Consider the following 55,101-nt stretch of genomic DNA (forward strand, 5'->3'; position numbering starts at 1 on the left):
GACACGGTGGCAGGACGAAGACTCGCCTCATGGACGTCGACAGCTACCGACAGCACTCCCCGTACAGCGACCCGGGCCGGCATGCCGCACTGCTCGACGCCGTGCCCGCCGACATCGCCACCGTGGCGGCGACCGCCCGCAACCTGATAGTCCACTACCGCGCCGGCGGCGTCGAGTTGCCCGGCGACCGGCTGGAGGAGGTGAACAGCCGCTGGGTGGAGCGCATTCTCGACACCGACCAGTCCCGCTTCGCCCTGCCCCTGCGCACCGAGCGCCCGGCCGTCGACCGGGTGGCCGGCTGCTGCCGGGACCACACGCTGCTCTCGGTCGCGCTGCTGCGTCAACACGGCGTCCCGAGCCGCAGCCGGGTCGGCTTCGCCTCCTATTTCACGCCCGACTGGCACCACGATCACGTGCTGGTGGAGTACTGGAACGGCCACCGCTGGGTCTGGGCCGACCCGGAGGCCGACCCGGCCGGCGACCGGCGGTTCGACGGCTACGACATCGATCCGACGGCGGGGCTCTTCGATTCGGCGGCGCGGGTCTGGTCGGCGTACCGGGCCGGAACGATCGATCCCGACGTCTACGGCGTGGCCCCCGACCTGCCGGTCCACGGCGCCTGGTTCATCTACGACTACCTCCTGCACGAGCTGGCCCATCGGCAGAAGGACGAGCTGCTGCTGTGGGACAGCTTCGGCGCGATGACCGACGACCTCGCCGACGCCGACCTCACGCTCGCCGACGAGATCGCCGCGCTGCTGCTCAAGGCCGACGACGGCGACGAGGCCGCGGAGAAGGCGCTCGCCGACCGGTACGCCACCGACAGCCGTCTGCGTCCCGGCGCTCAGTTGCGCAGCTTCTCACCGGTCTCCGGCACGGTGAGCACTGTCGATCTGCGCGTCAGCCGAAGGTGAGGGCGTACGCCTCGGCGCCGGGTTCGCCGAACGTGACCTCCAGGCTCCGCTCGCGGACCGCGCCGTCCTGGCGGACGATCTGGTAGAGGCGGCCGTCCTCCAGCACGCCGTTGCCGGCCTCGTCGACGTCGACGCCGTGGGACGGGCCGGGGGCCTCGCCGTCGAGGAGCACCCGGAACGGGACCGGCCGTCCCGTTCCGGGGGCCAGCACGAGATGCGCGTCGCGGGCGTGGAACCGGACGGCGATGCTGGCGCCGGCTCGACCGACCGCGACGTTCTCCGACCCGATCGTCCACTCGCCCGACAGGGCCCACTGGTTGAGTGCCAGGCTCTCGGGGAGGTCGTAGGCGCGGCGTTCGTCGAGCGCGGGGCCGTTCGGCGACGCGAAGTGTTCGCCGCGACTGAACCCGAGGTACGTCTCGGGCGTCCGCAGACTGTCCCAGTCGGCCGCCGCCTCCGGGCCGATCCCGGCGACGGGTACGAGGTCCCGCTCGACACCGAGCAGACGCTGGATGGTCCGCTCGGACTGCTCGTAGCGACCCTCACCGAAGTGCTCGTCGCTGAGCACGCCGTCGGTGTCGACGAAGTAGAGCGCCGGCCAGTACTGGTTGGCGAAGGCGCGCCAGATCGCGTAGTCGCTGTCGACCGCGACCGGGTAGTCGATGTCGCGGGCCGCCACCGCGGCGCGTACCCAATCCACCTGATGCTCGAAGCCGAACTCCGGCGTGTGCACCCCGACGACGACCAGGCCGTCGTTGCGGTACGCCCGCGACCAGGCCCGGACGTACGGCTCCTGGCGCAGCCAGTTGATGCAGGTCAGCGTCCAGAAGTTCACGAGTACGACGCGTCCGCGCAGCTCGGCGGGGCCGAGCGGCTCGGAGTTGAGCCACTCGACCGCCCCGCCGAGCGGCGGCAGGTGCACCCGACCGAACGCGGCCATCTACCGCAGCGACCGGAAGGCGGTCCGCAGCTCCTCGGAGAAGATCTTCGGCTGCTCCCACGCCGCGAAGTGCCCACCGACGTCGAGCTTGTTGTAGTAGATGAGGTTCGGGTACGCCTGCTCCGCCCAGCTCTGCGGGGCCTCGTACAGCTCGTCGGGGAAGACGCTCACCGCGACGGGGACGTTGACGCCCTTGGTGGCGAAGAACGAGAGCTTGTTCTCCGCGTAGAGGCGGGACGCGGAGACCGCGGTGTTCGTCAACCAGTAGAGCGAGATGTTGTCCAGGATGTCGTCGCGGGTCAGGCCCGCCTGGGCGCCCTCGAAGACCTTCGCGATCAGGGCGAGGCTCTTCGCGTCGTGGTCGAGCAGGAACGACGCCAGGCCCACCGGAGAGTCCGCCAGGGCGGTCAGCGTCTGCGGGCGCGTCGCCATCATCAGGGCGTACGCGACGTGCTTCCAGACGTAGTCCAGCTCGGTGGCCGCGCGCATCTCGTCGTCGGACAGGCCCGAGGGCAGCGATCCCATGGCGTTGTTCGCTCCGGTGGTGTCGCCCTGGAACAGCAGGTCGATCTCGGGCGGGACCGCGCCGGGCATGTTGGTGTGGATCCCGAGCAGCTCCGGCGGGGCCTGCACCCCCATCTGGTCCACGACGACCGCTCCCCAGTCGCCGCCCTGGGCGACGAACCGGTCGTACCCGAGGCGCTTCATCAGCTCGGTCCAGGCGGTGGCGATCTTCTGCGGGTTCCAGCCCGTCGCGGTGGGCTTGCCCGAGAAGCCGTGGCCGGGCAGGGACGGGATCACCAGGTGGAAGGCGTCCGACGCGCTCGCGCCGTGGGCCGTCGGGTCGGTCAACGGCTCGATGATCTTCATCTGCTCGATCACCGACCCGGGCCACCCGTGCGTGACGATGAGCGGGAGCGCGTCCTCGTGCTTCGAGCGCACGTGGATGAAGTGGATGTCCACCCCGTCGATGGTGGTCATGAACTGCGGTACGGCATTCAGCCGTGACTCGACCTTGCGCCAGTCGTACTCGTTTTCCCAGTAACGCGCGACGGCCTGGATGGTCGCGAGTGGCACGCCCTGCGACTGGTCGTCGACGATTTCCTTCTCCGGCCAACGGGTGGCGGCGATCCGCCGTTTCAGGTCGTCGAGGTCCGCCTGGGGAATTTCCACCGTGAATGGCCGGATCTCCGTGGTGCCGGGCCGCGCCTTCGTCTTGACCGCCATGCTTTCGTCCTCTCTGTCACCAGTTCGCGCCTCGCGAGGGGAATCATGGGGTGAGGGCACTACCCGGATGTGTGCGCCAATTCGAGAAAGGCACGCCGCCCCCTGTCTCGGAGCCTAGAACGCTGCACCTCGCGGTCGTGGCGATACGAGCAGTCACGCGGTCGGCGGAGATTTCCTAGCGGGTGTCAAAGTCCTCGGTCGAGCCGAGGGCCTTGACCCACGCCCTGGGTCCGGTTTCATAAGGCGGTCGGGCCGAGGCGGAGTCCGGGCGGCGATCCGGCAAGGCGCGGTGGCGTCCGGATACCGGTGTTGTATCCGGACACCACCGCAACGCCGCTGGGCGTCGTCCGGGCCCGCCGCAGGCCGACCAGTTCTTATGGAACAGGACCTAGCTGCCCGTCCAGGTCACGGTGGTCAGCCGGGCACCGAGCAGCCGCCGCGCCCGGGAGACCTGACGGGCGCTCGCGTTGACCAGCACCGCCTGCTCCGCGGCGGCGAGAATGGGAAGATCCGACAGCGAGTCGCTGTAGGCCACCCGCCAGGGTGGCGTCACCCTGCGGGCGGCCAGTTGCACCATCTTCGTCGGGCCGTAGTTGTGCACGATCAGCTTCGGGCCACGGATGTGCGACGCCACCAGGTCGACCTCGGCGAGGCCGATGGCGTCGAGCAACGCGCGTGCCAGGGTGTGCTCACACGCAGTCACCACGACGACGCGGTCACCCGCCGCGAGGTGGGCACGGATCATCCGCAGACCCGGTGCGATGAGCCGACCTGGCTCGGCGCCGAGGTCGGCGCCGAAACGCCCCAGCTCGGCCTGCAACCGATCCGCGTTCCGGCCGCACAGGCCGATCCGACTCATCCATTGCGCCGCCCGCACGCGGTAGGCGGGAACGGCGATCATGGGCGCGAGGAGGACGAGCAGACCGACGGCCAGCGGCAGCCGGGCACCCGTGAAGACGACGCGACGCATGAAGAGCCCGAACGCGTCCCCGCGCAGCAGCACGCCGTCGAGATCGAAGACGACGGTCGGGGTCGTTTCCTCGCGGTCCTGCCCCATCTCAGATGGCGTTGGACGGTCGAGCTGGCCTGGTGCCGACAACGGCGCTGGCGATCAGGAGCACCGTCGCCGGCAGGAACGCGGCACCGATGCCCAGCCCGAGCAGCAGACCCCACCCGCCGATGACCAGCGCGGCCACCAGGTCGACGACGCCGGCCAGCCGGCCGAATCGCTGCGCAAGAACCGGCAGCACCGCGGCGACGACCGGAACGCCGAGCAGGTAGCTGGCGGCAGAACCGGAGTCGTCCACGGTGAAGGGCGTCAGCGCGGCGGCCACCAGCACGGTGATCGCCAGGGCCGACCACCGCAGCACCCGCCGGGCGTCGACCGGCTTGCGGACCACGACACCGACACCGACGACCAGTACGCCCACGACCGCGCCGACCGTCACCAGATCGATCATCCCCGTACCTCCCTCAACGACACGGTACGGACGCGGAGCAACACGGAGGGCCATGATCCACTCGTGTTCCGTGAAATCGGCCTATCCCAGGCCCCCGGACACCCCAACGTCAGCGAAGTCGAGTAGATCTACGGCGAGCGACGGACCGCGGGCCTGCCGAGGCGCACCAGCGCCGCGCGGCTGCCGGATCCTCAGGGCATGCCCGCGTACCGGAGTGGGAGCGGAGGTCGCGGCCGACGCCAGACGACGTACGCCAGGATGGCGGCGACGGCCAGGAGCACCACACCGATGAGGGCGATGAACCATGCCGATCGGTCGCCGACCTCCTGCACCCCGAAGCAGGGATCACTCTCGGCGTAGTGGACGCGGATGCGATCGCCGGTGGTCACGGTCCGGTTCGCCTTGACCGCCACCCGAAAGTGCGCGTCACACGTCTCGCCGCGGCTGGTCGTGAATTGAATCGCGACGAGTGTTCGCGCACCGCGATGCTCGACCTCGCGCACCACGGCCGACGCCTCCGATGCCCGATCGTCCGCCACGATCGACCCGATCACCAGGCCTGTGAGCGTCATCGCGAAGATGAGGTAGAACGCAGAGAACACCCGCAGGAAGGTCCGACTCGGGCGTCGACGGTTCATGGCCGGGACTCTAGAAGGGGTCCGCAAGGCGCCAGTTGCCGCGAGCGGCCGGGTGAATCTCGCGCGGGCAGGCTTGATCCACTCGTCTTCCGTGAAACCGGCCTATCCCAGGCCCCCGGACACCCCAACGTCAGCGAAGTCGAGTGGATCTACGGCGAGCCCGCGACGGACTGCGCGCCCGTCGATCCGGCGCGTGACGGAATGCTTACCGGCTTTGCGCTGGCCGCGGATCATGCGGCAACATCAGGCGGCGTGACGGCACCAGGCACGGAACCCGCAAGCGACAGCCCGGCCAGAACACCCCGGTCGAGTCGGCGGGTCCGACGCTGGATGGCCGGCACCGGAATCGCCGCTCTGGCCGCCGCCCTCGGCGTCACCCTCGCCGTACGCGGCGGCGCCGCCCCGGCCTGCGCCGCGCCGCCCAGCGGCGGCACCGTCCACAGGGGAACAGCCAGCTTCTACGACGGGGGCCGCTCGGGCGGCACCTGTTCCTTCCCGGGCCCGCCGGCCGACCGGCTCTACGCGGCTGTCGGCTCGTCGCAGTACGCCAACGCGGCCGCCTGCGGCAGCTACCTGGACGTCACCGGCCCGAAGGGCACGGTCCGGGTGCTCGTCATGGACCAGTGCGCCGGCTGCGGAAGCAGCAAGATCGACCTGTCCGAGGAGGCGTTCGCCCGGATCGCCGACCGCTCGCAGGGCATCGCCTCCGTGGCGTACCGGGCGGTGGTCGACCCGCCGCTCGACGGCGGTCTCACCTTCCGGATCAAGGGCGGGGCGTCGCAGTGGTGGTTCGCGGTCCAGGTCGGCAACCACGGCAACCCGCTGCGCTCGGTCGAGGCCAAGGGCCCGACCGGCGGCTTCCGCAAGACGACCCGCCAGGCCGACAACTACTGGACCGTCGACGACGGAATCGGCTCCGGCCCGTACACGATCCGGGTCACCGACGTGTACGGCCACCAGAGCACCGCCACCGGCATCCGCATGACGCCGAGGAAGGTCCAACGCACCACGGCGTCCCTCGTCGCCGCCCCGCCCAGCGCCTCCCCAACGCCCGCGTCGCCCTCGCCGTCACTCTCCACCTCGCCGACGCCAACGGCGGAGTCAGCCGCGCCCACGACGACGGTCGAGGCCCTGGCAGGCGCAGCTCCGCTGGCCGCCGCCCGCTGCTGACCCCGCGCCCCGCTGCGGCGCTTGTCATGCGCGCGGGTGCGACCGGCGTGCGAGTGCGGCCGTCGTGCGGCTGCCACCGGCGTGCGGCGCTCGGCGTGCGCCTGCGCCTGCGCCTGCGGCGTGATCGACTCCGGATCGCCGAAGTGGCGGCATCCGGGCGGCGTGACACCCCCACGTCGCCGACCTGGGGTGGATCACGCCCACCCGTGGCGCGTCAGGTGCTGATGGCGCCCAGCACGGCGGCGGTGTTGCCACGGGCGGCACGCTCGCCGGCCACCACCTCTTCCGGGGTGGCGCCACGGGCCATCGCCTTGGCCATGGCCTCCTGACGCCGCTGCTCGATCTGCTCGTTCCGCCTCTGCTTCAACCGGTTCCAGAAAGACATGCGTCAGACCATCCCCGCGGTCCGGCGACGGCAAACCGATCAGCAGGCGTGCCGTCCGGCGAGCGGACGGCCGTAGGCAGGCCGCCCGCACATCGCCCGCACGTCGCGTACCGGCCGCCCGCACATCGCATACCGGCCGCCCGCACATCGCGTACCGGCCGCCCGCACATCGCGCCGGAAAGAGAGAAGAGACACCCGCTGCCGCCCGTTGACATGCGTTTCAGGCGAGTGACAGCGTTGTCATCGACTCATTTCCTCCATATGAGACGAGGAGCGCATCTTGCTCTATCGGAACTCACCCCGCCGCCGGGCGACAGCAGCCGCCGCGGTCGGCATTCTCGTCACGGGCCTGGCGCTCGCCCCCTCCGCGCCCGCCCAGGCCAAACCTCACGGCGCGCAGGACGACGCCGTACGGTCGGGCAACGCACGGTTCGAAGTGCTCTCCCCGACCCTGATCCGCACCGAGTACCAGAAGGACGGCCGGTTCACCGACGCCGCCACGTTCAACGCCATCGGGCGCGACGACTTCGCCCGTACGCGTTTCACCAAGCGCGTCGAGCACGGCTGGCTCACCATCGACACCGGCGCGATGACGCTGCGCTACCAGGTCGGCTCGGGCGCGTTCACCGCCGACAACCTGACCGTGCGGCTCAAGACCGGCAAGCAGACCGTGCAGGGCCAGCCCTGGGCCGGCCACACCGCGCCGGCCTGCGCGTTCGGCGCGCTCTGCGAGGCCGAGTCGCTGCAACTCAACGGTCCCGGCGTGGCCACCGACCACCGGGGATACACCGGACGCGGCTTCGCGGCGGGCTTCTCCGCGTCCGGCGACTCGGTGACGTTCGCGCTCGACGCGCCGGAGGGCGGCACCAGGCAGCTCGCCGTCCGCTACGCCAACAGCACCGGCGGCGACGGCCAGAACGTGGACCGCACCCTGACCGTGCAGGTCGACGGCGACGCCGGCCGCACGCTGACCCTGCCGCCGACCGCGAACTGGGACACCTGGGGCCTGGCCACCGTGCCGGTCGACCTCACCCCCGGCCGGCACGAGATCAGCGTCGTGCGGGGTCCCAACGACTCCGGCAACATGAACATCGACAGCCTCGCGGTGGTCAACCCGGGTGACCCGTTCCCCGCGCCGTCCGCACCCCGGCCGCAGCCCCTGCGCTTCGGCACCCTGGGAGAGGCCGAGACCGGCGCGCTCGCCGGCGGCGCGCGGCCTGCGAACGACCACAACGGCGCTTCGGGTACGGGTTTCCTGGCCGGCCTGGAGAACACCAGCGCCGCCGTGGCGCTCACCGTGACGGACGTACCCGCCGCCGGTGACTACCAGGTGCAGATCCGCTACGCCAACGGCCAGGCCGGCGCCCAGCCGAGCCAGACGCGCACCATGTCGGTGACGCCGGGGACGGCGGCACCGGTCACGGCGACCCTGCCGCCGACCAGCGGATGGGACTACTGGAACACGGTGGCCGTCCCGGTCCACCTGGACGGTGGCACCAACACCGTGACGCTGGGCTGCCCCACCGACGCCAGCTGCAACATCAACGTCGACACGGTCGCCGTCACGGGCAAGGACTCCCCGCTGCTCGCCCCGCACGCGCCGCTCGGCGGCTACCGCCGGGGGCTGGACGGCGTGACCGGCTCCGCGCTCACCGCACCGGGCCTGCTCTACCAGGACGGCTGGTACCTGCTCGACGACTCGGCCTCGGCCCTGCGCACCACCAAGCCCCGGCCCGCTCCCGAGCAGGACGGCTACGTCTTCGCGTACGGGCAGGACTTCACCCGTGGCCTGGCGGACCTGTCGACCCTGACCGGCCCCACGAAGCTGCTGCCCAAGTGGGCGTACGGGGTGTGGTACTCCGAGTACTACGACCGCACCGCCGCCGAGTTCCAGGCACTGGTGGACCGGGCCAGGGCTGAGGGCGTACCCATGGATGTTCTTGTCCTTGACACCGACATCAAGGCGCCGGACAAGTGGAACGGCTGGAGCATCGACCCCACCCGCATTCCCGACCCGAAGGCGTTCTTCGACTGGGCGAAGAAGCAGGGCCTGCACACCGGCATCAACATCCACCCGAGCATCCTCGGCTCGGACCCGAAGTTCGCCCAGGCGCAGGCCACCGCGAAGGGCAAGCTCCAGCGCGTCGGCTGCAACGGCGGCCCGGACTGCTACACGTTCGACTTCGGCGACCCGGACCAGCTCAAGGCGTATATGCAGCTGCACGACGGGATGATCCCGAAGGGCAGCAAGGGCCCGGACCTGTGGTGGCTGGACTGGTGCTGCGACAACACGAAGTCGTCGCTCGCCGGCGTGACCGGTGACGCGTGGATCAACCAGCAGTACGCCGACAAGACCGGCTTCGCGTTCTCCCGGGCGTACGGGTCGTTGCAGGCCGGCGGCTACAGCAGCCCGACCCCGGTGGTGACCGGACCGTGGGCCGACAAGCGCACCACGCTGCACTTCACCGGCGACACCACCAGCGACTGGTCGACCCTGCAGATGGAGGTCGGCTACACGCCGGGCGAGTCGGCCGCGACCGGGCTGGCCGCCGTCAGCCACGACATCGGCGGGCACACCGGTGGCCTGCGGGAGCCGGGCAGCGAGCCGGGCAGCACCAAGCTGCCCGACGACCTGTACGCCCGCTGGGTGCAGTTCGGCACGTTCCAGCCGATCGACCGGCTGCACTCCAACCACAGCGACCGGCTGCCCTGGCAGTACGGCCCGGCAGCCAACGCGTCGGCCAAGAAGTTCCTGAACCTGCGCAAGGAACTGCAGCCGTACACCTACGCCGCCGCCAAGGAGGCCACCCGCACGGGTACGCCCATCGTCCGCTCGATGTACCTGGCGTACGCGAACGAGCAGGCCGCGTACGCCACCGCCGGCTCGCAGTACCTCTACGGTCCGGACTACCTGGTGGCACCGGTGACGACACCGGGCGACACCGCCACCACGTCGGTGTGGTTCCCGCCGGGCAACACCTGGACGGACATCTTCACCGGCAAGACGTACCGGGGCGGCACCACGCAGAACATCACCACCACCCTGGACACCATGCCGGTGTTCAAGAAGCACTGAGACGGCGTTCCTGACACCGGCCGGGTGGGGCAACCCACCCGGCCGGTTCGTCGCTTGGCTGGACTCAGCGGGCGCGGCTCCCCTCTTGACGTTGCTCCGCCAGTTCGGCGAAGGGCAGGGGGCAGCAGGTGCTTGCGGCGCAGGTGACCAGGTCGTCACAGCCGGCCGAGATGGCGTCCCGCAACGTGTCGCGGATGACCGTCAGGTCGGCCAACTTCTGCTCGATCTCCACAAGCTTCTCCCTGGCACGCACCTGGAGGCCGGTGTCGGACCGGCCCCGGTGCTGGTGTCTGCCGGCGTCGAGCAGGTCGGGGTCCGGCCGGGAGAAGCCGAAGGTGAAGAACGCGCAGCAGGACGACTCTCGGGCCGCCAGGTCCCGCGCCAACTCCTCGACCCGGGCGGCACCGTCGAGGCGCAACCGCAGATGCCGCGCCGACAGTCGGTCGACGCCTCGTACCTCGGTGGTGAAGAACCGATCGAACTCGGCGAGCCGCAGCGGCCGTTCGGGCCGTCGGGAGGGTGCAGGCATCCGGCACCCAGGCCTCGTCCGCCGTGACGTGGCGATCGCTCATAGCCCCGACGGTAAGCCTGTACCCGGGTAACAGATGCAAGCCCAACGGCACTGCCCCACCGTCATCCCCGCGGCACGGGACGGTGAGCCGACCCCGCCCACCCGGTGCTCGCCCCCTTACCATCCCTCAGTGATCTCGAATGCCTTCGATACGCGCGGTGGGCTCACCTACGTCGACCGCCTCGACTTCACCCGAGGCAGCCCGCTCAGGGCTGTCCGCCGGATGGCCTGGCCAACGGTCAAGCTGCACGTTGACGACAGCACATTGACCCTGTCGTCACGTACCAGCTCGGACACCTTGCGGCACGTCCAGGTGGAGGCACTGCCGCACCGACCTCTGCACGGACGGTTTCCGCTGCCGGCGACCGCCGTCTCCTTCCAGGTCGAGGGACGCGACCAGGTTCTGCTCTTCTGGACTCCGCGCGTTGGCGCGGTCCTGCGTAAACTCGCCGATCTCGGCTGGGACGCCGAAGACCCTCGGTCCTGAGCCTCACCCTGTGGTGCAGTCGGGACGATCGGCCAGAGGTAGCGGCTCTGCTGCGCCTCAGCGGTCCGGTCAGATGGCCGGACACCTGACAACATGCCTCGCCAATGCTTTCCGGTCTCGGCTCGGAACTACGCTAGGACCAGCGCGATCACCAGGGCAGGCAGCATCAGGAGGGGCGCCGCAAGGCGGACGAGCTGCCACGCCCAGACGTTGCGGGGTGAACCGTGCTTCACGCGGCCGCTCGCGAGCCACATAGTCAAGAGCGCCAACCATCCGGCCCACGTCCCGCAGTGAATCCCGACCACGAGGGCGTCTCCGTTCGGCACCCCGACCACGAGGTCTCTCATCCACGGCTCGTGGCCAGTCTTGTACGTGACATCCGAGAGCAACAGACCTGAAACAACCAGCCCCACAGCTGGGAGCAGGAGAACGTAGAAGAGCCGTCGACGCGGCCGAAACGCGAACGCAAGCACGGCCACGACAACGACAGCAGTCGCCCGCACACCCCAGCCGATCGTGACCATAGGGAGCCGGCCGCAGCCGGAGGCCTGGCAAGCCAGCTCGGCGAACCACGGGACGAAGCGTTGCCGGAAGTCGATCGCCGAGCCGAGCACAAACGTCGCTCCGGCCCAGACGGCGCACAGCATCACGACGACCGCGAGGCAGCCGACGTTGCCTCGCCACGTCGGCGTAGCCACCTCGCTGGGCGTCGCGTCGCGGTCGCTGGTCATAACGGCGGCGAACGTACACCGCGTGGTCAACCCCGGATGCGGGCACCCGGGGTTGACCTGCGCCGCCCTGCCGACGGGCAGGTCCAGGTGCCGACCCTCAGACGGTCAGGGGACGAGGGCTACGAAGCTGAGGCCCGTGGTGTGCTCCGCCAGGTCGAGGGCGGCCGCCGGGTCGTCCAGGCCGACCGTCCGCATCTCGATCGCGGAGAGGTCCAGCAGTCCGGAGCGGACCAGGTTCCACACGTTGGTCACGGTCTCGTCGTTGCTCATCCAGGAGCCGCGCAGGGTGAGCCTGCGGCGCATCAGGTCGCCGTACCCGATGGTGAGGTCTTGGCGTACGCCGCCGATGAGCACAAGAGTGCCGCGCCCCCGCAAGCTGTCGTAGGCGGCCATGGTCGCGTCCGCCGTTGGCGTAGCGCCGAGGGCGTCGAGGGCGATGTCGACCGGGCCGATACCCACCGCATCCGTCGTACGGTCGCCGGTCAGCCGGTGGATACGCATGCGGGGGTCGAGCTCGGCCAGCCGGTCGAGCGCCCCCTTGTTGCGGCCCACCGCTGTCACCGTCGCGGCGCCCTCAGCGAGCGCCATCAGCACCGCCGCGCCGCCGAGTTGGCCCGTCGCACCGATCACCGCGACGTCGCGGCCGGTCAGCGGACCCGCCGCGTGCAGGCCCGTGGCGGCGATGCAGAGCCACGGCACAAACGACAGACGGGCCGGGTCCGGGTAGTTCTCCGCGCCGGGCAGCTTGACGAGCGTTTCCTTGGCGCACAGCGCCGTTTCCGCGAAGACACCGTCGCGCCACACCGTACGCATGCGATCCGTCCGCTCGCTGCCGGCCCCGGAACCGCCAAGGCCGACCCAGCCCACCAGGATCTCGTCTCCGCCGCCCGCGTCGAGCAGCGCCGTGTCCAGCACGACGTCGCCCGGGGCGACGTGGAACACGTCGGGCGCAACGTCAGTCACCCGGCCGACGCAGGAGGGACCCAGGATGAGCGGCACGGGCAGGCCGCCGCGGTTGCCCTTCACCACCATTTTCGTGTACGCCGGCAGGTGCGCGGCGAGCACCTCCACGAGCACGCCACCGCCCTGAAGGGTCGGCGAGGCAACATCGGAAAGCTGTACGTCGTCGTCTTCTGAAGCAACAGTCCAAGCACGCATGGGACAAGCCTGACGACTCGTTAGAGTGGTATCCAGAGCCGCTTTATTCTGGTATTGGAGGTCCCAGGGTGAGCAAGGAGCTGGGCACGTTCCTTCGCAGCCGGCGCGAGCGGATAGCCCCAGCCGATGCGGGTCTGCCGGTCACGCGGCGCCGCCGCACACCAGGGTTACGCCGGGAGGAACTGGCCCTGCTGGCCGGTATCAGTGCCACCTGGCTCACCTATCTCGAGCAGGGCCGCGATGTCCGCCCCTCCGGCCAGGTGCTCGACGCCCTCGCCCGAGCGCTGCGGTTGACCGACGCCGAGCAGGAACACCTGCACCACCTCGCCGGCGCAGGAGCCGCGCCGGAGCAGGACGTCTCCGAGGAGGCGACACCCGAGATCGCCGGTGTTCCGGCGTTGCTCGGCAACAACCCCGCGTACGTCACCGGCATCTGCTACGACGTACTCGCGACCAACCACGCCGCAGCGGAGCTGTTCCAGGGCGTGGGGCCGGGTGGCAACGTCGTACGCTGGGTATTCACCGAGCCCGTCGCCCGCCAGGTGCTGGTCGACTGGGAACAGGAGGCGCGCAGCATCCTGGCCCGGCTGCGGGCGATCGCCGGACAGCATCCCGGTCACCCGCGGGTAACCCGGCTCGTGGCCGAACTCACCGAGATCAGCCCCGAGGTACGCCAGTGGTGGCCGCAGTACGACATCCAGTTCAGCCACGCGGGCCGCAAACGCCTCCGGCATCCCCGACTGGGTGTGATCGCCGTATCGCACGCCGCGTTCCACGTCGCCGAGCGACCCGAACAGACGCTGGTGGTCTACCACCTGCCGGACAGCACCGACCTCTCTGCGGGAGCGACAGTTCCCGCGTGAGCCGTCATGTGTAGGCCGCCGACAGGACTTCAAGCCCGACCGGACCGGCGAGGCCGCCGGGCCTGGGACAACCACCCGAGGAACCTGGCGTGCATCGCCGGCAGGTTCGGGCGCAACCCCAGGCCGTACGCGTCGTCGACCGCATCGTGCATCGACGCGGCCAGGTAGAACGCCAAGGCGACGGAGTGGCCGTAGAACTCGGCCGTGAGAGTGAGCTGGGCCGGGCCGCACGGCCAGGGTGCGGCGCAGTTGCGGCACAGCCGCCTCGGACGCATCGGCAGGTGCGGGCGGGGGCGGGCGTTCATCCGATCCGCACCGTGCCTCGCCGATGTCCGGCCGGCAGGGCCTGCGCCCACACGCCCGCCCGTCGCACGTACAACTCGCGCCGCGCGACCGCGTCGCCCGCCGCGTTGAGCTGGTAACCCTCGATCCAGACCCACCCGTCGTACGTGTGCCGCTCGGGCAACTCGCGGATCACGCATAAATCTGCCTGGCATCGTCGGCGTACGGGACAGCAAAGACCCTGCTGGTCCGGCACTGACCTTCGGTCCGTCGGCTTGGCGGGCGTTCGTCGCTCAGGTCGCCGCGCGGCCGTAACCCGCGACCGTTTCAGGTCGCGCGATGCCGACGGATGTGGGCGCCGCATCGGCCGCCGTCTCAAGGTGCCGTGCGACCGTCAGCAGGTTGAAAGCCCGGTAGTAGGCGCGCGAGTCATCGCGCCACGTCTCAGGTCCCATCCGCTGCCGTAGCGCTTCGACGATTGCGCTCAACATTTCTCGTTGGGCGGGAAGCAGTGCGCCGCCGGCTTCCAGGGACGCGGTGACGCAGGCGGCCAGCTCCAAGGTGGTCGAATCCGGCTCTGCCAGCAGCGCAGGTGCCTCATGACGTTGCCAGTACCGCACGGCGTGCAGGGCAGCCGGTCCGGGGGCGCCGTACCAACAGCGAGGAGAGCCGTTCGGGTTCGGCTCAGTCGGACGAAGGCTCCGCTGGCCCCGGTGCTTGGCGAGCTTCCGTTCGGCGGTGTAGTCGCGGAGATCGGCATGCCAGCCCGCACGGCTCGCCACGAGAGCGTCCAACGCGCGCAGCAACGCGGCCTCGTCGCGGTGAAACGGTCCAGCGATCTCCTCGAGAAAACTCAGCGTGGCGTGGAAGCCGATCGGTCGGTACAACTGCACGCACGACCTCAACGCGCCAACCCGGTGCCGGTACGGCAGCGCAGCGTCGCGCACGCGGCGGGCGTAGGTGCCGAAGCTCACCCCGGGACGCTACCGCCCTCACGTCGAATACGCCGACATCACTACTTCCGACCAGGTGCTCTTCTAGTTTCGTCGACGTTGTTGTTAAACCTGTCCCGGAGTCGGGTTCCAAACTTTTCATCGCCGTCGTAGGACAAATGGGCCGTCCCAGTCATTTGCATCGAGGCCAATTCCACGAAGGCGGATGTTCCGATCTTGGCCTTCTCGCGCAAGCCGACCCTACGGCCGAGGTCTCCGCTGGCGGCAGCCTCACCTTGCGACCGCGACGGCTCGATATCGTGCCGCGCCGACGGTCGGTGATATTTGTCGTGGACGAGTTGTGGAGAGTGCAGTTTATAGAACGCTTCAATCTTCTGGAACGTTGGCCCACTCGTCGGGTAATCACGCACGTTGACGCGAAGGTACCACATCATGTTGAATGCATGATCAGCATTCCGTGGAGGCGTTCCCGCATCCATCTTTCCCACTAGCCTGCCCAGATCATTCCGTTGATATTCTTGCAGCCCTGGATCCGAACCCCTCTTGACCGCGTCCTTCAACTCTTTCAGGGCTTTCCGGTACTCACGCGATTTGATGGGCGGGGCCGAGAATCGGATGGCCGCGCCCATCTCGACGGGACGATAGAACGTGCTGGGGTTCGAAACAAAATCAGAAGGCCCGTTGTACGAGTCGGCATTTGACATGTATTCAAGGCCGACAGTTCCCGAGTTGTTCATCAGCGCTGGCCCTCCCGGAGACTACCGATGCAGATGCCTGTCGGCACTCCAACGGGACGAGCGGCGTTATGGTTCACCGGCCGGGCGACCTTTTTCCCTGGAGCGTTGAGCTCAGAGCCTCGATCACGGCCCTGAGCTGGTGGGCGACGGACGAGTCGACCCTGTACGCCGGTTTATGAACGCGAAACGTGCCCTGAGCAGGCGCTTCGTTCGCCTGACACCTCGTTAGGGCGTGGCCAGGGCGTCCGAGTCGATGGCCGGACGATCGCGCAATCCCGGGGGAAGGGCCGGCCAGGACTCGTCGCCCAGCAGCCCTCGCACCCGCGCCACGGCGCGCTCATCACCCTTGGTGGCCGCCGCGATCAGCCTCTCAATCTCGATAAAACGCACGTAGGCATCACGCATCAGCTTGGCCTTGAAGGGAGGGTTAGGGAAACCGGCGCTTGCCCCAAATGCCCCATCGGTATAGAACTGCCACCAACTATTCTTCCGCACACCATCGCGAACATAGGAGATCGCCGACTGCCTGCACGAGAACTCCGGCATGATGTCGTGGCATTGCCGGCACAGTGGCACCAAGTTGTCCGGCTCATTTGATCCACCGAGCGCCCAGTCGTGCAGATGCGCTCTCTCCAGCCATCCACCTGCCGAACCCCATACCGCAGCAAGGCTCCCCTGCGTGTCGTCAACGGGTGCTAGCCAGCTGCACCTGAAGCAGAACGGCTCACCCCAACCGATGTAGGTGGCGTAGAGATCAGGGAAGACGACCTCGTATCGCGACATCCAGTACTCCGCTACCCGGTAAAGGCTGGGCATCACTCCGCGACTCTGCCCCATCCAGTCCTCCCCATGTGCGTCCATCGCCCGGCGGGAGGTTAGCCCACGCCTACGACGAAATTCGGCCAGCGAACATCCTGTGGCAGTGGCCGGCGGGAGCGCGCCTGCTCACAATCCCTTACCGAACAGAGTGTCGATCGCGTTTCGGGTGCGTTCCTCGCTGACCGGCATCAGGTGCGTGTAGACCCGGAGGGTGAACCCGGGATCAGCGTGGCCGAGGTACGACGCGAGCGCCTTGATGCTCTCCCCTGCGTCGAGCAGCGACGAGGCGTAGCGCGTGCATGCCGCTGGCCCGGGTCGGCGTGATGCTGGCCGACACCACGGCGGGGCGCCAACTCTTGTTGTCGAAGGTGCGCCGGTTGATCGCACCTCGCCGGGTGCTGGTAAACAGAAGCGGCCGCTGACCCGCTCGTCGTCGGCTGGGTTCTCCCACGGCAGGGTGAGCGTCACCGGCTCGCAGTCCTTGATGTGCTGCCGCAGCACCTGGGCGACGGAGTCCGGCAGCGGCACCCGGCGGTCCCGGTCGTTCTTGGGTAGGCCGAGGACGAGCCGGGAGCGGCCGCTTGACCTGATGTGAGACGTGTACCCATCCCGCGTCGAGGTCGATGTCGTCGACACCGAGCCCCAGAATCTCGCCCTGCCGCAGCCCGCAGCCGGCGCCCAGGTCAACCATCGCGCGATACCGCTGGACAAGGCCACCGCGGATTGCCGAAACCTCGTCGTACGTCCACGGCACCACCCGGCGCTGCACCGGTCGCGGAGGCTTGACCGACTTTGCCGAACACGGATTCTTGACGATCCGCTCGTCGTCGACGGCCGCGCCAAGGATGGTCCGCAGGTGGGCGAAGACCACGGCCCGGGTCGCCGGGGCCAGCTTGCCGACCATGTTCGCGTCCCACTCACGGATGTGGCCCGGCAGAGTCCTACGGTCACAGCATGGACGACCCGATCGAGCTGCGTCTCGACCTCGCCACCGCCGAGGACCTTCGCATCGCGCTCTACGACCTGGGCGAGCATCAGGCCGCAGGCAGACCGATCCCCTCCATGGACGCCGAGACCAGCAGACGGCTCGGCGCCCTCCTGCGAGACCTGGACATTCGGTTGGGCGGCACCGGGAGATTCGCGTAGCCGGTTTGCCAGCGAGCGGTACGGAAGCCGGCACCTCGACTGCCATCGGGGGCAGGGCTTCCGACTGCCGCGCCAGTCCAACCCCGGGACAGGCTTGCCACCGCATCACCGGGTCGCGGCACCGGCTCCACCGCCAAGACGTGCCCGCCCCTCCCCCACAGCCGCCGGCCCCAACTTCAGGACCACCGAGCGCCGGCCGCTTCGGCCGCTGGTGGCGCGCCGCTCGCGGGCCCGTGGTCCGGCCGGATCGGAGCCACCCGCTCCATTGAGCGTGATGCCTGTGAGTCATCTTGATGACTCACAGGCATCACGCTCAATGTGGTGTCCGCCCTCGGCCGTCAGCGCCGTCCGCCGTCGACCCGCAGGGGCGCGGCCCGCCCCCGCGAGGCCCCACAGCGGCACAGCCAGCCCAACGCGAAAGGGGGTCAACTGAGCTCGCGCTCAGGGCGTCTCCAGGGCGTCAAACGCCGCCCGATGTTGACCATGAATGACCATCGACGCCCGAACATAGAACCAGCTCAGAGCCTTGATCAGGCCTCTGAGCTGGTGGGCGACGGACGAGTCGACCTGTACGCCGGATTTTGTGCGCGGCGCGTACCCCGAGGGGTTTCACGCCGGCGGCGGCCATCCATCTCGGCCTGCCGTTGCCGGCAGGCTCTAGCGGCCTACCCGCAGACATTGGGCGGGCAGCCCTCAAGCGTCTGCGCCGGGTCGTCATCTTGCGGTGACGGCCCTTGCTTGGCCTTGCTCCGGGTGGGGTTTACCGAGCCACCCCGGTCGCCCGGGGTGCTGGTGGGCTCTTACCCCACCGTTTCACCCTTACCGTCCCCAATGGGGTCGGCGGTCTGTTTTCTGTGGCACTGTCCCGCGGGTCGCCCCGGGTTGCCATTAACAACCACCCTGCCCTGTGGAGTCCGGACGTTCCTCGGCGGCGGGCCGAAGCCCGCCGACGCGACCGCCCGGTCGACTCGTCCGTCGCGCCCCCATCCTAACGGCGTGGCGGGGATACCCTGTTCCGCCCCGGCTCAGCCGATGACGCTGGCGGGCCGGTGCGGCCGACGAGGGCGAGACGGCGGCGCTCAGGCCCCCAGGCGCGCCGTCCATGACACCACGTCGGCGACCGTCGAGTTGCCGCCGCAGAGCACGAGACCCAACCGGGCGTCGTCACCTACCCGCTCCCGTACCTGGCGGGCGGCCGGCAGCAGGCATCCGGCGGCCGGCTCGGCCCAGACCTTCGCATGCTCGGCCAACTCCACCGTCCCCCGTACCGCCTCGGCGTCGGAGACCACGAGCACGTCGCTGACCAGGGCGACCACGTGGTCGTAGGTGAGCGGCGAGACGGTCGGCGCGCTGAGCGTGGTGACGATCGACGACAGCGGCACCTCGACCGGCCCACCCTTGGCCAGGGCCAGCGACATCGCCTGCGCGCCCTCGGTCTCCACGCCCCAGACGCGTACCCCCGGTCGGCGTGCCCGTAGCGCAGCAGCCACTCCGGAGATCAGCGCCCCACCGCCGACGCTGACCAGCACGTCGGTCAACTCACCGGCGTCGTCGGCGAACTCCAGTCCGACCGTGCCCTGCCCGGCGAGCACCACCGGGTCGTCGAACGGGTGCAGCAGGGTCAGTCCGTCCTCCCGCAGCCGGGACATGAGCGCGAACGCGGCGGACATGCCGTCGGTCAGATGGACGTCGGCACCGGCCGCGCGGGCCACCTCGATGGCACGCGCCGGCGCCGTCCGGGGCATCACGACGGTCGCCGCCACACCCAGGGCGCCGGCCATCACGGCGACCGCGATGCCGTGGTTGCCACCACTGACCGCCAGCACGCCCGCCGCCCGCTCGGCATCGTCCAGGACGAGCAGCTTCGCCGCCGCGCCGCGCGCCTTGAACGACCCGGTACGTTGCAGCAGCTCCAGCTTGGCGGTGACAGGCACGCCGAGCAGCTCGGACAGGCCGGGGCTGGGAACGGTGGGTGTGTGAATCACGTGGCCGGCGATCCGGCCGGCGGCCGCCTCGATGTCCGCGAGTTCGATCATCGCTGAAGCGTGCCACAGCGGCGGCACGCTACCCCGGTCGCCCGGGGTGCGCGCCGGGCTGACCTGCTGAACGGGGTCACGACGGCCAACCCAGTGAGGTTTGGCGTCGGCGAGCGGGCGATTAGCCAGCCGATCGTGCGGGGGTTCAGTCGGCCGGGCTAGCCTCGTGGGGCTATGGATCTCTCCCACGCCGCGCTGCTGCTCGCCGCCGGTCTCGCCGCGGGCACTGTCAACGCGGTGGCCGGCGGTGGTTCGTTGATCACGTTTCCGGCGATGATCGCGGTCGGGTTGCCGCCGGTGCCGGCGAACGTCAGCAACTCCGTCGCCGTCTTTCCCGGGTACGTCGCCAGTGTGGCGGGCAGCCGCCAGGACCTGCCGCGCCCCCGCGCGCTCGCCACGTTGGTGCCCACCACGATCGTCGGCACGATCGTCGGGGCGCTGCTGTTGCTGGCGACCCCGGCCCGTGCGTTCGAGCTGGTCGTACCCTTTCTGGTTCTCGGCGCGACCGCGGTCCTGGCCTTCCAGGACCCGCTACGCCGGCTGGTCGGTCACCCCCGGGACCTGTCGCCACGCCAGCGGACGGTCGCGGTCCAGACGATGGTCGCGCTCGGTGCGGTGTACGGCGGGTACTTCGGCGCGGCGCTCGGGGTGATGCTGGTCGCCGGCCTGGCGCTGGTGCTCGACGCGACCCTGGCGCGGGTGAGCGCGATCAAGAATCTGCTCTCGGCCGTGGTGGGGTTGACCACACTCGTGATTTTCGCCCTGTTCGGCCCGCTGAACTGGGCGGTGGTCGCGGTGGTCGCGCCCGCCACCCTCTTTGGGGGGTACGTGGGCGCCCGGCTGGTCCGCCGGCTGCCGGCGGTGGTGCTCAAGACGCTGATCGTGGTGTTCGGTACGACGATCGGCCTCTACCTGCTCTACCGCGCCCTGCGCTGACCCGCCGGACGCCAGCCCTCAGTACGCCTCGCCCACCGGCTCCTCGGGGGCGTGCTCGGTGTCGACGGCGGCGCGGTTCCAGCGGGACCAGAGGACCCGCTCGCCGTAGCCGGCGGCCATCATGTGCGCGAACGCCAGGTACACCAGCACGCCGACGGCGAGCACCCCGAACCCGACCCAGAACGGCAGCGCCAGGGACTGCTCGGCGAGCTTGCCGGAGATGATCGGGGCGGGCGCGGCGGCACCCCAGCGGACCAGGTTGAACGCGCCGGTGGCGAGCCGGCGGTCGCTGGAGCCGAGGCCGAGCGCCAGGTCGGTGAGGTTGGCGTTGGCGAGGCCCATGCACAGGCCGGCGAGCACCAGCACCACGAGCGCCTCGGCGGTGCTGGTCGAGGTCGCGAAGAGGACCATGCAGACCAGCAGCCCGGCGATGGCCACGCCGACGGTCTGCACCGCGCCGATCCGGTGGGCGAGCCGGTGGCCGATCACCAGGATGCCGGTGGCCAGGCCGAGGCCCCAGCCGGTGAAGGCGAGCCCCAGCGGGACGACGTCCAGGCCGAGGAAGAGCGGCGTGTAGCCGAGCACGACGAAGAACACGAAGTTGTACGCGGCGGTGACCACGCAGAGCGCGATGAACGCCGGGCGGCGGTAGGTGGCGAAGATCTGGCCGACGCGTACCGGGGCCTGGCGGTTGGTGGGCTCGCGCAGCTTGCGGGCGGCGACACCGAGGGCGAGGACCATGAACACGCCGCAGACGAAGAACGGCAGCCGCCAGGAGACCTGGCCGAGCAGGCCACCGATCAGTGGGCCGACGGCGAACCCGAGGCCGAGGGCGGTCTCGAAGAGGCCGACCACCCACTCCCGGTCGACGGCCAGGTTGACCAGCACCACCATGGCGGTGGCGAAGAACATCGCGTTGCCGAGGCCCCACACGCCGCGCAGCACGGAGAGCTGCACGATGTTGCCGCTGAACGAGGCGAGGATGGCGGCCAGGCCGACCACCGAGACACCGGCGACCAGCACCGGCTTGAAACCGAACCGGCCGCTGGCGAGCGTCGCCGGGATCATGCCCAGGGCCATGACCGCGATGTACGCGGTGAACAGCAACTCGACCTGCCAGGCGGTGACGCCGATCGCCTCGCCGATGGCGGGCAGGATCGGGTCGACGACGGCGATGCCGGCGATGGCGAGGAACGCCACCAGCGTGGTGGCGTAGATGGCACTGCGGTTTGGTTCGGATGACCGATCCACTCCGACTCCCCAATTAGCTGTATCGTACAGGTATTTACCCTGTATCCTACAGCTATGAGCGACGACGACGAGAGCACCCTCGGACTGATCGAGACCGAGGTGGCCCTGCTGATGCGCTTCGGCGAGGCCACCCGGCGGGCCACCGGGTCCGCCGAGCACCGGGTGCTCGACCGCGCGGCGTACGTCATCCTGCGGCACCTCGACGCCGCCGGCCCGCAGAACGTCTCCGCGCTCGCCGCGCGGCTCAACCTGGACGGCTCGACGGTGACCCGGCAGGTCTCCGCCCTGCAACGCGACGGCCTCATCGCCCGCGCCCCCGACCCCAGCGACGGGCGCGGCACGGTCATCTCCCCCACCACCGCCGGCCTCCAACGGATGGCCGCCGTGCAGGCCGCCCGCACCCGGCTCTACGGCGACATGCTCTCCGACTGGAGCCAAGAGGACCGCTCCACCCTGGCAGCCCTGCTGGGCCGCCTCAACCAGGCCCTGGTAAACCGCAACCGCCCCCGCTAACCCGCCAAGATCCGCGCAACATCACCGATACTGCGGTCTCCGACGCAGTTGAGGCAGCAACATCCCTGATGTTGCGCACATCCCACCCCGGCCTGACCTGGGCGGGACCCCGGCCCACCCCTCCCTGCCCTGCCCCTCCAACCCAGCCCGGCCCGCCCCTGCCCAGCCCGCCCCAGCCCTGCCCGTCCGAGCCCGCCCCTGCCCTGCCCGGCCCGGTCCAGCCCGGCCCCGCCCCGCCCCGCCCGGCCCAGCCCGACCCGGCCAGACCAGACCAGACCCGGCCCGACCAGACCCAGCCCGGCCCGACCCGGCCCCGGCCCGGCCCGGCCCCGGCCCGGCCCGGCCCTGTCGATCATGGAGTTGTGGTGGAGTACGAACCGGCGCAGTTAGTCATCATCCGGGCACCAGAACTCCATGATCGACGCGGGAGGTCGGGGCGCGGCCCCTTTCACCGCCACCGCCCGGCCGCGGGCGCTGCGCCGCACCCATTCGCCGCCAAGATCGCGCAACATCCTGGATGTAGTGGCATCCCCGCCACCCGACACCACTACAACAAGGATCGAGCACGATCTTGATGGTGGTAACGCGCGACCGGCGCACACAACAGGCGACGGGCAAGTGCGACCCGCGACCGGCGAGGGGCGATGGGCAAGGGGCGACGGGCAAGGGGCGACGGGCGGCGGGCAAGGGGCGACGGGCAAGGGGCGACGGGCGGCGGGCAAGGGGCGACGGGCGGCGGGCGGCGGGCAAGGGGCGGCAGGCGAGGGGCGACGGGCAAGGGGCGGCAGGCGAGGGGCGACGGGCGAGGGGCGGCAGGCGAGGGGCGACGGGCGGCGGGCGGGACTGCTGAACGGCCCCGGGCGCCGGCCTCGCGGCGGGCGCCCGGGGAACGGGAACAGGGAACGCGGTCAGGCGACCGGTTCGCGGGCGGCGTCGGCGTCGCGGTCGGCGTCGGGGGTGACGCGCGGGTCGCCCTCGTCGGCGAAGTAGTCGTCCGGTTCGGTGCCGTCGACTCCCTCGGGCGTCTTCAGAGCCCGCAGGATCAGCGTCACCAGCGCCGCGACGGCAAGGTTGACCAGCACCGCCACGATGCCCACGTAGATCGTCTTGGGTGTGTCGAAGCCGAACTTCTCCAGCGGGAACGCCGAGCCACCGAAGTGCTTCTTCGTCGGGCTGGCGACCTGGTACAGCATCCACATGCCGAGGCCCATGCCGGCGACCCAGCCGGCGATCAGGGCGGTCCGGTGGAACCAGCGGGTGTAGAGGCCCAGGGCCACCGCCGGCAGCGTCTGGAGAATGATGACGCCGCCGATGAGCTGGAGATCGATCGAGAACTGCGGGTCGAGGAAGACGATGCAGGCGACCGCGCCGACCTTGACCACCAGTGAGGTGATCTTCGAGACGTTCGCTTCCTGAGCCGGGGAGGCGTCCTTCTTCAGGTACTCCTTGTAGATGTTGCGGGTGAACAGGTTCGCCGCCGCGATCGACATGATGGCCGCCGGCACCAGCGCGCCGATGCCGATGGCCGCGTACGCGACGCCGGCGAACCAGTCCGGGAACTGCTGGTCGAACAGCAGCGGCACGATCGTGTTGTTGTCCACGCTGCCGGCCGAAGCCCCCGGCAGCGGCTTCACGCCGGCCGCGATGGCCATGTAGCCGAGCAGCGCGATCAACCCGAGCAGCAGGCTGTACGCGGGCAGCGCCGACATGTTGCGCTTGATCACGTCACGGTTCCGGCTGGCCAGGACGCCGGTGATGCTGTGCGGGTAGAGGAACAGGGCCAGCGCCGAACCGAGCGCCAACGTGACGTACTGCAACTGGTTGTTGCCGTTGAGCAGGATGCCGTCGTTCGGGTTCGGTGACGCCTGGAACTTCGCGTCCGCCGCGTCGAAGATGTCGCCCCAACCGCCGAGCTTGTACGGCAGGTAGATGACCGCCACCAGGATCACGATGTAGATCAGGCTGTCCTTGACGAACGCGATCAGCGCGGGCGCGCGCAGCCCCGACTGGTAGGTGTACGCGGCGAGGATGGCGAACGCGATGATGATCGGCAGGTGCCGGGCCAGGGTGCTGTCACCCGTCACGCCCATCGTCTTGAGCACGGCCTCGATGCCCACCAGTTGCAGCGCGATGTACGGCATGGTGGCGACGATCCCGGTGATCGCGATGAGCAGCGCCAGCACGGGCGAGTCGAACCGCCGGCGGACGAAGTCGGCCGGGGTGACGAAGCCGTGCCGGTGCGAGACGGACCAGAGCCGGATCAGCACCAGGAAGACCAGCGGGTAGATGACGATCGTGTACGGCACGGCGAAGAACCCGGCCGCCCCGGCCCCGAACATCAGGGCCGGCACCGCCACGAAGGTGTACGCCGTGTAGAGGTCACCGCCGACCAGGAACCAGGTGATCCAGCCGCCGAAGCTGCGCCCGCCCAGGCCCCACTCGTCGAGGTGCGCCATGTCCTTTGGCGCGCGCCAGCGGGCGGCCACGAAGCCCATCGCGCTGACCAGCAGGAACAGCAACGAGAAAACGATGATCTCGGTGAGATGGTCGCGCCACATCAGCAAACCCCCTTCGTTCGCGACTGCGGGGCTCGCAAAACCGGCTCACTCCTCGCGCTCACCGCACACCCCGCTTCTTCGTCATCTGGTAGACGAGCGTCGTGGTGGCGACGCCGAGCAGGATCCAGGCCAGTTGCAGCCAGTAGTAGCGCGGGAATCCGAAGATCCGGGGCGCGTCACTGTTGAAGAACGCCGGGACCAGCGGCACCACGATGGGGATCAGGAGCAACCAGTTCCAGGGGCTGTGGTCCTTCGCCCTGGATGACGCCGTGGTAGGCGCCTCCGGTTCGGGTGCAGCCATCTGACACACCTCCGGGGAGTCGAGGCACTCGATGTAACGGCCGGAGGCTACGACTCTGTGACCGCCGTCACGATCAGGGCGCGGACGGCTCTGCGCCGAACGGCGCATCGGCTGCGCTGAACGGCGGGGGGCGCGCTGCTCAGGCGGCGGGCAGGTGCGCGGTGTCGTTGACCGTGCGGACGGCGATGCCGCCGTCGGGCCACAGGTCGAGCACCGAGATGCCGGCCGCGTCCAGGAAGAGCCGGTGCAGGAAGCCGTCGGTGGCGGCGAGGGCGTCGCGCAGCGCCAGCTTGATCGGCGAGACGTGCGAGACGACCACCACGGTCTCTCCGGGGTACGCCTTCGGCAGCGCCTCGACGACCCGACGCACCCGTTCGGCCACCTGGGTGAACGACTCGCCGCCCGGCGGGGCGATCCGCGCCGACGCGAGCCAGGCGTCCATCTCCCCCGGCCACTGCTGGCGTACCTCGGCGAAGGTACGCCCCTCCCACTGCCCGAAGTCGCACTCGATCAGGTCGGCCTCGGTGCGGACCGGCACGTCGCCGATCGCGTCGGCGATCGCCGCCGCGGTGGCCGTACACCGGGAAAGGGGTGAGCTGAGCACGGCCGCGACGGACGGGGCCAGCGCGGCCACGCGCGTGCCGGTGGCGGCGGCCTGGGCCCGGCCGCGCTCCGAGAGCGGCACGTCGCCGCGGCCGGAGTAGCGGCCCTGCTCGGTGTACGCGGTCTCGCCGTGCCGCACGAGGATCAGCCGGGTGGCGGTGAAGCTCGGACGGGGCTCCCAGGAGGCCGGCGCGGTCGCCGGGTCGCTGCCCGTCGACGTGCCTCCGGCCGGTGCGCTGGCCGAGGCCGGTGCGCTCGGGGACGCCGTTGGGGTGGGTCGGCCGGCGGCGGCGTCCATCGCGGCGTTGGCGAGCGCGTCGGCGTGCCGGTTCTCCTCGCGGGGGATCCAGGTGAAGCGGACCGCGCCGAAGCGGCCCACCAGCGCGGCCGCCTGCGCGGCGAGCGGACGCAGGCCGGGGTGCTTGATCTGCCACCGGCCGCACATCTGCTCGACCACCAGCTTGGAGTCCATCCGGACGTCCACCTCGGTGGCGGCCAGCTCGGCGGCGGCCCGCAGACCGGCGATCAGGCCCTGGTACTCGGCGACGTTGTTGGTCGCCGTACCCAACGACTCGGCGCGCTCGGCGAGCACCTCGCCGGTCTCCGGGTCGCGCACCACCGCGCCGTAGCCGGCCGGCCCGGGGTTGCCCCGGGACCCGCCGTCGGCCTCGACGACGACCACGCGCGGCGCCACGACCTACAGGCCCGACTCGTTGGTACGGACCATGATCCGCCGGCAGTCCTCGCAGCGGACCACGTCGTCCGGGGCGGCCTTGCGGATGCGGGCCAGGTCGGCGCCGGAGAGGTCCAGTCGGCAGCCGCCGCAGCGGCCGGCGGTGAGCAGCGCCGCGCCCAGCCCGGTGTCCTCGCGGATCTTGTCGTAGAGGGTGACCAGTTCGGCGGGGAGGTCGGCCGCGAGCGGCTGCCGGGCGCCCCGCTTGAACTCCTCGTCCTTGGCGATCTCGGCCAGCGCGTCGTCCCGGCGCTGCTCGGTGGCGGCCCGCTTCTCCCGGGCGTCAGCCAGCCGCTGCTCCACACCGTCGAGGACGCCCTGGGCGGTCTCCCGCTGCTCCATCAACTCCAGCTCGGCGTCCTCCAGGTCACCCTGACGCCGGTTCAGTGAGGCCAGCTCGTGCTGGAGCGCCTCCAGTTCCCGGGCCGGACCGGTGCCGGCGGCGAGCCGGTTCTGGTCCTTCTCCTTGCGGGCGCGGACCTGCTCGACGTCCTTTTCCAGGCGGGCGATGTCCCGGTCCAGGTCGTCGACCGCCACCTGGGCGCGTACCCGCTCGTCCTCCAGCGACGACAGTTCCCGGGCCAGTGCCTCCAGTTCGGCCCGCTCCGGCAGCGACCGGCGGCGGTGCGCGAGCTGGGCGAGGTTGGTGTCGAGCGCCTGAAGGTCGAGCAGGCGGCGCTGGACCTGGGGGTCAGCCTTCACGGTCGGGCTCCTTGTCGTCCACAACGGGTGCGGCGGCGTGCACGGTCCACGGGTCGGTGTCCAGGTCGGACACCAGCGTCTCGACGCCCGGCGCCTCCCGCAGGAAGGCGGCCAGGTCGTCCAGCCACGGTCGTTCGGTCGCCCAGTGGGCGGCCTCGATCAGGGCGGGACCATCGGCGGCGACGTGCTCGCTGGCCGGGTGGTGCCGCAGGTCGGAGGTGAGAAACGCGTCCACCCCGGCGGCGGTCGCGGCGCCGAGGAAGCTGTCTCCCGACCCGCCGCTGACGGCGAGGGTACGAACCATACGCCGGGGATCGCCTGCGGCGCGAACTCCCCAGGACGTGACGGGAAGCACGGCGGCGGCGTGCCGGGTCAGCTCGGCGAGGGTCATCGGGTGGGGCAGGTCGCCGATCCGGCCGAATCCACGGTCGTCACCGTGGGCGGGAGAGCCGGGCGCGGGCCGTTGCAGCGGGCGCAGCCCGGTCAGGCCGAACCGGGCGGCGAGCGCGTCGGAGACGCCCGGGGAGGCCACGTCGGCGTTGGTGTGCGCCGCGTAGAGCGCCACGCCGGCCCGGATCAGGTCGTGGACGATCCGCCCCTTGACGGTGGTCGGCGCGACCGACGACACCCCGCGCAGCAGCAGCGGATGGTGCGCGACGATCATGTCGGCCTCGACGGCGAGCGCCTCGGCGACCGTCTCGGGCACCACGTCGACCACGCACAGCACCCGGCGGACCGGGGCGGTCGGCTCACCGAGCACCAGGCCGACACGATCCCACTCTTGCGCCCAGACGGGCGGATAGCGGCGCTCCAACTCGGCCGCCACGTCGCTCACCGTGGCGGCGGATCGGCTTGTGCTCACGGCGGGCCAGCTTACCGGCGTAGTGGCCATCGGGCGGTGACACCCGGCCCCGGCCGCGTCGGCCAGCGGTCCGGCCGCCCCTCGCCGGCCGCGAGCTGGCGACGCCGTGCGAGCCGCAGGTCTGACCGCGCGGCGCGCACCGCCGGTTGGGCGACACCGCGCCGGCTGCCGGTGCGGCAGCGCCGTCGACCCGCCGCCAACGCGCCGGGCCGGCTCAGGCCGCGCGGTACGCGACGGTCCGCAGCGCGGCGAGCGGCATCGCCCAGGGGAAGGCGTGCATGTGCTGCTCCCCCGTACCGGGTGGGTGCAGGGCCACCACGTGGTCACCGAAGAGCACGGTGATCCCCCAGTCCGCCAGCCGGGCCACGCCGGCCCGGAACGCCGGGTGGGCGGCCATCGCGACGTTGGTGTACGGCACGGCGACGATCGGGATGCCCTTGCCCTGTGCCTCGACGAGGAGGCCGAGCGCGAGGGTGTCGGCGATGCCGGCCGCCCACTTGTTGACCGTGTTCACGGTCGCCGGGCAGACGACCATGGCGTCGGCGGGCGGCAGCACGTCCGGGTCGCCGGGGTTCTTGTAGTGCGTCCGTACCGGGTGGCCGGTCTGTCGGTGAAGTGCCGCCTGGTCGACGAACTTCGCGCCGTCCGGCGTGGTGACCACGCAGACGTCCCAGCCGTCGGCCTGGGCCAACTCGACCAGGCGGCCGACGTGACGGGCCAACGGCGAACCGCAGGCGATGACGTAGAGCACCGCACGGTGCTCGCTGGTGTGTGGTTGGCCGGTCGTCACACCGGCTCCGCGCTCATACCCCTACTCCCATCTGCTCAGCCAACTCCGCTACCGGAGAAGGCGGCGCACCCCGTGTGCGACGAAGGACGTCGGACATCACCTCGTGGGCGATCGGCCGGCAGCGGATCTCCGACGGCGCGAGCCGGTCGCCGAGCAGCAGCATCTCGCCGGCGTTGGCCACGTCGCCGATCTGGGCGTACCCGCGGGCGATGTCGAGCAGGTGGTGGGCCCGGCGTTCGGGCAGCAGCGCGTTGAAGTCGGGCTCGGCGATGCGCAGTTGGTGGACCTCCACGGCGCGGCCCCCGTCGCCCAGCTCGACGGCGGCGGCGGCCCGGTGCAGCTCGACGTTCGTCGGGCCGAACGACGTCCAGTAGTGGTTGTGGTCGCCGCCGAGCAGGGTGGCGGCCTCCTGCGCACAGTTGATCAGGTCGTCGACGCTGGCCGAGTCGCCGATCCGGGACGCGGCCATCGCACCCTGCAACAGCAGCATCCCGTACACGGACAGCCGGGCCGGCGACACCTCGTTGCTGCCGCCCGGGGCCAACCGGTTGGCGATCTGGACGTTCAGCTCCAGCGCCGGCCGGGCCCGACCCATGGCGACCAGGGCGTTGCAGACGCGGGTGGTGGCGATGCCGGCCAGCAGCGGGTCGTCGGCGCGCTGGGCGACCGCCATCGACCGGTCGGCGGCCAGCCAGGCCAGCTCGAACTCGCCGAGCTTGCGCAGCACCGAGGAGGCGATCTGGTAGACCTGCCCGAGCAGGTGCGCCGCCTCCGGCGCCTGCGCCCCGCTGTAGGCGGCGTCGGCGGCCTGCGCGTCACGCAGCAGCTTGGGCAGCGCGCGGGTGAGCATCCCGTAGCGGCCGTACTGGTAGGTGAGCCAGGCGTGGTTGACGGCCTTGCGCATGTCGTCCAGCGGCGGCGGGTACGGCACGGCGTCGAAGTACGCGCTCATCGAGTCGTACCGCTCCAGGGCGGCCCGGATCTCCTGCACCTCGATCTGGTCGATGCAGTTCAAGGCGTCCGTACGCCGCTCCGGGTCGCGGCCCAGCAGAAGCTGCACGTCCATCTGCAGAATGTCGGCGATCTCGTAGAGGACCGAGAACTTGTCCAGCCGGCGGACGCCCCGCTCGACCTTGTCGACCCAGCTCTTCGACTTGCCCAGGCGGTCCGCGAAGACCTGCTGCGACATCTTGCGTCGCCCCCGCCAGTAGGCCACTCGCCGGCCAATGGGTAGCTCGTCCATCTCCCCATCCCTCCCCTGCCACCGCCGAAGGGCGGGGCGCTGTCCGCGGGTGCGGCGATCAGTCGTTCGTCTTGCAGTTTTCGCTGGTCGCACAGCCTGTACGTCAGCCGGACAGCCAGTCCTCGTACTTTTCGTGCAAGTTGCATGAGCCGTTCGTCAACCTCAACGATCGTGGGTTACGGCAGTGACGGCGCTCGAACTGCGACCTGGCGTCCGCCGGGCCCGACCGAGGGGAGATGGCACACATGTGGGGGAACGTCGGACCACGCGTCGCCGAACTGTCGCCGCTGGAACGCGTCCGGCTGCGCCGGGTCGCCATCCGGTACGCCGTACACGGGTGGGAGGTGACGCCCGGCGCCTGCCTCGCCCGCAGCAGGTTCGTGTGCGGTCGGGCCGGCTGTCCCACCGTGGGTTGCCACCCGGCGCTGGAGAACTGGGAACTGGCGGCCACCACCGACCCGGCCCGGGTGGCCACCTGGTGGCGGACCCGCCCACACGGTGTGCTGCTGCCCACCGGGCGGACCTTCGACGTGCTGGAGGTGCCGGCGCACCTCGGCCGGCACGTACTCGACGCCGTGCAGACCCACCCGGCCGGCACCGGCGTACGCGGGCCCGTGCTGGTGACCCCCACCGGCCGGTGGATGTTCCTGGTGCGTCCCGGTGACCCGCTGCGGCCCGAGTTGGAGCACTGCTTCCACGTGGTCCGGCACGGGCCGGGCTCGTGGATCCCCGCGCCGCCGACCCGGCTGCCGGAGGGGACCGTCCGCTGGGCGGTCGCGCCGGAGCAGGCCCGCTGGCAGCTCCCCGACTCGTACCTGGTGCAGAACACCCTGATCGAGGCGCTGCGCGCCAGCGGGGTGACGCTCACCCACGACCTGCTCCCCGGGCACCTGCCGCTGCCCCGCCGGGGAAGGTGAGCCGGGGCCGGCCGACGATCCGATCCGGTGACCGACAGCGTCGCCGGGCCACCGGTCCTCGTTGAGCAGGTGACCGCGCGAACGCGCGCCACGAACGGGGGAACGATGTCCACACACGACCGGTCGCCGTATCCCGGCGGCACCGAGCCGCCCCGGCGCGGCCAACGAGGGCACCGCTGGGCCGGCACCCGCCCAACCAGCTCGCGCCCCGGCCGCCCCCGCCCCACCGGCACCCGCCCCGCCACCACCCACCGCCCCCTCCGCTAGACCCGTCACCCCCCCCCACCCCCGCCCCACCCAACCTCGTCGATCTTGCACTTTGTGTCGCGGCATTCCCCATCACAAGGGGCGGATCGGCAACCGAAACTGCAAGATCGCGGGGGCAGGGCGCGGGCGCAAGATCGCGGAGAGTGGTGCGGGGCGGGGTCCGGTCAGGCCGTTTGCGGGAGGGCGGCGGAGTGGAACTGGCGGGCGTCGTCGGTGACCACTGCGTAGGTGTGGTCGGTCAGCCGGTCCAGCCAGCCGATCCCGGCCGCGCCCATGGCCAGGGCGGCGGTGGCGTAGGCGTCCGCGACACCCAGGTCGCTGCCGACCACGGTCACCGAGCGCAGTCCGGTGGCCGGCGCGCCCCGGCGAGGGTCCCGCACGTGCCGGCCCCGCTCGTAGACGCCGGAGGTGGCCACCGCCAGGTCGGTGCCGGCGAGCACCAGGCAGGTCGCCATCTCGTCCCACGGGTGCCGGATGCCGATGCGCCACGGCTCGCCGGTGGGCGAGAAGCCGCGTACGCGGACGTCGCCGCCGGCGTTGACGCAGTGGTTCGCCGCCCCGGCGGCGAGGAGCCGGTCGGAGGCGACCTGCGCTGCCCAGCCCTTCACGTACCCGGACGGGTCGAGCCCGCCGGTGGCGTACGCGTCGAAGAACCCGTCGGTGACGCCCCACAGGTCGGCGCAGGCCTCCAGCACGAAGCGTAGGTCCGCCGACGCCTCGGAGAGCAGCACCTCGCCCCGGTCGAACCGGCACACCTCGCTGTCCGACTGGTACGTGCTGAACCGGGCGTCCACCTCGTGCATCCAGGTGAAGACGTCGTCGGCCAGCTCCCGCAGTCGCGCCGGAGACAGGTCGTCGGCGAGGTCCAGGGTGATCGTCGTACCCATGATGTGCTCGACCCGGCACAACCCGGGCCGGGTCATCGCGGCCGGCACGTCAGAACGCCTGCTCGATGGCGGCCCGCAGCGACGACTTGTACGCGTTGCTGGTGGCGGTGGCGCCGGAGACGGTGTTGAGGTTGGCGCTCTGCTTCTGCACCACCTCGCCACCGGTGCCGTTGTACTTGCTGCGGACGTCGCCGCTGTGAATGTCGGACTCGCCGCCGCTCGGCAACCCCAGGGTGGTCGCGTCAATGATCTTGTTGCCGGAGACCACGATCTGCACCTGCACGTACCCGTAGTCGTCCGCCGTGTCCACCGGCGGCCCGGTGACCCGTCGGGTGGTCGACTGCGGCGCCTTGGTGGTGGTCTTCGGCGCGGTCGGAGCCTTCGCGGTGGTCTTCGTGCCGGACGGCTTGGCGGTGGTCTTGCCGGGCTTCGGCGACACCGACGCGTCGGCGGTCTCCGACGGCTTCGGCGCCGCACCCGACGGATCGGCGGCCGGGGCGACGCTCGGGTCGATCCCCGGTCCGCTGGGGTTGACCGGTTGCGCGGTCGGCAGGTTCTGGGCGACCTGGGTGGTGCCCGGCGAGCCCTTGAGCACCACCAGGGCGGTGGTGCTGGCGGCCAGACCGGTGATCGCGAGCAACGCGCGACGCATGCGATGCCTTCCTACAGTTCGAAGGTGGCCAGGTGGATCTGCCGGCGGGGCACGCCGGCGCGGCGCAGCGCGCGCACCGACTGCTCGACGAGCCCGGACGGTCCGCACAGGTAGACGTCCCGTCGGGCCACGTCGGGTACCAGTTGGCGCAGGCCGTCGGGGCTCATGAGCTGGCGGGGGCCGGGGTCGTCGCGGGAGCCGATGACGTACCAGATCGACGTGTCGCGTTCCTGGGCCAGCCAGTCCAGCTCGCGGCTGAGCAGCACGTCGGCGGGGGTGCGGGCCCGGTAGATCAGGGCCGCGCCCGGCGGTAGTTCCTCGAGCATGGCCCGGATGGGCGTGATGCCGCTGCCACCGGCGATCAGCAGCGCCCGCTCGCGCACCCGGTGCGCGGCGGTGAAGGTGCCCGACGGGCCCTGCGCCCACACCCGGGTACCCGGTTCGAGGTCGCGCAGGTCGGCGGTGTGCCGGCCGACGACCTTGACGGTGAGCCGCAGCCAGCGGCCGTTCGCGGCGGCGGAGACGGAGAACGGGTGCGACTGCCACCAGCAGCCGGGGCTGAGGAAACGCCAGCGGAAGTACTGCCCGCCGAGCATCGCTAGCCGGCCCAGCCGCTCGCCCGTGAGGTAGATGGAGATCGTGTCGGGGCTCTCGGCGACCACGTCGGCGACGCGCAGCTTGTAGCGCAGGTTGAACGCCAGCGGCGCGATCACCCGTCCCCAGAGCAGCGCGGCGACCACCAGCAGGTAGAGCGCGATCCAGCCGGTGCGTACCGGGCCCGGCTTGTAGAGCTGCGCGCCGTGGCTGAACTGGTGCCCGTAGCCCAGCAGCAGCACCAGGTAGCTGGACCGGTGCAGCAGGTGCCACAGCTCGTAGGGCAGCGCGCGCCGGATGGCCCGGACGCTGCTGAACCCGACCACCATCATGATGCCGGTGGCGACGAAGGCCGAGAGCATGTCCTCGTAGCTGCCGAGCAGCGTGCCCACCTCGGCGAACACCGAGTGGTTCCGCAGGTCGGCGTACCCGACGAGGATCAATGACAGGTGCGCCAGCACGGTGACCAGCAGCGTCGCGCCGATGTCGCGGTGCCAGCGGCCGATCTGCTCGCCGCCGATCCACCGTTCCAGCGCCGGCAGGCGACTCATCATCAGCACCTGCACGAGCAGCAGGTAACCGGCGATCAGGCCGGTGATCCGGCCGCCGGCGGTGAGGGTCGCGGCGGTGCTGCGCAGCGAACCGGCGGGCGTACCCAGCCACCACGGCAGCACGCTGGCCAGCAACCCGACCAGCAGCAGCACGGCCAGCAACCGCCGGCCGCCGGGTCCGCGCCGGTCCGGGACCTGCGGGGGTACGGGAGCAGCCGACCGGCCGCCGTGCCGGGACGAGGTCCCGGTGCGGCGGCCGGCGGCGTGGGTGCCCGGGTAGGTCACGCGTACAGCTTCATGGGGGCGTACTTCATGCGCGGGAACACCTTCTGCACCTCGGCGTTGGTGAGCCCGAAGCGGCCCTGCGCCAGGGAGCCGTAGACGTTGAACATGTTGTTGTATTCCGGCACGTCGCCGGAGTCCAACTTGCTGAGCCCGTTCCAGGTGCCGAGCAGCGAACCGGCCAGCTTCTTGCCGGACAGCACGGTGACCACGCCGCCGTGGCCGTGGTCGGTGCCGCCGGTGTTCGAGCCGACCCGGCGGCCGAACTCGCTGGACACCATGATCGTCACGTCGGCGGCCTGCGGGCCGAGGTCGGTGAAGAACGCCGCCATCGCGCTGGCCAGCTCGTTCAGCCGGCGGTGCAGCTGACCACCGCTCTGGGTGCCCTGGTTCTCGTGGGTGTCGTAGCCGCCCATGCCGACGGTGGCGACCCGGACGTTGGCGCCGCCCTTGATGAGCTGGGCGAGCTGCTGGAACGCGTTGCCGACGCCCTCGTACTTGACGCCCGCGGCGGGCTGGTACGGCTTGGCGGCGAGCTTCTGGGCGGTGGCGAGCGCGCCCATGCCCTCCTGCACGGCCTCCTCCACCGGGTGGTTGATCCCGGTGAAGAGCCCCTTGATGGCCTTCTCGGTGGCGGCCCGGAACTTGTCGTCGCCGTTGAGGCGCAGCGAGCCGACGCTGTTGAGCGAGAGCGCGCCGTTGTTGCCGACCAGCGAGCGGGGCAGCGTGCTGCCGATGCCGACGCTGCGGAACGCGGTGCCCTTGCCGAGGTTGTCGACCAGGCCGTCGAGCCAGCCCCGGCCGCCGGTCTCGTTGGGCAGGCCACCCAGGTTGCAGGCGTCGGCGGCCTGGAAGTGGCTGCGGGACAGCCGCTCGTCGGAGACCGCCGGGATGAAGCCGAGCTGGCCGGCCTTGAGGAAGCTCTCCAGCGGCTTGAACGCGCTGGTCAGCTTGAAGCCGCGGCTCAGGGCCAGCGAGTCGTTGCCGAGCAGCAGGTCGGGCCGGGCCTTGGCGAGCACCGCGTCGCCGTCCGGCGCGACGAGGCTCAGCCCGTCGAGACCGCCGTAGAGGAAGACGTGGATCAGCGTGCCGGTCTTGGTGGCCGCGAACGACGCCGAGGTGGTGACGAACTGGGAGGTGGCCAGCGCGGTGGCGGTCGCCGCCGCGCCGGCGACGAACGTCCGTCGGGTGACGCCGCGCCCGTCCTGCTGGGCCTCCTCCAGGTCCTCCAGCCGGCGGTAGCGGTCGGCCTCGGCGGCGTTCTCGGCGGCCACGAGGTCGGCCTCGGCGCGCAGCAGCGCCTCGGCCGGGTTGTCGGCCAGCCGTCGCACGTCGGGGCATTCGGGGTGCAGGGGGAAAGAGTTGTACACAGTCTTCTCCATCGGGTGCCTCACCGGAGGTGGTGCTGGGGGGAAGCGAGGATCGCCCGCGCGACGGCGGTGATGGCCCCGTTGAACGTGGCGTCGACCTTGGCGGTCGCCGCCACACCGGCCACGCCGAGGATCAGGTTCTTCTCCCGGGTGCTCAGCTTCTGGCCCACGAGCCGCAGGGACAGCGCGTCCACGTACGCCCCGGCGGTGGCCGGCGCCTTGACCAGCTTCTCCGGCGCGGTGTACGTGAAGACGGTGCGGTAACCGGCCACGATCTCGCCGGCCTCGTTCCAGCCGTTGACCATCGTGCCCGCCGAGGTCCACGCGACGTAGACGTCGGGGTAGCCGTCCGGGGTGGGCTGACCCATCGGGTACTGGCCCAGCTCGCGCAGCTTGTCGTGGATCTGCCGCAGGCCCCGGGCGAACGGGGTGCGCTTGTTGTCGCCGTTGTTGTTCTTCGGCGACGCCTCGGGCGAGACGCCCAGCGTGCGGTACGTGGCGACCAGGTACTCCATGGGCCGGCGGACCTTCTGACCCACGGCCGCCCAGAACTCCGACGAGCTGAACAGCGTCATCAGCACCGGCTTGATCATGCCGTTGTTGCTGCTGTACGTCTTGGCCAGCCGGTCCACGAGGGACTTCGGCGGGGTGTCCGAGACGAACCGGGTCGCCAGGCTCTGCGCCACGTACTTCGCAGTCGAGGGGTGCAGCGCGATGTAGGTGATGTACTTGTCGATCGCTGCGTCGACGGCGGCGATCTCCTTGGCCGTCGGGTTGTTGACGTCCTTGATGCTGAACGTGTTGGCGTGGGTGAAGCCGAGGATCTTCACCTTGCCCATGTAGTGCTGGTTGACGCGCAGGACGTACTGGCCCTTGTCGTCGACGGCACGGCCGGTCTGGAGCATGGCGGCCTGCCGGACGTCACCCTCCTTGTAGCCGCCGTCGACGCCGACCGAGTACAGCTCGAGGTTCTCCCGGGCGAGGTTCTCGTTGATGGCGTCCTTGCGGGAGTCCTTCTGGTTCAGGTAGATCAGCAGCGCGGGGTGCTTGTTCGCCGCGACCAGCATCTCGGGGTAGCTGCCCAGCGCGTGCTTGCGCACGACGTCCTTGTCGAACGAGGTCCGGTAGACCTCCCCGCCGTCGAAGTCGGCGGCGACGTGCAGGAAGTCGTTCCAGAAGTCGACCATCACCTCGAAGAGCTGACGCTTCGACCAGATCTGCCGGGCCAGGGTGGCGTCGACCACCTCCCGCTCCGGCTGGGCGCCCTGGTCGTTGAGCTTGTCCCGCTGGTCACGGAGCTGCTGCACGGAGAGCGACTGGGTGGGCAGCTCGGCGAGCTTCAGCTCGGCCTTGCTCGGCTCGATCTTGTCCGGGTCGAGCTGCGTCCGGATCCAGGCGTCGATGCCCTGCTTCTTGATGTCGGCGACGACGGCGGGCGTCGCCCCGAAGGTGGCCCGCCGGGCCAGGTGCAGGATCGGGTCCTTGGCGAGCACCGTCTTGACGGTCACCTCGGTCGCCGCGGCGGCCGCCGCCGGGCCGGAGAAGGTACGGCCACCGGCGGGCGCGTTCTTCTTCAGCGCCTCACCGGCGCGCGAGCCCATGTAGCTCTCGTTCTGCTCGGTGTAGGTACGCACCGTGCTGGGCTGCTGGCCGCTGGGGCGCGCCGCGGTCCCGTCGGTCACCGTGCTGCCGGTCGCGTCGGCCGCCGCCTCGTCACCGAAGAGGTCGCGGAACTGCGGGGTCATGGCGAGCGCCGCGCCACCGGCCACGACGGCGGCGGTGCCACCGAGCGCGGCCATGGCCTTACGCCGGCCGACCTTGCGGCCCGGCTCGCTGTCGTCGTCCAGAGTGGGCAGTCCGACGCCGGCCGGGCCGGACGGGGCGGGCCGACCGAGGCCCTCGGGGCCGACCCACTGCGGCCCACGCGGCGCGGGGGCGGGCTGCGCGTTGTACGCGTACCCGTCGACGTACTGCTCGCGCGGGTCGCCCTGCGCCGGGTAGCCGCCCTGGTAGGGGTGGGGCGAGTCGTATCCGTACGACGCGGGCGCGGTGGAGTCGCCGTACGTGTCCGAGGTGTGGTGCTGGCGTCCGTCCCAGCCGCGGTCGTCCCGCGGTCGACGTGGTGGCACATTCTGGTCGGCCATGTACCAATCCCGATTTCTGATGAGCGCCGGAAAGCTGCGACCGGGCAGGTGCGGCAGGTGCGGCGACTGTTGCCTGAGGGGGTTGCTACGGCAAGGTAACCAAGCGCTCAGGTGCCTTCAAGGTGGGCCGAACACGCCCGTGAGGGCACTTAAGACAGCCCTCACCACGGCATTCAAGGCCGACGGGTTGGCGCGGGCGGGTTCCAACCTTCCCAGCAGGGCGGACGCGCGTCAGCCGGGTACGGATCGGACCACGCGGCCGTACGCGCCACGTTCACCGCTGTTCACCACCACAGGCAAACTTAAGGTTCGGATAAGCCGGACGTGAAGTGCTCTCACGCTGGGGAAAAGTAGGAAGAGCAGGAGCGTGAGCCGCCGTCGCAGCGGGTATGCCGCCGAACCGCTGAACGCGTGAGGGGAAGGCAGCGCCATGCTCAGCAAAGAGGATCAGCGCAGGTTCGACCAGATCACCCGTCAGCTCCGGGAGAGTGACCCGGCGTTCTTCGCCCGGCTCGACCATCGGGTCCGGGCCCGTCGGGGCCGTTATCTGATGTTGTTGACCATCGTGCTGTGGGCGTCGCTCCCGGCGATGGCCGTGTTCGCCGGCCGGCTGGCCGGCGCGATCTGCGCGGTGGTGCTGGTCGCCAACGCGGCGATCATGTGGCGGTTCCGCCGCCGCTGGACGTGACGACTCACCCCGGGCCGAAGGCCCGGTACGCGCGGCGCAGCCGCTCCAGCAGGCCCGGCCCACCGATGGCCGGTGCCGGCGGACCGAGCTGGCGCAGCAGGAGGTCCGGCCCGGTCGCCAGCCGGGGTGGCCGGTCGGGCAGCGGCACGGGCGCCGTCCAGAAACGGTCCACCGCGTCCGCGACGGGCGTGTCGGCCAACCCGGCGAGCGCCCGGGACGCGCCGGCCGGTGGCAGCACGTCGACCGCCGACGGGCTCGGGTCCACGATGGAGGCCGGCGCGGGCGACGCCGGTGTGCCGGTCGCCTCGGCGCGGCGGGCGCGCAGCCGGTCCAGCAGGTCCGTCCGGGATCGGCCACGCCAGTGCAGCAGCTCGAACGGGTCCGCGTCGAACGCCTCGGCGAGCAGGTAGAACGTGGCCGCCAGGTGCTTGCACGGGACCGCGAAGTCGGGGCAGTTGCAGCGCTGCGTCAGCTCGTCGACGGCGGCGGGAAAGAGTGGGGCGCCCGCCGTGGCGAACAACTCCTCCAACTCGTCGGGCAGGTCCCCGGCGAGCAGTCGGGCGCTGAAGAACGCCTGACCGGCCAACTCGTCCTCGATCCGGGACCAGAGCGCCTCCGGGAACGCCGCCAGCGCGATGGAGACCTCGTACGGGCGGGGCCGGGAGCCCTGCACCTGGGCGGTGACCCGGCCGGGCGTGACGTCGAGCCGGAGCACCTGACCGGCCCGCGCGTACGACCGGCCCCGGGTCAGCCGGGTGCCGAGCGCGAACGACTCCAGCACCTCCAGGAAGCGCCGGGACCACCAGGACCGTCCGATCGCGCCTCGGGCGCTGCGCGCCTTCAGCCCTCCGTCGACCTTGCGGGGGCGGCCGTAGTCGGCGAATCGGTCGGTCACTCCACCACCGCCCCGGCCTCCAGGGCGAACAGGTCCCGGAGCTGACCCGTGGACAGCTCGGTGATCCACTGCTCGCCGGTGCCGACCACGCGCTGGGCGAGGCTGCGCTTGTCGGCGATCAGCGCGGCCACCTTCTCCTCGACGGTGCCCGCGCACACGAACTTGCGGACCTGCACGCGTCGCCGCTGCCCGATCCGGAACGCCCGGTCGGTCGCCTGGTCCTCCACGGCCGGGTTCCACCACCGGTCCACGTGCACCACGTGGTTGGCGGCGGTCAGGGTGAGGCCGGTGCCGCCGGCCTTGAGGGACAGCACGAACAGCGGTGGACCGTCGGCGGACTGGAAGCGCTGCACCAGGGCGTCCCGCTCGGCCTTGCCGAGCCCACCGTGCAGGAACAGCACCTCCCGGCCGAACCGCGCCGACAGGTGACCGCGCAACATCGCGCCGAACTCGGCGTACTGGGTGAACAGCAGCGCCCGCTCCCCCGCCGCCAGCACCTCCTCCAGGATCTCGGTGAGCCGGGCCAGCTTGCCCGAGCGCCCGTCCAGCGGGGAGCCGTCGCGCAGCAACTGGGCCGGATGGTTGCAGACCTGCTTGAGTCGGGTCATGGTGGCCAGCACCAACCCGCGTCGCTCGATGCCGTCGCTGGTCTCGATCCGGGCGAGCATGTCGTCGACCACCACCTGGTAGAGGGCCGCCTGCTCCGCGGTGAGGTTGCAGACCACCTCCATCTCCAGCTTCTCCGGCAGGTCCGAAATGATCGACGAGTCGGTCTTGAGCCGGCGCAGCACGAACGGGCCGGTGATCCGGCGCAGCCGCTCGGCGGCCTCGGCGTCGCCGTTGCGCTCGATCGGCTCGGCGAACCGCTTCCGGAACGTCGCGGCCGGACCGAGCAGCCCCGGATTGGCGAACTGCATGATCGACCAGAGGTCGGCGAGCCGGTTCTCCACCGGCGTACCCGTCACCGCCACCCGCTGTCGGGCGGGCAGCGCGCGGACCGCCTCGGCCTGCCGGGTGGAGGCGTTCTTGATCGCCTGCGCCTCGTCCACCACCACCCGGTGCCAGTCGATGCCGGCCAGGTCGACGGCATCGCGCGCGGCCACCGAGTAGGTGGTGACGACCAGGTCCGCGCCGTGCGCGGCCGTGGTGAACTCCGCCCCCCGCGCGCGCTCCGCGCCATGGTGTACGTGCACCCGCAGCCCCGGCGTGAACTTCGCCGCCTCCCGCTGCCAGTTGCCGACCAGCGACATCGGACAGACCAGCAGCGTCGGCCCGGCGTCCGGCGGATCTCCGGCGAGCAGCGCGAGCAACTGCACGGTCTTGCCCAGCCCCATGTCGTCGGCCAGCACCCCGCCGAGCCCCAGCGACCGCAGGAAGGCCAGCCAGGCCAACCCCCGCTGCTGGTACGGCCGCAGCGTCCCGACGAATCCCGGCGGCGGGTCGAGCGGGGTGAGCCGGTGTTCGACCGCCCCGGCCAGCAGGTCGCCCAGCGCGCCATCGGCGCTCACCTCCAGCACCGGCAGCGCGCCGGTGTCCTCGCCGTCGGTGAGCCCCAGGCGGAGCAGGTCGGCGACGGTCAGCTCGCCGGCCGAGCGGAGCAGCCGCAGACCGGCGGCGAGCCGTCCCGGGTCCAGCTCCACCCACCGGCCGCGCAGCCGTACCAGCGGGGTCTTCAGCTCGGTCAGCGCCGCCAACTCCTCGGCCGACAACGGCTGGTCGCCCAGCGCGATCTCCCAGCGGTAGTCGACGAGCGCGTCCAACCCGACGCCGGCCTCGGTGCTGGCGACCGTGCCGGGCGCGGTACGGCTGCGCGCGCGCAGCCGAGCGCCGAGCCGCGCCGACCGGCGCTGCCACCACGAGGGCAGCAGCACCCCGAAGCCGGCGGCGTGCAGCACCGGCGCGCCTTCGCTGAGGAACCGGTGCGCGCCCTCGACGTCCAACTCCATCGCCTCGGGGGCGGCCGTGCGCAGCGCGGCGTCCAGGTCGGGCCAGAGCCGGCTGGCCCGGCCCAACTCGGCCAGCAGGGTCTCCTGCGGGCTGCCCGTACGGCCGGCCGGGTGCGCCCGCCAGACCTCGGCGGCGTCGACGTGCAGGCCCGGCTCGTCGGCGGCCTGCAACCCGAACTCCAACCGCCACCGCGCGGTGTCGGTCGAGGTTACGGGTGTGCTGTCGCCGGACGGGCGGGTGGCCAGGATCGGTTCGGTGACCTCGTCGGGGGCCGGCTCGACCAGTCGGAAGCTGGCCCGCACGGCCCCGCCGGCGGCGTCGCGCTGCCAGTCGTCCAGCTCGGTACGCAGCACGTCCAGCGCCGCCTCGTCGACGGAGAAGTCGCGGCGGGGCCCGGCCAGCGCGGCCAGCCAGGCCGGCGCGGGCCCGGCCGGGCGTACTCCCCGGGCCAGGGTGGTGTTCGCGAGAGCGGCCCGGGCGGCGGCGTCGGTGAGCCCGTCGAGCGCGTCCGCCACCAGCTCGGTGGCGGTCAGCTCGCCGTCGCCGCCCTCGGTGTCGACGGCGGCGGCGCGGGCGGCCGGCGGTAGGGCCAGCGCCAGCGAGCGGGCCCAGCCGGCGTCGGTGCCGGTCAGCAGCGGACGCCACACCGCCCGGGCGACCACCCGGTCCGCCGTCGAGCGGGCCGCGCCGGCATCAGCGGCATCAGCCGGGCCGGCATCAGCCAGGGCGACATCAGCCGCGCCGGCATCAGCGGCATCAGCCAGGGCGACATCAGCCGCGCCGGCATCAGCGGCATCAGCCAGGGCGACATCAGCCGCGCCGGCATCAGCGGCGTCAGCCGGGCCGGCATCAGCCAGGGCGGTCGTGTCGATTCGCGTGTCAACGGTCGGCAGGACGCGGCCCCGGGCCACCAGGTCGGCGGCGAAGTCGGCCAGCTCGCCGAGGTGCCGCAGGGTCGCCCCGCACACCACGGGGAGGTCGTCCAGGGCGCGGAGCAGGGGCAGGGCGTCGTCCGGGGCGTACACCAGGGTGGGCACCCGCCACGCGGCGAGGGCGAGCCGGCCGCGGGTCGGGGGTGCGACGGTGGTGCGGATCAGCTCGGGCGAGTCGGTCGGCGTGCCCGCCCGGGTGGGCAGGGTGAGCAGCGCGGTGGCCGGGCGGGCCGGCGCGGCGACGTCGGTGAGGGCCGCGACCAGATCGGCGTGCCCGGCGGCGAACGGGTGCGGGCGGTCCCGGGGAGGGCGGCCGGAGCGCGCGATGGGTACCGGCGCGGCGGTGTCCTCGGCCCACACGGCGAGCCCGGAGCCGGGCAGCCACAGCCCGTGGATGACCAGCACGTACTCCCCCTTGTCGCCGCCCGCGCCCAGGATAGGCGGCCCCGCGCGGAAAGCTCGCGCCGATCTTGCGGTTTCTGTCGCCGACGTGGGTGGTAATGCCCCTTGTGCCGGGACAGAAAGTGCAAGATCGCGGGGCCGAGGGCTAGCGTCGCTTCGTGGTCGATCTCCTGGTTCTGGGCGGGTTGGGGGTGGACGTGCGGGTTCGGGTGCCCGCGCTTCCGCTGCCGGCCGCCGACTCGCACACCGTCGAGCCGATCGAGCTGCGGATCGGCAACACCGGAGCCGGGGTGGCGTTGGCCGCTCGGGCGCTGGGGCTGCGGGTGCGGGTGGTCGACACCCTCGGCGCTGACCCGGCCGGCGACGTGGTGCGGGCGGCGCTGACCCGGGCCGGGGTGCCGGCGACGCTGGCCGAGGACCGGGGCGGCACCCGGCGATCGGTGAACCTGGTGGACCCGGGCGGAGCACGCACCTCGCTGTACGACCCGCGCCCGTGGCGGGGCGCGGGCCCGCCGTTCTCCCTGACGCAGGTGGCCGAGCTGGTGGCCGACGCCCGGCACGTCCACCTCTCGATCATGGATTGGACGGTGCCGTTGCTGCCCGCCGTCCGGGCCGCGCTCGCGCCGGGTGTGTCGCTCTCCACCGACCTGCACGACTGGGACGGCGTCAACCCGTACCACCGGCCGTTCGCCGAGATCGCCGACTTGGTCCTGGTCAGCGGGGTACGGCTCGCCGACCGGGCCGGGACGCTCGCCGAGACGCTGACGCCCCGGACCGTGGTCGTGACCCGGGGCGCGGACGGCGCCGAGCTGTTCCCCGGCGACGGCACGCGGGTGCCGGTGCCCGCCGCCGCAGCGCCCGCGCCGGTGGTGGACAGCAACGGGGCGGGCGACGCCTTCGCCGCCGGGCTGATCGCCGGGCGGCTGCGGGGCGAGCCGCTGACGGAGGCGGCCCGGTACGCGGCACGGGTCGCCGCGGCGGCCTGCACCCACGACGGCATGGAATACCCGTCGGGCCGGCTACCTCCCCGATGAACGGCCGGGGTCAGAGGGCTCCGGTCGACCCGTCGGTCAGTTCGCGAAGGATGTCCGCGTGGCCGGCGTGCCGGGCGGTCTCCTCGATGAGGTGGACCAGGATCCAGCGCACCGACACCTCACCGAGCTGTGGGTGCGGCACCACGTGGTCGAGGTCGAAACGCGCGACGACCGTCCGGGACCGGTCACAGGCCCGCTCGTACGCCTCGACGAGCCCGTCGACCGTGTCCCGCTCGTCGAGGGTGAAGCTCGCTACCGCGTCCTGCTCCGAGCGGAGGTAGACGTCGCCGGGCTCGGGGGCCAGCAGCACCGGGAACCAGTTCCGCTCGACCAGGGTCAGGTGCTTGACCAGCCCGGCGAGCGTGGTCGCGGAGGGCACCAGCCGGCGGGCGGCCTCGTCGTCGGACAGACCGCGCACCTTGCGCACCACCATCGCGCGGTGGAAGTCGAGGAACGATTCCAGCACGGCGCGCTCGTCGCCGACGCGGGCGAGCACCGGGCCGAGCGTCGGATCGATGGTCTGCTCTGCCATCCGCCGACACTAACCACGCGGCCGGCTCCGCGCTGCCCCGCATCCCGCTGCGAGGTGGCCGCACGACGGGCAGGATGGGCGCATGGCCTCATCCGTGCAGATTCTTCTCGTCGGCGGCGCGGCGGACGGGCAGACCGTGACCGTCGAGCTGGACACCAACGGCCGCCCGCCGCTCACCCACCACCACCTCGGGTCCGGTGGGCTGGCCGAGGCGCAGATCTACGAGTTGGAATCCGCCCGCGAGGAGGCCCGCGAGTGGCGCTACCGCTGGACCGGCCCAGCGGTGTGAGCGTCGGTCAGGCCCGGGTGAGGGTCTGGCTGCGCAGCTGGTCCAGCACGCCACGGGTGACCTCGGAGGTGCCCCGGGCCTGCTCGCAGACCTCGGCGACCCGGCGGGCGGTGGCCTCGGCGCGCTGCTCGCGTTCGTCCCACAGACGGTCGACCTCGGCCAACAGCGGTCCCTCCACCTCCCGTTCCACCCCCCGCAGCGCCGGCACACCGAGCCGTTGGGCCAGGTCGAAGACCTTTCCGGCGTACGGCAGCGGCAGGAACGGCGTACCCACCATCGCCGCGAAGATCAGGAAGTGCAGGCGCATGCCGACGGCCAGGTCGAAGTGGCGCATCAGCCCGAGCACCTGCTCCGGCGAGTAGGTGCCGTGCAGGATCCGCCCCCGATCCGCGGCGACCATGTGCGACAGCACCCCGTGCGAGTGCCGGATGTCGTCGCGTTCCATCGGCACGAACAGCACGTACGCGTCGATGCGGTGCACCAGGAAGTCACCGATCTGGGCCAGCAGCCGGTGGTAGCCGTCGACGTCGAGGCGTTCGGCGGCCCGTCCCGGCTCCCGGACGCTGATCCCGACCAGCCTCTTGCCGACCGGCACCCCCTCCTCGCTGAGCAGGTGCGCGGGGAAGTCGGCCGGCTGCAACAGGAACGCCGGGTCGGCGGTGACCGTGATCGGGTTGAGCAGTCCGGCCTCCTCCAGGACCATCCGGGACTCCTGGTCCCGGACGGTCACCTGGGTGGCGCCGGCCAACGTCTCGCGGACCATGCCGGTGTCGACCGCGTCGCTGAGCGGTCCGACCCCCACCGCGTACGTGATCAGCGGTAGGCCGCGTTCCTGGGCGACCCGGACGACCCGCAGGTAGCGGCGGGCCTCCCGGTCGTAGAGAATCCCGCCGCCGCCCAGGATCAGCAGGTCGAGCTGGGCCAGCACCAACGCCGAGTCGGTACGGCTGACGCCCTCCCACGGCACCGCCTCGACGTCCGGGTGCGCGGCCCGGGTGTGCTCCGGGTGGCGGGAAAAGACGATGATCCGAGCATTCGGCTCCTGCGTGCGCAGATCGGTGAGCAGGCCGGTGAGGATCGCCTCGTCGCCGAGGTTCCGGCCACCGTACGAGCCGAGCACACCGATGGTCAGTCCGGCGCCGTGCGTCATCCGTCGCTCCTCCCCAGGTGCGGTCCGCGCGGGTTTCCCGCTGGGCAGGTGAACAGTCCCGGTTCAGCTCGGTGGGTCGATCCGCTTCGCCATCTGCTGGGCGGTGACCTCGAAACCCAGGCTCCGGTAGAGGCCGATCGCCACGGTGTTCGTGCCGAAGACGTTCAACCCCAGCTCGGGTACGCCCAGTTCGGCCAGTTCGGCCTCGATGAGCTGGATCATCCGTCGTGCGTGTCCCCGTCCCCGGTGCGCCGGATGTACCTCGATGTTGTAGATCCAGGCCTGTCGGGTCTCGGCGCTCGCCGGCAGGTTGACCCAGATCCAGCCGACCTCGGTGTCGTCGACCCGCCCCACCCGCAACAGCGCCCGCTCGGTGGCCGCGCCCGCCGGCAGCAGCTCCCGGAGCTGCTCGTCCGACCGCTCCCGGGCCGCCTGCGGGGTCAGGCCGCGGTGCGCGACGAGATCCTCGGCGTACCCGACCTCCAGGGGTTCCCGCAGCCGGGCCAGTTCCTGCTCGGTCATCGGCGTCAGAGTCAACTCCACCGCGGCCTCCTTCTTCTCGATCAATCGCGGCGACAAGTCCATCATGTCCACTCCGGCCGCGCCTCGTTCCGGCGGCGGAATTGAGTTGTTCGTCGCGACCGGCGGGTGCACCGTGGCGGGATGGCACAGGTGGCGGCGAGGCGGATCGGCTGGGGTGATCTGCCGGCAACGGTACGGTCCGCGGTCGAGGAGATCATCGGCGATCGGGTGGTCGAGGCGGTCTCCCAGTCGGGTGGTTACTCGCCGGGCACCGCCGACCGGGTCCGTACCGCGACCGGCCGGCGGGCGTTCGTGAAGGCGGTCAACCCGGCGTTGAACCCGGACAGTCCGGTCATGCACCGCGCCGAAGCCCGCATCGCCGGCGCGCTCCCGGCGACCGCGCCGACGCCCCGCCTGCTGGGTTGCCACGACGACGGCGACTGGGTGGCGTTGGTCTTCTCCGACGTGGCCGGAGACCACCCGCACACCCCGTGGCGGGCCGACGAGCTGACCCGGGTCATGGACGCCCTGGAGGCGATGGCCGTCGCGCTCACCCCGAGCCCCGTCGCGCACGTGCCGACCGCCGCCGAGCTGCTGGCGGACGACTTCGCGGGCTGGCACCGAGTCGCCGCCGACCCGCCGCCACGACTCGATCCGTGGGCCCGCGCCCACCTGGACGAGCTGCGCGCGGCCGCCGACGAGGGCGTCGCCGCGCTCGCCGGGGACACGCTCTGCCACGTCGACGTACGGGCCGACAACCTGCTGTTCGACGCCGCCGGCACGGTGACCGTGGTCGACTGGCCGTGGGCCTGCCGGGGGCCCGCCTGGCTGGACACGGCGCTGCTGCTGGTGAACGTCCGGCTGCACGGCGGGCACGACACCGAGGCGATGCTGCGCCGGCTGCCGCTCACCGCCGACGTCGACCCGGCCTCGATCACCGGCGTGTACGCCGGGCTGGCCGGCTTCCTGGCCGACCGCGCCCGCCGCCCGCCACCGCCCGGCATCCCCGCCCTACGGGCGTTCCAGCAGGCCCAGGCCGACGCCCTGCTGCCCTGGCTGGCAGCCCGCCTCGGCTGACGCCCGATCGGTCAGCTCCCGGTGGTCGCCGCCTCGAACTGGCGGGCCAACTGCCCCAGGTCGTCCAGGCGTACGTCGCCGTCGAGTCCCTTGAGCGCGGCGGTCACCGCGCCGGCCGCGCGCCCGGCCCGCAACCCGACCTCGGCGTCCTCGACGACCAGGCAGCGCGCCGGTGGCACGTCGAGCAGCGCGGCGGCGCGGAGGTAACCCTCCGGCGCCGGCTTGCCCTCGCGGACGTCCTGGACCGTCACCAACACCGGTGGCGCGATGCCGGCGGCACCGAGCCGGGCCTCGGCCAGCCGCACGTCGGCGCTGGTCACCACCGCCCACGGCACCCCCGACCGGGCCAACGTCGACAGCAGCTCATGGGCGCCCGGGGTGGCGGTCACGTCGGACAGGTCGTCGTACTGCAACGCCAACTGCCGTGCCGCCGCCACGGCAACCGCCGTGTCGTCGAGGGCGGGAAGGAGCCGACGGATCGTCTGGTCGGCGGGCCTGCCGTGCGCGATCGCGAGGGCCGCCGCCGGTTCGACGGCGTACTCGGAAGCCCACCGCTCCCAGGCCCGCTCGACGGCGGCGTCGGAGTCCACCAGCGTGCCGTCCATGTCGAAGAGCACCGCGCCGATGCCGGACAGATCCACCTGATCACCTCCCCGCCCGAGCATAGGCGGGACGCGGTCACCCCTCGCGGTCGACGGCGGGACGCGCGACGTCGACGAACGCGACGCGGCGGTCCGTGCGTACCTCGATGGCCGCGAGCCACCGCTCCCGGTGCCGGTCGCGCAGCGACACCGCCGCGTCGCCCGGCTCGTCGGCGAGCCGGCGCTGCTCGGCGTACTCCGTCGTCAGGCTGGCCACCACCGACCGGCCCGCCGCCGCGACGTCCGCCGGGCCCTGCAGCAACACCAGGTTGTACGCCTCGTCCACGCCGCGCATCGCCGCGTACGTCTCGTCGTAGCCGGGCGTGACCGCGTCCGCGCCCGGCTCGACCCACCGCCGGTCCAGCCGCCGGTACGCCGCGTCGCAGGCGCCGAGGAACCCGACGTACGCGTCGCGCCGCAGCTCCTCGCGCCGGAGCGCGGCCCGGTCGGCGCTCTCCTCGCGGGCGACGGTGAGCTGGTGGGCGAGCTGCCGGCGGGTGCTGCGGGCGGCGATCAGCCCGGTCAGGGCGGCGGCGGTCAACGTGGACAGTGACGTGATCAGCGCGACGGCGACGGTATCCTGCACGCGCCCATTCTGGCGGTACGCGGGGCGGTCAGCGGGGCGGGTCCTCGCCGGTGAGCCCGTCCACCGACTCGCGGATCAGGTCGGCGTGCCCGGCGTGCCGCGCGTACTCCTCGATGAGGTCGACCAGGACCCGCCGCAGGCTGGGCACCTGGCCGTCGGGCCACTCGCCCCGGGCCAACTGCTCCGGGCCGCCGTCGGCCAGCAACTCGGCGACGGTGGCCCGGGACCGCGCCACTGCCCCCTGCCACAGCGTGTAGAGCTGTTCCGGGGTGTCCTCGGCGGCCGAGCGCCACTCCCAGCCCGGGTTGGCGTCCCAGTCGACGGTGTCCCACGGGGGTCCCGGTGAACGCCCGGCCAGCTTGAAGGAGAAGTAGAGGTCCTCGACCAGGGCCAGGTGCTTGAGCAGCCCGCCCAGAGTGATCGACGACGGGCCGAGCGTTGCCCGCAGGCCGGCCGCGTCGAGCCCGCCGGTCTTCCAGGCCAGGGTGGCGCGCTGCCGGTCGAGAGAGCCGAGCAGGGTGGCGGTCTCGTCGCCCGCGATCGGCGGCTCGGGGTGACCGTGCTCGTCGCCGCTGGTCATGGGGACCGAGGCTAACGGCGGACGGGGTACGTGCGCCACCCGTGGGTATGTTCAGCTCAGCGCCGCGCCAGGTGGCGAGGGCGAGGACCGTTCCGCCGATTACCGCTTCCGGCGCCATTCGAGACGACCTCGATACAACATCGGCGCGCCTTCACCTCGCGCGACGCACAGCGCGTCGTCCTCAACCCACCAGAAGTCACCGACCTGGACAAAAACCGGAGCGTCCAACGTCAAGGCGAGGAGACAGCCGTCTGAGCTGCCGGGCAGCCCTTCCAGGTCGTCGATGAGTTGCAGTCGGCGCGCGGAGACGGGCTCGGTCAGCACGGGACAATTGTGCGCGCGGCGCACTGGGCGGCGGGAGGCCGAACCACCGTACGACCGGGAGTCAGCGTCGGTTGCGCTTGCGGAGGACGGCCCAAACTCCGCCCGCGACTGCGGCCGTGAACGGCAGCAGGCAACAAAGGCTGAGGACCGCAAGATGCCATGGTTTGATCGCGCCCATAGCCGCGAAGGCTATCGGGTGCGGTCAAATGGCTCCGCGCGGCGGCATGGCCTGTGCGCGAAGCCCACACGGACAGGAGCGCGAGCGATGTCGAAGACGCCGGCCGCGAGCCGTACGGCGGTTCTCGTCTGCCAGGGCCGCGCGGCGGCGGATGGCCTGGTCGCTCCCGGCCGGTTCGCCGACCCGACGGCCATGCGCCTGCTCCGCGCCGCCGAGCGGGAGGCCGTGGATTGGGTACGCGACGGTGCCGTGCCCCAGTCGTGGCGGCAACGGGTCGACTACGAGACGGTACGGGCCTGCGCCGACATGATCGTGCCGCGCACGGTGGCGATCGACGACGCCGTACGCGCCCACCACAGCGCGCAGGTGGTGATCCTCGGGGCCGGGCTCGACGGTCGGGCCTGGCGGATGCCGGAACTCGTGGGCAGGACGATCTTCGAGGTCGACCAGCCGAGCAGCCAACGCGACAAACGCGAACGCGCCGAGGTACTGGCCGGCACTCCCCCGACGTTCGTGACGGTGGACTTCGCCCGTGACCGGCTAGCCGAGGCGCTGGCCGTCGCCGGTCATCGCCCCGACGAGCCGACGACGTGGATCTGGGAGGGCGTCGTGCCGTACCTGACCACGACGGAGGTGTCTACGACGGTCGCCGCGCTCGCCGCCTGCTCGGCCCCGACGAGCCGCCTCGTTGTCAACTTTCAGCTACCCGGGACGACCCTGACGCTGGGTCGGCTCGTCGCACGGGTGCTGATGGCGTCCACCGGCCGGCGCAGCTTCTGGGCGACCGAGCCGTGGCGCTCGACCTGGACGCCGGCCGCCATGGCCGCGTTGCTCTCCCGGTACGGCTTCACGGTCACCGGCGACCACGACCTGCTCGAGACGGCGCGAGAGCTGTCCCTGCCGATCCGTCGGACCACGTCCCTGGCACACAGCCGGGTGATGGTCGCCGATCGCGCGTGACGCCCGTCCCGGGTCAATCCACCAGCCGAGCCACCAGCGCGGTGAGCGTGTCGGGGTGTTCGTCGGTGACGAGGTGACCGGCGGCGGGGACGATGTCGACGCCGGCCTGTAGCCGCTGTTCCGCCGCCGCGCGCAGCCGGTCCGGGGGCAGGAACACGTCGTGGTCGCCGCTCGCGAGCACGACCGGCGTCCTGCGCGTCGCCGCCGACAGGAACTCGTCGGTACTCACCGGACGGGCGTGTCGGGCGACGAGCGTCATCCACTCCACCAGCTCGGCGCGCGGCGTGCGGCCGGGCGCGGACAGCAGGCGCAGCAACCGGAGGCTCGACGCCGGCCGGGGCCGCGCGAGCCAGCCCAGGAACGCCAGCAGGACACCAGGGGTGACCCTGAGCCGGCACAGTCCACCCGGTGCCACCGCGACCGTGCCGCTGACCCGGGGGTGCTCGGCGGCGAGCGTCACCGCGCCACCGAACGAGTGCCCGAACGTCACGACCGGCCCGCTGGTGGCCTCCTCGACGACCTCGGCAAGCCACCTGCCGTACCAGGCGAGCCCGCCGTCGGCGACGTCCGCCGCGTCGGCGCTGAGGCCGGGCTGGCCCGGGATGTCGGCGGCCACCACCCGGTACTGCCGGGCCAGGGCCGTGAGCAGCGGCAGGTAGGCCGCCGTGCTGAAGCGGTCACCGGCGACGAAGACGACCGTCACCGTCCCCGCGCCGGTGCTGAGGAGGTGCGTGTCGTGGCCGTGGGCCCGGATGATGCGTCGCTCGTGCGGGGTCGACCACCCGTTGAGCTGCTGCGCACACCACCGGCGGATGGTGTCCCTGCCCGCGGGGGTGCGGTAGATGGACGTCACCGCTGCATCCTGCACCACGCTACCGGTGATCGTTCTCGACCTGCACCAACGACAATCGATGTACATTGATGGACGGTCGCCGCCCGCCCACGGAAGGACGAACGTAGTGAGACGCAACAGACTGCTTCCATCCCTGGTGGCGGCGCTCACCCTGGTCGGAGCGGCGATCGTCGCGGTCACCACCCTGGCCGCCGCCCCGGCCCAGGCCGCGCCGGTCACGATCCCCAACGGCACGCAGTTCACCGACACCGCCGGCAACCTGCTGCACGCGCACGGTGGTGGGGTACTCAAGGTCGGCGACTACTACTACTGGTTCGGTGAGAACCGCAACGCCAACAACACGTTCCGGGCGGTCTCGGTCTACCGCTCCACCAACCTGCGCGACTGGGAGTTCCGCAACAACGTGCTGACCCAGTCGTCGGCGGCGGAACTGCAGTCGGCCAACATCGAGCGGCCGAAGGTCATCTACAACGCCAGCACCAACCGGTACGTGATGTGGATGCACAAGGAGAACGGCACCGACTACGGCGAGGCCAGGGCCGCCGTCGCCTCCTCGGCCACCGTGGACGGCACCTACACCTACCACGGCAGCTTCCGGCCGCTGGGCAACATGTCGCGGGACATCACGCTCTACAACGACGGCGGTACCGCCTACATGGCCTCGGCCGGCGACGAGAACCGCGACCTGCTCATCTACCGCCTCAGCGCCGACTACCTCAGTCCGGCCACGCTGGTCGGTAACTTCTGGAACGACGGCAACCGCGAGGCACCGGCCCTGTTCAAGCGCGGCAGCACCTACTTCCTGCTCACCTCGGGCCTCACCGGTTGGAGCCCGAACCAGGCCAGGTACGCCACGGCGTCCAGCATTTCCGGTCCGTGGACCGGCATGACCAACGTCGGGGACTCGACCACCTTCCGCTCCCAGTCGGCCTTCGTGCTCCCCATCCAGGGCACGTCGACGACGAGCTACCTCTACCTCGGCGACCGCTGGGCCGGGGCCTGGGGCGGGCCGGTCAACGACTCCCAGTACGTGTGGTTGCCGATCGCCTTCCCCACCGCCACGACCATGAGCCTGACCTGGTATCCCACCATCACCATCGACGCCGCCGCGGGCACCGTCACCGGAGAGGCGCCACTCTCCTACCGCATCACCAACCGCAACAGCGGCAAGGTGGTCGACGTGCTGGACCATGCCGTCACCGACAACGCCGAAGTCAGACAATGGTCCTGGAACGGGGGCGCGAACCAGAAGTGGGAGTTCCGCGACGCCGGTAGCGGCTACTTCCGGATCGTCAACCAGAACAGCGACAAATGCCTCGACGTCGCCAACGCCTCCACCGCCAACAACGCCAACGTCGTCCAGTACACCTGTGGCGGGGGCGCCAACCAGCAGTGGCAGTGGGTCGCCACCGGCAGCTATTACCAGTTGCGCGCCCGACACAGCGGCAAGTGCCTGGACGTGGTGAGCAGCGGCACGGCAGACGGCACCGACATCACCCAGTACACCTGCGGAAGCGGCGCCAACCAGCAGTGGACCCGCACCCAGTCCTGACGCTGCTCTCGACACCGCTGGACGGACTTTGAGGAGGAGTTGGCGCTAGTGCCGCAGGCTACTCCGATTGAGAAGCCGCCAAGCCGCAGCGTTGACGACATGATGCGAGAGTTGCTTGAGCGCGCACGGGAGATGCAGCGATCGATAGTGGCGAGCGATCGCACCTTACCCGATCAGAGAGAGTCTTTTGCAGAGCGCAGTTATCAGGAAGCAGTACGACGAGCAATTGCGAGGCTTGGCTGGAGCTTCTTCCCCCTCCAGCAGGATCGGGGAATTGATGGCATCCTCGTCATTGACTCTCTAACGCTGAATGTAATTGTCACTCGACGTCTAGGAGTCGCCGGTAACCATCGGATTACTGATAGTCGTAGAATCGGTGCCAAATACGAAGGAAGCTGCCGAACTTACCGCATCAACTGATTCTTTCACAATCGTCACCTGGCACGGGAACCCAGATGATGAAAGGATCCGTGAGGCGGTTGCCCGCCTACTGCCACAAACAACCGAGGAAGAGCAGGCGAACGCGGAGAACGCATAGATCGCTCATGGGCACGATTTGAGGCACAGCCCCTACAGGGACTCACCCCGGAGGACCACATCCAGCAGTCACGCCCACACAGCGACCGGCCCGAGCTTTCACAGAACCTAGACCAACTGTCAAGCATGTCGTGGGACGGATTCGTCAAGCATGTGGTGGGACTAGACACGCCCTCAGTCGGCCTGACCTCCGTCGAGTGAGGTGCGACAGTCGTCCGCCAGGTGCTCTGGGTCAGCCGAGAGTGCGCGTCGCGGCTAGATCAGTGTGCTCGACCAACGTGTGCGCTAGGTTACGTCGTTCAATCTGTCGAGCGTGCCATCGTGCTGGTCGTCGTATCGGTGCAGGCGCGCCTTGCAACCGGCCGGCGCGAGCCACAGGAGGCGGCATGTCCGACGAGATCAGGCTCAGCGCGGTCACCCTGGACTGCCCGGACGCCGTCGCCTTGGCGGAGTTCTACGCCAGCATCACCGGTGGAACCCTGACACACGCCGGGGGCGGCTGGGCATGCGTGCTGAGCCCGACCGGGCGGATCAACTTCCAGACTGTGCCCGGATACACGCCGCCCACCTGGCCCGACCCCACGTCGTCGATCATGATGCATCTCGACTTCATGGTCGTGGACCGAGACGCCGCCGAGGCCCGAGTGCTCGCTGCCGGAGCAACAAAGTACGACTTCCAGCCCAACAGCGAACAGTGTTATGTCTACGCCGACCCGGCGGGCCACCCGTTCTGCCTGACCACCTGGGAGGCCACGACCACACCAACGCAGCTCGGCTGATCGAGCCGCGCAGACGAAGGAATCCCGCTGTCAACCCTAGGCAAACAACGGGATCGAGGCTCGGCTGGCCGGTTGCGGTACTTCGCTGCCGTCAGACGGCTGCGCCGAGGTGAGCTGCACGGCCTGCGGTGCGCGTGCCTTCGTCGCGGACAGCGCCGACTACTGGGGGGACGCCGAGCCGGGCGACTGTGCGTGCCCATGTGGCGGCGAAGTCTTCCACGTCGCCGTCGGCTTCGCCCGGTACGCCGACGGTGAGGTTCGCTGGATCAGTGTCGGACTGCATCGTGTCCAGGACGGCGCGATGGGCGTCTACGCCGACTGGAAGATCAACTATCGCCCCACTGATCATCTTCTTGATGGTGCCGTCTGACAATTCGCGGCAGGTTGCGGACCCCGCATGCCAGCCCGGACGCACCGCCAGCGTCGACGGTAGCGTCCGAGCGTGCGATATCTCAGCCGGTCGTCGACCTGTTCGGCCAACAGCTCGGACTCTGGCGCGCGCCCGGTAGCTTCGATGGCATGACGAGTCTGGTGGTGTCTCTCGGAGCGCTCGTCGTATTGCTGGTGGCGGCGTTCGTCTATGTGGGTTGGCGCGATCGGAAGCGCCTCTCGTCGCCTGACGACTCGGCCGCGGGGCGCGATGCGAGAGCAGCCCAGGAGCGGCACGCGGCCGAGCGACATGGCGCACAGGGCGACGTGTGGCGGCGGGGCCAGAACTCCAGCAGCACGTGAGTAGGACCTGCTCGGGCTACGGGCGGGTGGGACGGCATCACCTGGACCTGGGATTTCGTCCAAGCGGCGTGGGCCGAGCCGATCGTCGACGATCTCCGGCGAGGAATCCCACCCCCGGGTCACCCGGGTGAAGCCCTTCACGGCTAGCGCTGGTGCATCAAC

The 55,101-nt window shown here is 71.1% G+C and carries 57 protein-coding genes, 1 other RNA gene and 1 pseudogene; 19 read left to right on the plus strand and 40 right to left on the minus strand.

Annotated elements, in window-relative coordinates:
- Positions 1–29 precede the first annotated feature (29 nt).
- Positions 30–914, plus strand: coding sequence for a transglutaminase domain-containing protein (locus ACQP03_RS25990; protein WP_357393445.1), 885 nt, complete (start codon positions 30–32; stop codon positions 912–914).
- Here ACQP03_RS25990 and ACQP03_RS25995 read toward each other — a convergent pair.
- The 5 genes from ACQP03_RS25995 to ACQP03_RS26015 all read right to left on the minus strand — a co-directional run bounded on the left by ACQP03_RS25995 (position 901) and on the right by ACQP03_RS26015 (position 5,179).
- A complete protein-coding gene (locus tag ACQP03_RS25995) occupies positions 901–1,854 on the minus strand; it encodes a redoxin family protein (RefSeq protein ID WP_433458830.1) in 954 nt (317 codons plus the stop codon). The genes ACQP03_RS25990 and ACQP03_RS25995 overlap by 14 nt on opposite strands.
- Positions 1,855–3,081 carry an epoxide hydrolase family protein gene (locus ACQP03_RS26000; protein ID WP_357393449.1) on the minus strand — a complete coding sequence of 409 codons (1,227 nt, stop codon included), beginning with the start codon at positions 3,079–3,081 and terminating at the stop codon, positions 1,855–1,857.
- Between the two features lie 388 nt (positions 3,082–3,469).
- Entirely contained in the window at positions 3,470–4,138 is a 669-nt protein-coding gene (locus ACQP03_RS26005; RefSeq protein WP_357173825.1) for a haloacid dehalogenase-like hydrolase, read from the minus strand.
- A 1-nt stretch (position 4,139) separates the two neighbouring features.
- Positions 4,140–4,541, minus strand: coding sequence for a hypothetical protein (locus ACQP03_RS26010; protein ID WP_357132702.1), 402 nt, complete (start codon positions 4,539–4,541; stop codon positions 4,140–4,142).
- Between the two features lie 191 nt (positions 4,542–4,732).
- Complete coding sequence (locus ACQP03_RS26015) at positions 4,733–5,179, minus strand: DUF3592 domain-containing protein (RefSeq protein ID WP_357132700.1); 447 nt, start codon at positions 5,177–5,179, stop codon at positions 4,733–4,735.
- 330 nt (positions 5,180–5,509) lie between these two features.
- Here ACQP03_RS26015 and ACQP03_RS26020 point away from each other — a divergent pair, with 330 nt between their 5' ends.
- Complete coding sequence (locus ACQP03_RS26020) at positions 5,510–6,349, plus strand: expansin EXLX1 family cellulose-binding protein (protein WP_357393453.1); 840 nt, start codon at positions 5,510–5,512, stop codon at positions 6,347–6,349.
- Between the two features lie 214 nt (positions 6,350–6,563).
- On the opposite strand, the gene ACQP03_RS26025 is transcribed toward ACQP03_RS26020, so the two are convergent.
- Positions 6,564–6,734: a hypothetical protein gene (locus ACQP03_RS26025; protein WP_433458834.1), complete on the minus strand. Its 171-nt coding sequence runs from the start codon at positions 6,732–6,734 to the stop codon at positions 6,564–6,566.
- Between the two features lie 280 nt (positions 6,735–7,014).
- Here ACQP03_RS26025 and ACQP03_RS26030 point away from each other — a divergent pair, with 280 nt between their 5' ends.
- A complete protein-coding gene (locus tag ACQP03_RS26030; RefSeq protein WP_433458836.1) occupies positions 7,015–9,810 on the plus strand; it encodes a TIM-barrel domain-containing protein in 2,796 nt (931 codons plus the stop codon).
- 64 nt (positions 9,811–9,874) lie between these two features.
- Here ACQP03_RS26030 and ACQP03_RS26035 read toward each other — a convergent pair whose 3' ends face one another.
- A complete protein-coding gene (locus ACQP03_RS26035) occupies positions 9,875–10,339 on the minus strand; it encodes a hypothetical protein (protein WP_357173809.1) in 465 nt (154 codons plus the stop codon).
- 172 nt (positions 10,340–10,511) lie between these two features.
- Between ACQP03_RS26035 and ACQP03_RS26040 the strand changes: the two genes are divergently transcribed.
- Positions 10,512–10,868: a hypothetical protein gene (locus ACQP03_RS26040; protein ID WP_357173806.1), complete on the plus strand. Its 357-nt coding sequence runs from the start codon at positions 10,512–10,514 to the stop codon at positions 10,866–10,868.
- A gap of 128 nt (positions 10,869–10,996) precedes the next feature.
- On the opposite strand, the gene ACQP03_RS26045 is transcribed toward ACQP03_RS26040, so the two are convergent.
- Both ACQP03_RS26045 and ACQP03_RS26050 read right to left on the minus strand, forming a co-directional pair.
- Positions 10,997–11,599, minus strand: coding sequence for a hypothetical protein (locus ACQP03_RS26045; protein WP_357173803.1), 603 nt, complete (start codon positions 11,597–11,599; stop codon positions 10,997–10,999).
- A 105-nt stretch (positions 11,600–11,704) separates the two neighbouring features.
- A complete protein-coding gene (locus ACQP03_RS26050; protein WP_357132680.1) occupies positions 11,705–12,757 on the minus strand; it encodes a zinc-binding dehydrogenase in 1,053 nt (350 codons plus the stop codon).
- A gap of 68 nt (positions 12,758–12,825) precedes the next feature.
- Between ACQP03_RS26050 and ACQP03_RS26055 the strand changes: the two genes are divergently transcribed.
- A complete protein-coding gene (locus ACQP03_RS26055) occupies positions 12,826–13,620 on the plus strand; it encodes a helix-turn-helix transcriptional regulator (RefSeq protein ID WP_357173800.1) in 795 nt (264 codons plus the stop codon).
- Positions 13,621–13,649: 29 nt separating this feature from the next.
- Here ACQP03_RS26055 and ACQP03_RS26060 read toward each other — a convergent pair whose 3' ends face one another.
- Positions 13,650–13,925 carry a hypothetical protein gene (locus tag ACQP03_RS26060; protein WP_357173797.1) on the minus strand — a complete coding sequence of 92 codons (276 nt, stop codon included), beginning with the start codon at positions 13,923–13,925 and terminating at the stop codon, positions 13,650–13,652.
- Entirely contained in the window at positions 13,922–14,098 is a 177-nt protein-coding gene (locus ACQP03_RS26065) for a hypothetical protein (RefSeq protein WP_357173794.1), read from the minus strand. The genes ACQP03_RS26060 and ACQP03_RS26065 overlap by 4 nt, the downstream gene beginning before the upstream one ends.
- 5 nt (positions 14,099–14,103) lie before the next feature.
- Between ACQP03_RS26065 and ACQP03_RS26070 the strand changes: the two are divergent.
- Positions 14,104–14,217 (plus strand): annotated as a pseudogene (locus ACQP03_RS26070) (DUF397 domain-containing protein); the annotation flags it as partial.
- On the opposite strand, the gene ACQP03_RS26075 reads toward ACQP03_RS26070, so the two are convergent.
- The 4 genes from ACQP03_RS26075 to ACQP03_RS26090 form a co-directional block, all read right to left on the minus strand.
- Entirely contained in the window at positions 14,196–14,876 is a 681-nt protein-coding gene (locus tag ACQP03_RS26075; protein ID WP_357132668.1) for a hypothetical protein, read from the minus strand. The pseudogene ACQP03_RS26070 and the gene ACQP03_RS26075 overlap by 22 nt on opposite strands.
- Before the next feature lie 41 nt (positions 14,877–14,917).
- Complete coding sequence (locus ACQP03_RS26080; RefSeq protein WP_357173791.1) at positions 14,918–15,592, minus strand: hypothetical protein; 675 nt, start codon at positions 15,590–15,592, stop codon at positions 14,918–14,920.
- A 225-nt stretch (positions 15,593–15,817) separates the two neighbouring features.
- On the minus strand, positions 15,818–16,375 hold the full coding sequence (locus ACQP03_RS26085) for an HNH endonuclease (protein ID WP_357173788.1): 558 nt from the start codon (positions 16,373–16,375) through the stop codon (positions 15,818–15,820).
- A 162-nt stretch (positions 16,376–16,537) separates the two neighbouring features.
- On the minus strand, positions 16,538–16,939 hold the full coding sequence (locus ACQP03_RS26090) for a hypothetical protein (protein ID WP_357173785.1): 402 nt from the start codon (positions 16,937–16,939) through the stop codon (positions 16,538–16,540).
- Positions 16,940–17,365: 426 nt separating this feature from the next.
- Between ACQP03_RS26090 and ACQP03_RS26095 the strand changes: the two genes are divergently transcribed.
- Positions 17,366–17,557, plus strand: a complete 192-nt coding sequence (locus ACQP03_RS26095) for a hypothetical protein (RefSeq protein WP_357132656.1) — start codon at positions 17,366–17,368, stop codon at positions 17,555–17,557.
- A 554-nt stretch (positions 17,558–18,111) separates the two neighbouring features.
- Here the strand turns inward: ACQP03_RS26095 and rnpB are convergent.
- An RNA gene (gene rnpB, locus ACQP03_RS26100) (RNase P RNA component class A) lies at positions 18,112–18,528 on the minus strand.
- A 108-nt stretch (positions 18,529–18,636) separates the two neighbouring features.
- Positions 18,637–19,593, minus strand: coding sequence for a threonine/serine dehydratase (locus ACQP03_RS26105; RefSeq protein WP_357132653.1), 957 nt, complete (start codon positions 19,591–19,593; stop codon positions 18,637–18,639).
- A 174-nt stretch (positions 19,594–19,767) separates the two neighbouring features.
- On the opposite strand from ACQP03_RS26105, the gene ACQP03_RS26110 reads away from it, so the two are divergent.
- Positions 19,768–20,529: a sulfite exporter TauE/SafE family protein gene (locus ACQP03_RS26110; RefSeq protein WP_357173733.1), complete on the plus strand. Its 762-nt coding sequence runs from the start codon at positions 19,768–19,770 to the stop codon at positions 20,527–20,529.
- A gap of 18 nt (positions 20,530–20,547) precedes the next feature.
- Here the strand turns inward: ACQP03_RS26110 and ACQP03_RS26115 are convergent, their stop codons facing one another.
- On the minus strand, positions 20,548–21,780 hold the full coding sequence (locus ACQP03_RS26115) for an MFS transporter (RefSeq protein WP_357132647.1): 1,233 nt from the start codon (positions 21,778–21,780) through the stop codon (positions 20,548–20,550).
- 54 nt (positions 21,781–21,834) lie between these two features.
- Between ACQP03_RS26115 and ACQP03_RS26120 the strand changes: the two genes are divergently transcribed.
- Entirely contained in the window at positions 21,835–22,293 is a 459-nt protein-coding gene (locus tag ACQP03_RS26120; protein ID WP_357132644.1) for a MarR family winged helix-turn-helix transcriptional regulator, read from the plus strand.
- A gap of 908 nt (positions 22,294–23,201) precedes the next feature.
- Here the strand turns inward: ACQP03_RS26120 and mctP are convergent.
- From mctP to ACQP03_RS26155, 7 genes are all read right to left on the minus strand, one after another.
- Positions 23,202–24,851 carry a monocarboxylate uptake permease MctP gene (gene mctP / locus ACQP03_RS26125; RefSeq protein ID WP_357173727.1) on the minus strand — a complete coding sequence of 550 codons (1,650 nt, stop codon included), beginning with the start codon at positions 24,849–24,851 and terminating at the stop codon, positions 23,202–23,204.
- 58 nt (positions 24,852–24,909) lie between these two features.
- Complete coding sequence (locus ACQP03_RS26130; protein WP_357132638.1) at positions 24,910–25,152, minus strand: DUF3311 domain-containing protein; 243 nt, start codon at positions 25,150–25,152, stop codon at positions 24,910–24,912.
- 139 nt (positions 25,153–25,291) lie between these two features.
- Positions 25,292–26,449, minus strand: a complete 1,158-nt coding sequence (locus ACQP03_RS26135; RefSeq protein ID WP_357132635.1) for a bifunctional RNase H/acid phosphatase — start codon at positions 26,447–26,449, stop codon at positions 25,292–25,294.
- A gap of 3 nt (positions 26,450–26,452) precedes the next feature.
- Positions 26,453–27,190: a zinc ribbon domain-containing protein gene (locus ACQP03_RS26140; protein WP_357132632.1), complete on the minus strand. Its 738-nt coding sequence runs from the start codon at positions 27,188–27,190 to the stop codon at positions 26,453–26,455.
- Positions 27,180–28,016, minus strand: a complete 837-nt coding sequence (locus ACQP03_RS26145) for a Nif3-like dinuclear metal center hexameric protein (RefSeq protein ID WP_433461215.1) — start codon at positions 28,014–28,016, stop codon at positions 27,180–27,182. Before ACQP03_RS26145 ends, ACQP03_RS26140 begins: the two co-directional genes overlap by 11 nt.
- 250 nt (positions 28,017–28,266) lie before the next feature.
- Entirely contained in the window at positions 28,267–28,842 is a 576-nt protein-coding gene (locus ACQP03_RS26150) for a flavoprotein (protein ID WP_357132629.1), read from the minus strand.
- A 13-nt stretch (positions 28,843–28,855) separates the two neighbouring features.
- A complete protein-coding gene (locus tag ACQP03_RS26155) occupies positions 28,856–30,085 on the minus strand; it encodes a helix-turn-helix domain-containing protein (protein WP_355241353.1) in 1,230 nt (409 codons plus the stop codon).
- A 245-nt stretch (positions 30,086–30,330) separates the two neighbouring features.
- Here ACQP03_RS26155 and ACQP03_RS26160 point away from each other — a divergent pair, with 245 nt between their 5' ends.
- Positions 30,331–31,002 carry a bifunctional DNA primase/polymerase gene (locus ACQP03_RS26160; RefSeq protein WP_355051440.1) on the plus strand — a complete coding sequence of 224 codons (672 nt, stop codon included), beginning with the start codon at positions 30,331–30,333 and terminating at the stop codon, positions 31,000–31,002.
- Positions 31,003–31,433: 431 nt separating this feature from the next.
- Here the strand turns inward: ACQP03_RS26160 and ACQP03_RS26165 are convergent, their stop codons facing one another.
- Genes ACQP03_RS26165 through ACQP03_RS26185 form a run of 5 tightly spaced genes read right to left on the minus strand, consistent with a single transcriptional unit; the run spans position 31,434 to position 37,749 of the window.
- Positions 31,434–32,156 carry an FAD:protein FMN transferase gene (locus ACQP03_RS26165; protein ID WP_357132624.1) on the minus strand — a complete coding sequence of 241 codons (723 nt, stop codon included), beginning with the start codon at positions 32,154–32,156 and terminating at the stop codon, positions 31,434–31,436.
- Positions 32,157–32,205: 49 nt separating this feature from the next.
- On the minus strand, positions 32,206–32,808 hold the full coding sequence (locus ACQP03_RS26170) for an FMN-binding protein (RefSeq protein ID WP_357393504.1): 603 nt from the start codon (positions 32,806–32,808) through the stop codon (positions 32,206–32,208).
- An 11-nt stretch (positions 32,809–32,819) separates the two neighbouring features.
- Entirely contained in the window at positions 32,820–34,238 is a 1,419-nt protein-coding gene (locus ACQP03_RS26175; protein WP_357393506.1) for a ferredoxin reductase family protein, read from the minus strand.
- A complete protein-coding gene (locus ACQP03_RS26180; protein WP_357132616.1) occupies positions 34,235–35,617 on the minus strand; it encodes a DUF1501 domain-containing protein in 1,383 nt (460 codons plus the stop codon). The genes ACQP03_RS26175 and ACQP03_RS26180 overlap by 4 nt, the downstream gene beginning before the upstream one ends.
- A gap of 8 nt (positions 35,618–35,625) precedes the next feature.
- Positions 35,626–37,749, minus strand: coding sequence for a DUF1800 domain-containing protein (locus tag ACQP03_RS26185; protein WP_357393508.1), 2,124 nt, complete (start codon positions 37,747–37,749; stop codon positions 35,626–35,628).
- 430 nt (positions 37,750–38,179) lie between these two features.
- Between ACQP03_RS26185 and ACQP03_RS26190 the strand changes: the two genes are divergently transcribed.
- Complete coding sequence (locus tag ACQP03_RS26190) at positions 38,180–38,437, plus strand: DUF3040 domain-containing protein (protein ID WP_234586377.1); 258 nt, start codon at positions 38,180–38,182, stop codon at positions 38,435–38,437.
- Between the two features lie 4 nt (positions 38,438–38,441).
- On the opposite strand, the gene ACQP03_RS26195 is transcribed toward ACQP03_RS26190, so the two are convergent.
- Complete coding sequence (locus tag ACQP03_RS26195; RefSeq protein ID WP_357393510.1) at positions 38,442–39,332, minus strand: SWIM zinc finger family protein; 891 nt, start codon at positions 39,330–39,332, stop codon at positions 38,442–38,444.
- The gene (locus tag ACQP03_RS26200; protein WP_433458847.1) at positions 39,329–42,616 is read right to left on the minus strand and encodes an SNF2-related protein; all 3,288 of its coding nucleotides are present in this window, start codon (positions 42,614–42,616) and stop codon (positions 39,329–39,331) included. Before ACQP03_RS26200 ends, ACQP03_RS26195 begins: the two co-directional genes overlap by 4 nt.
- A gap of 155 nt (positions 42,617–42,771) precedes the next feature.
- Here ACQP03_RS26200 and ACQP03_RS26205 point away from each other — a divergent pair, with 155 nt between their 5' ends.
- Positions 42,772–43,647, plus strand: coding sequence for a carbohydrate kinase family protein (locus tag ACQP03_RS26205; protein WP_357173700.1), 876 nt, complete (start codon positions 42,772–42,774; stop codon positions 43,645–43,647).
- Positions 43,648–43,657: 10 nt separating this feature from the next.
- Here the strand turns inward: ACQP03_RS26205 and ACQP03_RS26210 are convergent, their stop codons facing one another.
- The gene (locus ACQP03_RS26210) at positions 43,658–44,179 is read right to left on the minus strand and encodes a DinB family protein (protein WP_357132600.1); all 522 of its coding nucleotides are present in this window, start codon (positions 44,177–44,179) and stop codon (positions 43,658–43,660) included.
- Positions 44,180–44,261: 82 nt separating this feature from the next.
- Between ACQP03_RS26210 and ACQP03_RS26215 the strand changes: the two genes are divergently transcribed.
- Positions 44,262–44,468: a hypothetical protein gene (locus ACQP03_RS26215; RefSeq protein ID WP_355051431.1), complete on the plus strand. Its 207-nt coding sequence runs from the start codon at positions 44,262–44,264 to the stop codon at positions 44,466–44,468.
- A gap of 7 nt (positions 44,469–44,475) precedes the next feature.
- Here the strand turns inward: ACQP03_RS26215 and ACQP03_RS26220 are convergent, their stop codons facing one another.
- Both ACQP03_RS26220 and ACQP03_RS26225 read right to left on the minus strand, forming a co-directional pair.
- Positions 44,476–45,618, minus strand: coding sequence for a polysaccharide pyruvyl transferase family protein (locus ACQP03_RS26220; RefSeq protein WP_357132596.1), 1,143 nt, complete (start codon positions 45,616–45,618; stop codon positions 44,476–44,478).
- 63 nt (positions 45,619–45,681) lie between these two features.
- Complete coding sequence (locus tag ACQP03_RS26225; RefSeq protein WP_357173697.1) at positions 45,682–46,161, minus strand: GNAT family N-acetyltransferase; 480 nt, start codon at positions 46,159–46,161, stop codon at positions 45,682–45,684.
- A gap of 120 nt (positions 46,162–46,281) precedes the next feature.
- On the opposite strand from ACQP03_RS26225, the gene ACQP03_RS26230 reads away from it, so the two are divergent.
- Positions 46,282–47,217, plus strand: coding sequence for a phosphotransferase (locus ACQP03_RS26230; RefSeq protein ID WP_357173694.1), 936 nt, complete (start codon positions 46,282–46,284; stop codon positions 47,215–47,217).
- 11 nt (positions 47,218–47,228) lie between these two features.
- Here the strand turns inward: ACQP03_RS26230 and ACQP03_RS26235 are convergent, their stop codons facing one another.
- The 4 genes from ACQP03_RS26235 to ACQP03_RS26250 all read right to left on the minus strand — a co-directional run bounded on the left by ACQP03_RS26235 (position 47,229) and on the right by ACQP03_RS26250 (position 49,348).
- A complete protein-coding gene (locus ACQP03_RS26235; RefSeq protein WP_357173691.1) occupies positions 47,229–47,858 on the minus strand; it encodes an HAD-IA family hydrolase in 630 nt (209 codons plus the stop codon).
- Between the two features lie 37 nt (positions 47,859–47,895).
- A complete protein-coding gene (locus ACQP03_RS26240; RefSeq protein WP_357173688.1) occupies positions 47,896–48,444 on the minus strand; it encodes a hypothetical protein in 549 nt (182 codons plus the stop codon).
- Between the two features lie 28 nt (positions 48,445–48,472).
- Positions 48,473–49,024, minus strand: a complete 552-nt coding sequence (locus ACQP03_RS26245) for a DinB family protein (protein ID WP_357173685.1) — start codon at positions 49,022–49,024, stop codon at positions 48,473–48,475.
- Positions 49,025–49,123: 99 nt separating this feature from the next.
- The gene (locus ACQP03_RS26250; protein WP_357132578.1) at positions 49,124–49,348 is read right to left on the minus strand and encodes a hypothetical protein; all 225 of its coding nucleotides are present in this window, start codon (positions 49,346–49,348) and stop codon (positions 49,124–49,126) included.
- 265 nt (positions 49,349–49,613) lie between these two features.
- Here ACQP03_RS26250 and ACQP03_RS26255 point away from each other — a divergent pair, with 265 nt between their 5' ends.
- Positions 49,614–50,486: a class I SAM-dependent methyltransferase gene (locus ACQP03_RS26255; protein ID WP_357132575.1), complete on the plus strand. Its 873-nt coding sequence runs from the start codon at positions 49,614–49,616 to the stop codon at positions 50,484–50,486.
- 13 nt (positions 50,487–50,499) lie between these two features.
- On the opposite strand, the gene ACQP03_RS26260 is transcribed toward ACQP03_RS26255, so the two are convergent.
- A complete protein-coding gene (locus ACQP03_RS26260) occupies positions 50,500–51,339 on the minus strand; it encodes an alpha/beta fold hydrolase (protein WP_357173683.1) in 840 nt (279 codons plus the stop codon).
- A 106-nt stretch (positions 51,340–51,445) separates the two neighbouring features.
- Between ACQP03_RS26260 and ACQP03_RS26265 the strand changes: the two genes are divergently transcribed.
- The 4 genes from ACQP03_RS26265 (at position 51,446) to ACQP03_RS26280 (ending at position 54,939) form a co-directional block, all read left to right on the plus strand.
- On the plus strand, positions 51,446–52,891 hold the full coding sequence (locus ACQP03_RS26265) for an RICIN domain-containing protein (RefSeq protein ID WP_433458853.1): 1,446 nt from the start codon (positions 51,446–51,448) through the stop codon (positions 52,889–52,891).
- A gap of 923 nt (positions 52,892–53,814) precedes the next feature.
- Positions 53,815–54,207, plus strand: coding sequence for a VOC family protein (locus ACQP03_RS26270; protein ID WP_357173677.1), 393 nt, complete (start codon positions 53,815–53,817; stop codon positions 54,205–54,207).
- Positions 54,208–54,316: 109 nt separating this feature from the next.
- Positions 54,317–54,577 carry a hypothetical protein gene (locus ACQP03_RS26275; protein ID WP_357393524.1) on the plus strand — a complete coding sequence of 87 codons (261 nt, stop codon included), beginning with the start codon at positions 54,317–54,319 and terminating at the stop codon, positions 54,575–54,577.
- 149 nt (positions 54,578–54,726) lie between these two features.
- Positions 54,727–54,939 (plus strand): hypothetical protein, encoded by a 213-nt coding sequence (locus tag ACQP03_RS26280; RefSeq protein WP_357393526.1) that lies wholly within the window; start codon positions 54,727–54,729, stop codon positions 54,937–54,939.
- Positions 54,940–55,101 lie beyond the last annotated feature (162 nt).

The organism is Micromonospora sp. CA-248212, assembly GCF_050948405.1.
In the GTDB taxonomy this organism is placed as follows: Bacteria; Actinomycetota; Actinomycetes; order Mycobacteriales; family Micromonosporaceae; genus Micromonospora.

Bases quoted from the DNA above. Each gene is read 5' to 3' on its own strand.
- ACQP03_RS26105 (WP_357132653.1), bottom strand. From the start codon at position 19,593: ATGATCGAACTCGCGGACATCGAGGCGGCCGCCGGCCGGATCGCCGGC.
- ACQP03_RS26190 (WP_234586377.1), top strand. From the start codon at position 38,180: ATGCTCAGCAAAGAGGATCAGCGCAGGTTCGACCAGATCACCCGTCAG.
- ACQP03_RS26160 (WP_355051440.1), top strand. From the start codon at position 30,331: ATGTGGGGGAACGTCGGACCACGCGTCGCCGAACTGTCGCCGCTGGAA.
- mctP (WP_357173727.1), bottom strand. From the start codon at position 24,851: ATGTGGCGCGACCATCTCACCGAGATCATCGTTTTCTCGTTGCTGTTC.
- ACQP03_RS26180 (WP_357132616.1), bottom strand. From the start codon at position 35,617: ATGGAGAAGACTGTGTACAACTCTTTCCCCCTGCACCCCGAATGCCCC.
- ACQP03_RS26005 (WP_357173825.1), bottom strand. From the start codon at position 4,138: ATGGGGCAGGACCGCGAGGAAACGACCCCGACCGTCGTCTTCGATCTC.
- ACQP03_RS25990 (WP_357393445.1), top strand. From the start codon at position 30: ATGGACGTCGACAGCTACCGACAGCACTCCCCGTACAGCGACCCGGGC.
- ACQP03_RS26035 (WP_357173809.1), bottom strand. From the start codon at position 10,339: ATGCCTGCACCCTCCCGACGGCCCGAACGGCCGCTGCGGCTCGCCGAG.
- ACQP03_RS25995 (WP_433458830.1), bottom strand. From the start codon at position 1,854: ATGGCCGCGTTCGGTCGGGTGCACCTGCCGCCGCTCGGCGGGGCGGTC.
- ACQP03_RS26270 (WP_357173677.1), top strand. From the start codon at position 53,815: ATGTCCGACGAGATCAGGCTCAGCGCGGTCACCCTGGACTGCCCGGAC.
- ACQP03_RS26255 (WP_357132575.1), top strand. From the start codon at position 49,614: ATGTCGAAGACGCCGGCCGCGAGCCGTACGGCGGTTCTCGTCTGCCAG.
- ACQP03_RS26185 (WP_357393508.1), bottom strand. From the start codon at position 37,749: ATGGCCGACCAGAATGTGCCACCACGTCGACCGCGGGACGACCGCGGC.
- ACQP03_RS26080 (WP_357173791.1), bottom strand. From the start codon at position 15,592: ATGAACAACTCGGGAACTGTCGGCCTTGAATACATGTCAAATGCCGAC.
- ACQP03_RS26045 (WP_357173803.1), bottom strand. From the start codon at position 11,599: ATGACCAGCGACCGCGACGCGACGCCCAGCGAGGTGGCTACGCCGACG.
- ACQP03_RS26085 (WP_357173788.1), bottom strand. From the start codon at position 16,375: ATGTCGCGATACGAGGTCGTCTTCCCTGATCTCTACGCCACCTACATC.
- ACQP03_RS26155 (WP_355241353.1), bottom strand. From the start codon at position 30,085: ATGGACGAGCTACCCATTGGCCGGCGAGTGGCCTACTGGCGGGGGCGA.
- ACQP03_RS26015 (WP_357132700.1), bottom strand. From the start codon at position 5,179: ATGAACCGTCGACGCCCGAGTCGGACCTTCCTGCGGGTGTTCTCTGCG.
- ACQP03_RS26025 (WP_433458834.1), bottom strand. From the start codon at position 6,734: ATGTCTTTCTGGAACCGGTTGAAGCAGAGGCGGAACGAGCAGATCGAG.
- ACQP03_RS26220 (WP_357132596.1), bottom strand. From the start codon at position 45,618: ATGACGCACGGCGCCGGACTGACCATCGGTGTGCTCGGCTCGTACGGT.
- ACQP03_RS26245 (WP_357173685.1), bottom strand. From the start codon at position 49,024: ATGACCAGCGGCGACGAGCACGGTCACCCCGAGCCGCCGATCGCGGGC.
- ACQP03_RS26170 (WP_357393504.1), bottom strand. From the start codon at position 32,808: ATGCGTCGCGCGTTGCTCGCGATCACCGGTCTGGCCGCCAGCACCACC.
- ACQP03_RS26130 (WP_357132638.1), bottom strand. From the start codon at position 25,152: ATGGCTGCACCCGAACCGGAGGCGCCTACCACGGCGTCATCCAGGGCG.
- ACQP03_RS26110 (WP_357173733.1), top strand. From the start codon at position 19,768: ATGGATCTCTCCCACGCCGCGCTGCTGCTCGCCGCCGGTCTCGCCGCG.
- ACQP03_RS26020 (WP_357393453.1), top strand. From the start codon at position 5,510: ATGGCCGGCACCGGAATCGCCGCTCTGGCCGCCGCCCTCGGCGTCACC.
- ACQP03_RS26010 (WP_357132702.1), bottom strand. From the start codon at position 4,541: ATGATCGATCTGGTGACGGTCGGCGCGGTCGTGGGCGTACTGGTCGTC.
- ACQP03_RS26215 (WP_355051431.1), top strand. From the start codon at position 44,262: ATGGCCTCATCCGTGCAGATTCTTCTCGTCGGCGGCGCGGCGGACGGG.
- ACQP03_RS26165 (WP_357132624.1), bottom strand. From the start codon at position 32,156: ATGGGTACGACGATCACCCTGGACCTCGCCGACGACCTGTCTCCGGCG.
- ACQP03_RS26000 (WP_357393449.1), bottom strand. From the start codon at position 3,081: ATGGCGGTCAAGACGAAGGCGCGGCCCGGCACCACGGAGATCCGGCCA.
- ACQP03_RS26280 (WP_357393526.1), top strand. From the start codon at position 54,727: ATGACGAGTCTGGTGGTGTCTCTCGGAGCGCTCGTCGTATTGCTGGTG.
- ACQP03_RS26095 (WP_357132656.1), top strand. From the start codon at position 17,366: ATGGACGACCCGATCGAGCTGCGTCTCGACCTCGCCACCGCCGAGGAC.
- ACQP03_RS26060 (WP_357173797.1), bottom strand. From the start codon at position 13,925: ATGAACGCCCGCCCCCGCCCGCACCTGCCGATGCGTCCGAGGCGGCTG.
- ACQP03_RS26050 (WP_357132680.1), bottom strand. From the start codon at position 12,757: ATGCGTGCTTGGACTGTTGCTTCAGAAGACGACGACGTACAGCTTTCC.
- ACQP03_RS26120 (WP_357132644.1), top strand. From the start codon at position 21,835: ATGAGCGACGACGACGAGAGCACCCTCGGACTGATCGAGACCGAGGTG.
- ACQP03_RS26210 (WP_357132600.1), bottom strand. From the start codon at position 44,179: ATGGCAGAGCAGACCATCGATCCGACGCTCGGCCCGGTGCTCGCCCGC.
- ACQP03_RS26230 (WP_357173694.1), top strand. From the start codon at position 46,282: ATGGCACAGGTGGCGGCGAGGCGGATCGGCTGGGGTGATCTGCCGGCA.